The organism is Sulfitobacter aquimarinus (genome assembly GCF_040149565.1).
Lineage (GTDB): Bacteria > Pseudomonadota > Alphaproteobacteria > Rhodobacterales > Rhodobacteraceae > Sulfitobacter > Sulfitobacter aquimarinus.
Genome location: NZ_JBEFLO010000001.1, coordinates 386939 through 441105, shown reverse-complemented (window position 1 = coordinate 441105; position 54167 = coordinate 386939). Strand labels below are relative to the sequence as shown.

Annotated in this window: 67 protein-coding genes and 1 tRNA gene (2 of these 68 running past the window's edge); 48 read left to right on the top strand and 20 right to left on the bottom strand. The window is 57.2% G+C overall.

Annotation, left to right across the window (positions count from 1 at the left end; translation table 11 throughout):
• Together ABMC88_RS02305 and ABMC88_RS02300 are read right to left on the bottom strand one after the other, a co-directional pair.
• A protein-coding gene (locus ABMC88_RS02305) for a putative rhamnosyl transferase (RefSeq protein ID WP_349575209.1) crosses the window boundary here: on the bottom strand, positions 1-553 show its 5' portion. The gene continues 257 nt to the left of window position 1, outside the view; the window shows 553 of its 810 coding nt (coding positions 1-553); the start codon lies at positions 551-553; the stop codon falls past the left edge of the window.
• Between the two features lies 1 nt (position 554).
• Positions 555-1361, bottom strand: coding sequence for a putative rhamnosyl transferase (locus tag ABMC88_RS02300; protein ID WP_349575208.1), 807 nt, complete (start codon positions 1359-1361; stop codon positions 555-557).
• 391 nt (positions 1362-1752) lie between these two features.
• Here ABMC88_RS02300 and rpsL point away from each other — a divergent pair, with 391 nt between their 5' ends.
• The 4 genes from rpsL to tuf all read left to right on the top strand — a co-directional run bounded on the left by rpsL (position 1753) and on the right by tuf (position 6124).
• The gene (gene rpsL, locus ABMC88_RS02295; protein ID WP_349575559.1) at positions 1753-2124 is read left to right on the top strand and encodes a 30S ribosomal protein S12; all 372 of its coding nucleotides are present in this window, start codon (positions 1753-1755) and stop codon (positions 2122-2124) included.
• A 91-nt stretch (positions 2125-2215) separates the two neighbouring features.
• Entirely contained in the window at positions 2216-2686 is a 471-nt protein-coding gene (gene rpsG, locus ABMC88_RS02290) for a 30S ribosomal protein S7 (RefSeq protein ID WP_349575207.1), read from the top strand.
• 75 nt (positions 2687-2761) lie between these two features.
• A complete protein-coding gene (fusA, locus tag ABMC88_RS02285) occupies positions 2762-4882 on the top strand; it encodes an elongation factor G (protein WP_349575206.1) in 2121 nt (706 codons plus the stop codon).
• A 66-nt stretch (positions 4883-4948) separates the two neighbouring features.
• Entirely contained in the window at positions 4949-6124 is a 1176-nt protein-coding gene (gene tuf, locus ABMC88_RS02280) for an elongation factor Tu (RefSeq protein WP_349575205.1), read from the top strand.
• Between the two features lie 422 nt (positions 6125-6546).
• Here tuf and ABMC88_RS02275 read toward each other — a convergent pair whose 3' ends face one another.
• Positions 6547-7599, bottom strand: coding sequence for a fatty acid desaturase (locus ABMC88_RS02275; protein ID WP_349575204.1), 1053 nt, complete (start codon positions 7597-7599; stop codon positions 6547-6549).
• Between the two features lie 239 nt (positions 7600-7838).
• The gene (locus tag ABMC88_RS02270) at positions 7839-9341 is read right to left on the bottom strand and encodes a calcium-binding protein (protein WP_349575203.1); all 1503 of its coding nucleotides are present in this window, start codon (positions 9339-9341) and stop codon (positions 7839-7841) included.
• Positions 9342-9615: 274 nt separating this feature from the next.
• On the opposite strand from ABMC88_RS02270, the gene rpsJ reads away from it, so the two are divergent.
• From rpsJ to rplP, 10 genes are all read left to right on the top strand, one after another.
• The gene (rpsJ, locus tag ABMC88_RS02265; RefSeq protein ID WP_025063450.1) at positions 9616-9933 is read left to right on the top strand and encodes a 30S ribosomal protein S10; all 318 of its coding nucleotides are present in this window, start codon (positions 9616-9618) and stop codon (positions 9931-9933) included.
• Positions 9934-9951: 18 nt separating this feature from the next.
• Entirely contained in the window at positions 9952-10824 is an 873-nt protein-coding gene (gene rplC, locus ABMC88_RS02260; protein ID WP_349575202.1) for a 50S ribosomal protein L3, read from the top strand.
• Entirely contained in the window at positions 10821-11438 is a 618-nt protein-coding gene (gene rplD / locus ABMC88_RS02255) for a 50S ribosomal protein L4 (RefSeq protein ID WP_349575201.1), read from the top strand. Before rplC ends, rplD begins: the two co-directional genes overlap by 4 nt.
• Entirely contained in the window at positions 11435-11731 is a 297-nt protein-coding gene (locus ABMC88_RS02250; protein ID WP_025059465.1) for a 50S ribosomal protein L23, read from the top strand. The genes rplD and ABMC88_RS02250 overlap by 4 nt, the downstream gene beginning before the upstream one ends.
• A gap of 190 nt (positions 11732-11921) precedes the next feature.
• Positions 11922-12494 (top strand): hypothetical protein, encoded by a 573-nt coding sequence (locus ABMC88_RS02245; protein ID WP_349575200.1) that lies wholly within the window; start codon positions 11922-11924, stop codon positions 12492-12494.
• A gap of 316 nt (positions 12495-12810) precedes the next feature.
• Positions 12811-13653: a 50S ribosomal protein L2 gene (gene rplB, locus ABMC88_RS02240; RefSeq protein WP_349575199.1), complete on the top strand. Its 843-nt coding sequence runs from the start codon at positions 12811-12813 to the stop codon at positions 13651-13653.
• 3 nt (positions 13654-13656) lie between these two features.
• A complete protein-coding gene (gene rpsS / locus ABMC88_RS02235) occupies positions 13657-13935 on the top strand; it encodes a 30S ribosomal protein S19 (protein WP_349575198.1) in 279 nt (92 codons plus the stop codon).
• A gap of 3 nt (positions 13936-13938) precedes the next feature.
• The gene (gene rplV / locus ABMC88_RS02230; protein ID WP_348418294.1) at positions 13939-14319 is read left to right on the top strand and encodes a 50S ribosomal protein L22; all 381 of its coding nucleotides are present in this window, start codon (positions 13939-13941) and stop codon (positions 14317-14319) included.
• Positions 14319-15026 (top strand): 30S ribosomal protein S3, encoded by a 708-nt coding sequence (gene rpsC / locus ABMC88_RS02225; RefSeq protein WP_349575197.1) that lies wholly within the window; start codon positions 14319-14321, stop codon positions 15024-15026. The genes rplV and rpsC overlap by 1 nt, the downstream gene beginning before the upstream one ends.
• Positions 15027-15036: 10 nt before the next feature.
• Positions 15037-15450: a 50S ribosomal protein L16 gene (gene rplP, locus ABMC88_RS02220; RefSeq protein ID WP_276150907.1), complete on the top strand. Its 414-nt coding sequence runs from the start codon at positions 15037-15039 to the stop codon at positions 15448-15450.
• Between the two features lie 130 nt (positions 15451-15580).
• Here rplP and ABMC88_RS02215 read toward each other — a convergent pair whose 3' ends face one another.
• A complete protein-coding gene (locus ABMC88_RS02215) occupies positions 15581-16195 on the bottom strand; it encodes a thermonuclease family protein (RefSeq protein ID WP_349575196.1) in 615 nt (204 codons plus the stop codon).
• A 122-nt stretch (positions 16196-16317) separates the two neighbouring features.
• On the opposite strand from ABMC88_RS02215, the gene ABMC88_RS02210 reads away from it, so the two are divergent.
• Positions 16318-16524, top strand: a complete 207-nt coding sequence (locus tag ABMC88_RS02210; protein WP_349575195.1) for a hypothetical protein — start codon at positions 16318-16320, stop codon at positions 16522-16524.
• 32 nt (positions 16525-16556) lie between these two features.
• Here ABMC88_RS02210 and ABMC88_RS02205 read toward each other — a convergent pair whose 3' ends face one another.
• Both ABMC88_RS02205 and ABMC88_RS02200 read right to left on the bottom strand, forming a co-directional pair.
• A complete protein-coding gene (locus ABMC88_RS02205; protein ID WP_349575194.1) occupies positions 16557-17165 on the bottom strand; it encodes a TIGR02466 family protein in 609 nt (202 codons plus the stop codon).
• A gap of 43 nt (positions 17166-17208) precedes the next feature.
• Entirely contained in the window at positions 17209-18339 is a 1131-nt protein-coding gene (locus tag ABMC88_RS02200; RefSeq protein ID WP_349575193.1) for a hypothetical protein, read from the bottom strand.
• A 399-nt stretch (positions 18340-18738) separates the two neighbouring features.
• Between ABMC88_RS02200 and rpmC the strand changes: the two genes are divergently transcribed.
• The 29 genes from rpmC (at position 18739) to ABMC88_RS02055 (ending at position 39948) form a co-directional block, all read left to right on the top strand.
• Positions 18739-18945, top strand: coding sequence for a 50S ribosomal protein L29 (rpmC, locus tag ABMC88_RS02195; protein ID WP_349575192.1), 207 nt, complete (start codon positions 18739-18741; stop codon positions 18943-18945).
• 15 nt (positions 18946-18960) lie between these two features.
• Positions 18961-19197 (top strand): 30S ribosomal protein S17, encoded by a 237-nt coding sequence (rpsQ, locus tag ABMC88_RS02190; RefSeq protein ID WP_349575191.1) that lies wholly within the window; start codon positions 18961-18963, stop codon positions 19195-19197.
• Positions 19198-19310: 113 nt separating this feature from the next.
• Positions 19311-19679, top strand: coding sequence for a 50S ribosomal protein L14 (rplN, locus tag ABMC88_RS02185; RefSeq protein WP_349575190.1), 369 nt, complete (start codon positions 19311-19313; stop codon positions 19677-19679).
• Between the two features lie 2 nt (positions 19680-19681).
• Positions 19682-19987, top strand: a complete 306-nt coding sequence (gene rplX, locus ABMC88_RS02180) for a 50S ribosomal protein L24 (protein ID WP_349575189.1) — start codon at positions 19682-19684, stop codon at positions 19985-19987.
• Positions 19987-20550 (top strand): 50S ribosomal protein L5, encoded by a 564-nt coding sequence (rplE, locus tag ABMC88_RS02175; RefSeq protein WP_349575188.1) that lies wholly within the window; start codon positions 19987-19989, stop codon positions 20548-20550. Before rplX ends, rplE begins: the two co-directional genes overlap by 1 nt.
• 19 nt (positions 20551-20569) lie before the next feature.
• The gene (gene rpsN, locus ABMC88_RS02170) at positions 20570-20875 is read left to right on the top strand and encodes a 30S ribosomal protein S14 (protein WP_348418276.1); all 306 of its coding nucleotides are present in this window, start codon (positions 20570-20572) and stop codon (positions 20873-20875) included.
• 14 nt (positions 20876-20889) lie between these two features.
• Positions 20890-21282, top strand: a complete 393-nt coding sequence (gene rpsH, locus ABMC88_RS02165; RefSeq protein ID WP_349575187.1) for a 30S ribosomal protein S8 — start codon at positions 20890-20892, stop codon at positions 21280-21282.
• 10 nt (positions 21283-21292) lie between these two features.
• Positions 21293-21826 (top strand): 50S ribosomal protein L6, encoded by a 534-nt coding sequence (rplF, locus tag ABMC88_RS02160; RefSeq protein ID WP_349575185.1) that lies wholly within the window; start codon positions 21293-21295, stop codon positions 21824-21826.
• Between the two features lie 11 nt (positions 21827-21837).
• The gene (rplR, locus tag ABMC88_RS02155) at positions 21838-22197 is read left to right on the top strand and encodes a 50S ribosomal protein L18 (RefSeq protein ID WP_349575184.1); all 360 of its coding nucleotides are present in this window, start codon (positions 21838-21840) and stop codon (positions 22195-22197) included.
• 101 nt (positions 22198-22298) lie between these two features.
• Positions 22299-22880, top strand: a complete 582-nt coding sequence (rpsE, locus tag ABMC88_RS02150) for a 30S ribosomal protein S5 (protein ID WP_349575183.1) — start codon at positions 22299-22301, stop codon at positions 22878-22880.
• A gap of 2 nt (positions 22881-22882) precedes the next feature.
• Positions 22883-23071 (top strand): 50S ribosomal protein L30, encoded by a 189-nt coding sequence (gene rpmD, locus ABMC88_RS02145; protein WP_349575182.1) that lies wholly within the window; start codon positions 22883-22885, stop codon positions 23069-23071.
• A gap of 190 nt (positions 23072-23261) precedes the next feature.
• The gene (locus ABMC88_RS02140) at positions 23262-24257 is read left to right on the top strand and encodes an acyltransferase family protein (protein ID WP_349575181.1); all 996 of its coding nucleotides are present in this window, start codon (positions 23262-23264) and stop codon (positions 24255-24257) included.
• Between the two features lie 136 nt (positions 24258-24393).
• Complete coding sequence (gene rplO, locus ABMC88_RS02135) at positions 24394-24876, top strand: 50S ribosomal protein L15 (RefSeq protein ID WP_349575180.1); 483 nt, start codon at positions 24394-24396, stop codon at positions 24874-24876.
• 118 nt (positions 24877-24994) lie between these two features.
• Complete coding sequence (secY, locus tag ABMC88_RS02130) at positions 24995-26359, top strand: preprotein translocase subunit SecY (RefSeq protein WP_349575179.1); 1365 nt, start codon at positions 24995-24997, stop codon at positions 26357-26359.
• Complete coding sequence (locus tag ABMC88_RS02125; protein WP_349575178.1) at positions 26356-26934, top strand: adenylate kinase; 579 nt, start codon at positions 26356-26358, stop codon at positions 26932-26934. Before secY ends, ABMC88_RS02125 begins: the two co-directional genes overlap by 4 nt.
• Before the next feature lie 219 nt (positions 26935-27153).
• Positions 27154-27522, top strand: coding sequence for a 30S ribosomal protein S13 (gene rpsM, locus ABMC88_RS02120; RefSeq protein WP_349575177.1), 369 nt, complete (start codon positions 27154-27156; stop codon positions 27520-27522).
• Between the two features lie 15 nt (positions 27523-27537).
• The gene (rpsK, locus tag ABMC88_RS02115) at positions 27538-27927 is read left to right on the top strand and encodes a 30S ribosomal protein S11 (RefSeq protein ID WP_349575176.1); all 390 of its coding nucleotides are present in this window, start codon (positions 27538-27540) and stop codon (positions 27925-27927) included.
• Positions 27928-28041: 114 nt separating this feature from the next.
• The gene (locus ABMC88_RS02110) at positions 28042-29058 is read left to right on the top strand and encodes a DNA-directed RNA polymerase subunit alpha (RefSeq protein ID WP_025059518.1); all 1017 of its coding nucleotides are present in this window, start codon (positions 28042-28044) and stop codon (positions 29056-29058) included.
• A gap of 135 nt (positions 29059-29193) precedes the next feature.
• Positions 29194-29610 carry a 50S ribosomal protein L17 gene (gene rplQ, locus ABMC88_RS02105; RefSeq protein ID WP_298858249.1) on the top strand — a complete coding sequence of 139 codons (417 nt, stop codon included), beginning with the start codon at positions 29194-29196 and terminating at the stop codon, positions 29608-29610.
• A 136-nt stretch (positions 29611-29746) separates the two neighbouring features.
• Positions 29747-31123 (top strand): trypsin-like peptidase domain-containing protein, encoded by a 1377-nt coding sequence (locus ABMC88_RS02100; protein ID WP_349575175.1) that lies wholly within the window; start codon positions 29747-29749, stop codon positions 31121-31123.
• 2 nt (positions 31124-31125) lie between these two features.
• Entirely contained in the window at positions 31126-32433 is a 1308-nt protein-coding gene (locus ABMC88_RS02095; protein ID WP_349575174.1) for a replication-associated recombination protein A, read from the top strand.
• A gap of 42 nt (positions 32434-32475) precedes the next feature.
• A complete protein-coding gene (gene crcB / locus ABMC88_RS02090; RefSeq protein WP_349575173.1) occupies positions 32476-32856 on the top strand; it encodes a fluoride efflux transporter CrcB in 381 nt (126 codons plus the stop codon).
• Entirely contained in the window at positions 32853-33902 is a 1050-nt protein-coding gene (locus ABMC88_RS02085) for an RluA family pseudouridine synthase (protein ID WP_349575172.1), read from the top strand. Before crcB ends, ABMC88_RS02085 begins: the two co-directional genes overlap by 4 nt.
• A complete protein-coding gene (locus tag ABMC88_RS02080; RefSeq protein ID WP_349575171.1) occupies positions 33899-34579 on the top strand; it encodes an HAD-IA family hydrolase in 681 nt (226 codons plus the stop codon). Before ABMC88_RS02085 ends, ABMC88_RS02080 begins: the two co-directional genes overlap by 4 nt.
• A gap of 3 nt (positions 34580-34582) precedes the next feature.
• Entirely contained in the window at positions 34583-35299 is a 717-nt protein-coding gene (locus tag ABMC88_RS02075; protein ID WP_349575170.1) for an ATP12 family chaperone protein, read from the top strand.
• A 188-nt stretch (positions 35300-35487) separates the two neighbouring features.
• A complete protein-coding gene (locus tag ABMC88_RS02070) occupies positions 35488-36504 on the top strand; it encodes an amino acid ABC transporter substrate-binding protein (RefSeq protein ID WP_349575169.1) in 1017 nt (338 codons plus the stop codon).
• A 128-nt stretch (positions 36505-36632) separates the two neighbouring features.
• Positions 36633-37871: an amino acid ABC transporter permease gene (locus ABMC88_RS02065; protein WP_349575168.1), complete on the top strand. Its 1239-nt coding sequence runs from the start codon at positions 36633-36635 to the stop codon at positions 37869-37871.
• A 1-nt stretch (position 37872) separates the two neighbouring features.
• A complete protein-coding gene (locus ABMC88_RS02060) occupies positions 37873-39171 on the top strand; it encodes an amino acid ABC transporter permease (protein ID WP_349575167.1) in 1299 nt (432 codons plus the stop codon).
• Between the two features lie 12 nt (positions 39172-39183).
• Positions 39184-39948 carry an amino acid ABC transporter ATP-binding protein gene (locus ABMC88_RS02055; protein ID WP_349575166.1) on the top strand — a complete coding sequence of 255 codons (765 nt, stop codon included), beginning with the start codon at positions 39184-39186 and terminating at the stop codon, positions 39946-39948.
• A 46-nt stretch (positions 39949-39994) separates the two neighbouring features.
• Here the strand turns inward: ABMC88_RS02055 and ABMC88_RS02050 are convergent, their stop codons facing one another.
• The 12 genes from ABMC88_RS02050 to rpmH all read right to left on the bottom strand — a co-directional run bounded on the left by ABMC88_RS02050 (position 39995) and on the right by rpmH (position 49535).
• Positions 39995-40489, bottom strand: coding sequence for a SixA phosphatase family protein (locus tag ABMC88_RS02050; protein WP_349575165.1), 495 nt, complete (start codon positions 40487-40489; stop codon positions 39995-39997).
• The gene (locus ABMC88_RS02045; protein ID WP_349575164.1) at positions 40490-41077 is read right to left on the bottom strand and encodes a ferredoxin; all 588 of its coding nucleotides are present in this window, start codon (positions 41075-41077) and stop codon (positions 40490-40492) included.
• Between the two features lie 47 nt (positions 41078-41124).
• Complete coding sequence (locus tag ABMC88_RS02040; RefSeq protein ID WP_349575163.1) at positions 41125-41919, bottom strand: sterol desaturase family protein; 795 nt, start codon at positions 41917-41919, stop codon at positions 41125-41127.
• A complete protein-coding gene (gene argB / locus ABMC88_RS02035) occupies positions 41920-42783 on the bottom strand; it encodes an acetylglutamate kinase (protein ID WP_349575162.1) in 864 nt (287 codons plus the stop codon).
• Positions 42784-42819: 36 nt separating this feature from the next.
• A complete protein-coding gene (gene yihA / locus ABMC88_RS02030) occupies positions 42820-43470 on the bottom strand; it encodes a ribosome biogenesis GTP-binding protein YihA/YsxC (protein ID WP_349575161.1) in 651 nt (216 codons plus the stop codon).
• Positions 43470-44207, bottom strand: coding sequence for an MOSC domain-containing protein (locus tag ABMC88_RS02025; RefSeq protein WP_349575160.1), 738 nt, complete (start codon positions 44205-44207; stop codon positions 43470-43472). The genes yihA and ABMC88_RS02025 overlap by 1 nt, the downstream gene beginning before the upstream one ends.
• Complete coding sequence (yidC, locus tag ABMC88_RS02020) at positions 44207-46030, bottom strand: membrane protein insertase YidC (protein ID WP_349575159.1); 1824 nt, start codon at positions 46028-46030, stop codon at positions 44207-44209. The genes ABMC88_RS02025 and yidC overlap by 1 nt, the downstream gene beginning before the upstream one ends.
• Positions 46031-46149: 119 nt before the next feature.
• Complete coding sequence (locus tag ABMC88_RS02015) at positions 46150-47712, bottom strand: putative bifunctional diguanylate cyclase/phosphodiesterase (RefSeq protein ID WP_349575158.1); 1563 nt, start codon at positions 47710-47712, stop codon at positions 46150-46152.
• A gap of 104 nt (positions 47713-47816) precedes the next feature.
• On the bottom strand, positions 47817-48656 hold the full coding sequence (ttcA, locus tag ABMC88_RS02010) for a tRNA 2-thiocytidine(32) synthetase TtcA (protein ID WP_349575157.1): 840 nt from the start codon (positions 48654-48656) through the stop codon (positions 47817-47819).
• A 74-nt stretch (positions 48657-48730) separates the two neighbouring features.
• Entirely contained in the window at positions 48731-48964 is a 234-nt protein-coding gene (gene yidD / locus ABMC88_RS02005; RefSeq protein WP_349575156.1) for a membrane protein insertion efficiency factor YidD, read from the bottom strand.
• Positions 48961-49377 carry a ribonuclease P protein component gene (gene rnpA / locus ABMC88_RS02000; protein ID WP_349575155.1) on the bottom strand — a complete coding sequence of 139 codons (417 nt, stop codon included), beginning with the start codon at positions 49375-49377 and terminating at the stop codon, positions 48961-48963. The genes yidD and rnpA overlap by 4 nt, the downstream gene beginning before the upstream one ends.
• Before the next feature lie 23 nt (positions 49378-49400).
• Positions 49401-49535 (bottom strand): 50S ribosomal protein L34, encoded by a 135-nt coding sequence (gene rpmH, locus ABMC88_RS01995; protein WP_025063397.1) that lies wholly within the window; start codon positions 49533-49535, stop codon positions 49401-49403.
• A 305-nt stretch (positions 49536-49840) separates the two neighbouring features.
• Here rpmH and ABMC88_RS01990 point away from each other — a divergent pair, with 305 nt between their 5' ends.
• From ABMC88_RS01990 to ABMC88_RS01975, 4 genes are all read left to right on the top strand, one after another.
• Positions 49841-50569 (top strand): TVP38/TMEM64 family protein, encoded by a 729-nt coding sequence (locus ABMC88_RS01990; protein ID WP_439655559.1) that lies wholly within the window; start codon positions 49841-49843, stop codon positions 50567-50569.
• 1 nt (position 50570) lies between these two features.
• Positions 50571-51989, top strand: a complete 1419-nt coding sequence (locus ABMC88_RS01985) for a dihydrolipoyl dehydrogenase family protein (protein ID WP_349575153.1) — start codon at positions 50571-50573, stop codon at positions 51987-51989.
• A gap of 65 nt (positions 51990-52054) precedes the next feature.
• Positions 52055-53440: a sensor histidine kinase gene (locus ABMC88_RS01980; protein WP_349575152.1), complete on the top strand. Its 1386-nt coding sequence runs from the start codon at positions 52055-52057 to the stop codon at positions 53438-53440.
• Positions 53441-53520: 80 nt separating this feature from the next.
• A tRNA-Arg gene (locus tag ABMC88_RS01975) sits at positions 53521-53597 on the top strand.
• A gap of 432 nt (positions 53598-54029) precedes the next feature.
• Here the strand turns inward: ABMC88_RS01975 and rsgA are convergent.
• On the bottom strand, positions 54030-54167 hold the 3' end of the coding sequence (rsgA, locus tag ABMC88_RS01970; protein ID WP_349575151.1) for a ribosome small subunit-dependent GTPase A. It continues 894 nt past the right edge of the window; the window shows 138 of its 1032 coding nt (coding positions 895-1032); its start codon lies off the right edge, out of view — the gene reads right to left on this strand; the stop codon is at positions 54030-54032.

Below are 54167 nucleotides of genomic sequence, written 5' to 3'. Positions count from 1 at the left end.
CTAATGCGATGGCCGAATAGGGGTAGTGATAGGCCCATAGCTTTACGCCGTCGGCCCCCGCTGTAAAAACATAGCCCTGATTGAAATCCACCGCGACGGACGGATGGCGAGCGGTGAAGGCAGCCAGGTCTTTGGCCGCCTGTTTGAACTGCGCCACAAAGGTCAGCGCCATGGCATCATCATCATCAAGACGGAATTGAAGGCAGGGCGCGTCGGGCGTACCGCGCCAGTCGTTGACTGCCTTTTTCATTATGCGGCGGTGTTGGCGGGGCGGGTATTGCACGATCTGGCATTGCGGAATGTGCGCGGTGAGGGTCTGCAACCGCTCAAGATACGGGGCAGGCAGACCGGTGCCTGTCACGATCAGAAAGGTGAAGTCGGGGTCGGTTTGGGCGGCAACGCAGGGCAGGGTGATCGCCTCGAACAGACGAAATCGTTCTTCCATCCGCGCACTGCCATATAGAAACGCCTCCAACTCTGCATGGCTGTCATGCCCCACCTTGAAGCCGCCAACGCCTGCATAGGAAAAGCGGCAGACCCCCACGGTGCGCATCTCAGGCACCTCCAAAGAGGGACTGGATTTGATCGATGTCGATGGCAAAGCGCTCTTTCAACATCTGCGCTTTCTCATAGTCGATGGGCGCCACGGGCACTTTCTTGACCGGCTTCTGGCGGCTGTCATTCGACGAGTTATGGCTGCGCACAAACATCTGTGGTTCGGCGTAGCTGATAACGGGCATAAAGCGGGCGATCTTCTCATGGGCGAAGTTCATGATCGTGAGCGGAGAGTTGCCGCGGATTTGCATCCCCATCGCCGCGGGGTAGAGCTGCCTGAAGATGTCGGTCGTCGCGATGCCGTCTGCGCCAAATTCGGCCACCATGCCTTTGTTCCAGTCAAAGTTGACCGCCTTGTGCTGCGCGGTGATCCGTTCTGCGTCATGGGAAGCGGCGCGCAGTCGTTCGATGAAATCCACGGCAAAGGCATCGTCGTCGTCATGGCGAAATTGCAGGCACGGCTGAGACGGGTCTTTGCGGGCTTTGTTCAGAATTTCCTTCATCACCTCACGCTGCGGGCGCGGGGGTTCTTCGTGAATGCGGATCTGGGGAATGTTTGCCGTGATGTCGTGCAAACGGTCGCGGTGCATTTTTGGCAGCTGGTCGCCTATGACCACGATCAGCTCGAAATCGCCATCGGTCTGCGCCTTGATACAGGGCAGGGCGACGGCCTCCATCAGGCGGAACCGCTCTTCCAGACGGGCCTCGCCGTATAGATAGGCGATGCGGTCTTCTATCGTTTCATGCTCGACCTGAAAACCGCCGATGGCGGGGTATGAAAAACGGCACAATCCGATAACCTGCATAGTGGTGTAACCTTTATCTTTTGGCCAAGTATGCGGGCAGGGGTTTGATCAATGCAAGGGCTGCATGGGCGCAATGGCTGCGCTGTCGCGGTATTGCTGTGGGGGTGGCTGTTGACAGGGGGGCGGAGTCTGCGTATACGCCCGCTAACGCAGCTTTTGGGGGTCGCCCCTGCCGCGCATATCATACCGCATGTGGTCACGATCCAGGCCGCCTTTATTGGCCCGATCCTCTGTAGCATAGCCGCCTCGCTTACCTCGGTACGGAAGCGTTGCGGCCTAATTGCTTTGGACCTTGTGCAATATTCACGCTGCGGGGACGTCCGTGGCATACGATTTCACCGTAGGTGCCATGCGCCTGCATCCAAGACAGCAACACGGGGATAAAACCGGAATGCCAACGATTCAGCAGCTGATCCGCAAACCGCGCCAGCCAAAACGCAAAACATCGAAATCCATGCACCTGCAAGAGTGCCCGCAAAAGCGTGGCGTTTGTACGCGTGTTTATACAACGACACCAAAGAAACCGAACTCTGCGATGCGTAAGGTTGCGAAGGTTCGCCTGACCAACGGTTTCGAAGTCATCTCATACATCGGTGGTGAGTCGCACAACCTTCAGGAGCACTCTGTTGTTCTGATCCGTGGCGGTCGTGTAAAAGACCTTCCCGGCGTTCGTTACCACATCGTGCGCGGTGTTCTCGATACGCAAGGCGTTAAAGATCGTAAGCAGCGTCGCTCCAAATACGGTGCCAAGCGTCCGAAGTAATTGGCCGTTGGTGGGCACGCCCCGCCTGACGCCTGAACCACACGTAGGGTGGGTGTAAACCCACCGTCTCTATTCGAAGGAAGACAATAAGATGTCACGCCGTCACGCCGCTGAAAAACGCGAAGTACTCCCAGACGCCAAATACGGCGATCTGGTTTTGACCAAATTCATGAACAACCTGATGATCGACGGCAAAAAGTCGACTGCAGAGCGTATCGTGTACAACGCATTCGACCGCGTTGAAGCCAAGATCAAGCGCGCCCCCGTGGAGGTGTTCCACGAAGCGCTTGAGAACATCCAGCCATCCGTCGAAGTGCGCTCGCGCCGCGTCGGTGGTGCAACCTATCAGGTTCCAGTCGAAGTACGCCCCGAGCGTCGCGTCGCACTGGCGATCCGCTGGTTGATCAAAGCGGCTCGTGCGCGCAACGAAAACACCATGGAAGAGCGCCTTGCCGGCGAGCTGATGGACGCCGTTCAGTCCCGTGGTACAGCCGTTAAAAAGCGTGAAGACACGCACAAAATGGCCGACGCCAACAAGGCGTTCAGCCACTACCGCTGGTAAGCAATCAAGATCAGGGCCACGATCCGCGTGGCCCTTGACTACTTTTTCAAAGCATATTCCTGAGGAAGCTTTAAAATGGCACGCGACTATCCCCTCGACCTGTACCGCAACTTCGGTATCATCGCGCACATCGACGCAGGTAAAACCACCTGCTCCGAGCGTATCCTGTACTATACAGGCAAAGAGCATAACATCGGCGAAGTACACGACGGCGCCGCCACAATGGACTGGATGGAGCAGGAGCAGGAACGGGGTATTACAATTACTTCCGCTGCGACGACCACCTTCTGGGAACGTACCGAAGACGGCGTTACACCAGACAGCCCCAAGCACCGCATGAACATCATCGACACACCAGGTCACGTTGACTTCACCATCGAAGTTGAGCGTTCTCTGGCCGTTCTCGATGGCGCGGTTACCGTTCTTGACGGTAACGCCGGTGTTGAGCCGCAAACAGAAACCGTTTGGCGTCAGGCCGACCGCTACAAAGTTCCACGCATTGTGTTCGTTAACAAAATGGACAAAATCGGCGCGGACTTCTTCAACTGTGTTGCACAGATCGAAGAGCGTACCGGTGCGACAGCCGTTCCAATCGGTGTGCCAATCGGTGCCGAGACAGAGCTGGAAGGTCTTGTTGACCTCGTCACCATGGAAGAGTGGGTTTACGAGGGTGAAGACCTTGGCGCGAGCTGGGTCAAACGCCCGATCCGTGCCGATCTGCAGGACATGGCCAAAGAATGGCGTGGCAAGTTGATCGAAGCTGCGGTTGAGATGGACGACGAAGCCATGGAAAACTATCTGATGGACGGCGCAGAGCCTGACGTCGATACGCTTCGCAAGCTGATCCGCAAAGGTTGCTTGTCCTTGTCCTTCGTGCCCGTTCTGGGTGGCTCCGCGTTCAAGAACAAAGGCGTTCAGCCTCTGCTCAACGCTGTTGTCGACTACCTGCCGAGCCCGCTCGACGTTGTTGACTACATGGGCTTCAAGCCGGGCGACGAGACTGAAACACGTGACATCCCGCGCCGCGCGGATGACAACATGGCGTTCTCTGGTCTTGCGTTCAAAATCATGAACGACCCCTTCGTTGGCTCGCTGACGTTCACACGCATCTATTCGGGTACGCTGAACAAGGGCGACACGCTTTTGAACTCGACCAAAGGTCGCAAAGAGCGCGTTGGCCGTATGATGATGATGCACGCCATCGACCGTGAAGAAATCACCGAAGCATTTGCGGGTGACATCATCGCATTGGCCGGTCTGAAAGACACCACAACAGGTGACACGCTTTGCTCTGTCAACGAGCCTGTGGTTCTGGAAACGATGACCTTCCCCGATCCAGTGATCGAGATCGCGGTTGAGCCTAAAACCAAGGCCGACCAAGAGAAAATGGGCATTGGCCTCCAGCGTCTTGCGGCCGAGGATCCATCCTTCCGCGTAGAGACTGATCTGGAATCCGGTCAGACCATCATGAAGGGCATGGGCGAATTGCACTTGGACATTCTCGTGGACCGTCTCAAGCGTGAATTCAAAGTGGAAGCCAACATTGGTGCGCCTCAGGTTGCTTACCGTGAGACAATCTCACGCGAAGCAGAAATTACCTACACCCACAAGAAACAGTCCGGCGGTTCCGGTCAGTTTGCCGAGGTGAAGATGATCCTGATGCCAACCGAGCCAGGCGAAGGTTACTCCTTTGAGAGCCGCATCGTTGGTGGTGCCGTTCCCAAGGAATACATCCCGGGTGTTGAAAAAGGCATCAACTCTGTCATGGACAGCGGTCCACTCGCGGGCTTCCCCGTCATCGACTTCAAGGTTGCCTTGATCGACGGTAAGTTCCACGATGTTGACTCCTCCGTTCTGGCGTTTGAAATCGCGGCCCGTATGGGTATGCGCGAAGGCATGCGCAAAGCGGGCGCCAAGATGCTTGAGCCTATCATGAAGGTCGAAGTGATCACGCCCGAGGAATACACTGGTGGTATCATCGGCGATCTGACTTCACGTCGCGGTCAGGTGCAGGGTCAGGACACACGCGGTAACGCGATTGCCATCGACGCATTCGTGCCACTGGCAAACATGTTCGGCTACATCAACACGCTGCGGTCCATGTCTTCGGGCCGTGCGAACTTCACCATGCAGTTTGATCACTACGAGGGTGTTCCACAGAACATCTCGGACGAGATCCAAGCGAAGTTCGCCTAAATCACACGGGTCCGCAGCGATGCGGACCCACCCCCTTGCAGAATTGAACATTAAGGAGCCAACACCATGGCAAAGGAAAAGTTTGAACGTAACAAGCCGCACGTCAACATCGGCACGATTGGCCACGTTGACCACGGCAAGACGACGCTGACGGCTGCGATCACCAAGTATTTTGGTGACTTCAAAGCGTATGACCAGATTGATGGCGCGCCCGAAGAAAAAGCACGCGGGATCACGATCTCTACCGCGCACGTTGAGTATGAAACCGAAGCGCGCCACTATGCGCACGTCGACTGCCCGGGCCACGCTGACTACGTGAAGAACATGATCACCGGTGCGGCGCAGATGGACGGCGCGATCCTGGTTGTGAACGCGGCCGACGGCCCAATGCCCCAGACGCGTGAGCACATCCTGCTCGGCCGTCAGGTTGGCATCCCGTACATGGTTGTTTACATGAACAAAGTTGACCAGGTAGACGACGAAGAGCTGCTGGAACTGGTTGAAATGGAAATCCGTGAGCTGCTGTCCTCGTACGAGTACCCTGGCGACGATATTCCAATCATCCCCGGCTCCGCGCTGGCGGCGATGGAAGAGCGTGACGACAACATCGGCAAAGACTCGATCGTTAAACTGATGGAAGCGGTTGACGAATACATCCCGACACCTGCACGCGCTGTTGACCAGCCGTTCCTGATGCCTGTGGAAGACGTGTTCTCGATCTCTGGTCGTGGTACTGTTGTGACAGGCCGTGTCGAGCGTGGCGTGATCAACGTTGGCGACGAGATCGAAATCGTTGGTATCCGCGACACCAAGAAAACGACCTGCACAGGCGTTGAAATGTTCCGCAAGCTGCTGGACCGTGGTGAAGCAGGCGACAACATCGGCGCATTGCTGCGCGGTGTGGACCGTGAAGGTGTTGAGCGTGGGCAGGTTCTTTGTAAGCCAGCGTCCGTGAACCCGCACACAAAGTTCACAGCCGAAGCCTACATCCTGACCAAAGAAGAGGGTGGCCGTCACACGCCGTTCTTCGCGAACTACCGTCCACAGTTCTACTTCCGTACAACGGATGTGACCGGCACCGTTCAGCTGCCCGAGGGTACTGAAATGGTAATGCCAGGTGACAACCTGCAGTTCGACGTAGAGCTGATCGCGCCTATCGCGATGGAAGACGGCCTGCGCTTTGCGATCCGCGAAGGCGGCCGCACTGTTGGCGCGGGTGTTGTGTCCAAGATCACCGCGTGATCTTTTGATGCACCTTGCTAGGGGCTGCGCCCGGGATCACGATGTGATCGTTTGGCGCAGCCTCTGACAGATGCGTGAAGGACCACCAGCCAAGCGTAGCGGTCCGCAGGGCCGATAGCTGGCATCGAATGTACAAAGGCCGCCCTGAGAGGGGCGGCCTTTGTCGTGAGAGGACTGATGCGCAGATGATTATCGGGGGGGGCGTTTCCGGTATCATTCCAAAGGCTAAGGCTGAGGCAATTTCGTCGCTGCGGCCGGCGCGGAAACAAGAAAGGCTGCGCCTTCTGGCGCAGCCTTTCTTGTGTGTCACGGTCACATTCAAAGGTCATCTAATGGTCGGGAGGGGGCAAATCTTCGTAGAAGATTTGGGCACAAAGTATCTGTGATACTTTGTCCTTTTCGTCAGGTGAGACAGAAACTCTCTAGCTGGCTGGCTCGATCGTTTTTGCATCTTTAAAGGACAGTAGACGTTTGGATTTCTCGTCCCACAGGTGCAAACGGGCGTTCGCAAAGCTTTCGCGGATTGTCATACGGTTCATGCTCGCGAGGCTTCCGTGGTCCCTCAAAACTTCTGGCAAACGGTAGAACGGGATACGACTGTAGAGATGGTGGATATGGTGGATTCCGATATTGGCGCTGAGCCACTGAAGGACTGAGGGCAATACGTAGTAAGAGCTACCCTGAAGGGCGGCATCGTGTACGTCCCACTCCTCTTCGTCTTCCCAATGTGTCGTCTCAAACTGGTGTTGGACATAGAACAACCATACACCCGCCGTCGCGGCAAGCAGGGTCGTCGGAACAAAAATCAGCAGAATTGGCATAAGGCCACCAAAGTACCAGATCACCGCCAGCGCACCGAGGATCACTGCATTGGTGCCCATGGCGCTCACCCAATAGCGGGCTTTTTCCGTCAGACCAAAAGGGATGCGGTTCTTGAGGAAGAACAGGTATCCTGGCCCCAAGCCAAATATCACGATTGGATTGCGGTAGATGCGATAGAGTATTTGCTTGGACTTCGGCAGTTGCTGATATTCAGCGACTGTCAGTGTATCAATGTCGCCAATGCCGCGTCGGTCCAGATTGCCCGAGCCGCTGTGGTGGATTGAATGCGCACGGCGCCAAACGTCATAGGGTGTCAGTGTAAGGACGCCGATCGCGCGGCCGACCCAATCGCTGAGCGTGCGGTTCTTGAAGAAAGAATTATGGCCGCAGTCGTGTTGAATTGCAAAGAGCCGCAGCAAGAACGCGGCATTTACCACAGACACTGCCAGCGCAAGAAACGGGCTGATTGACAGGGACCACCATGCAAGCGCCCAAAGCGCCACAAACGGGCCAATCGTGACGCCCAGCTCGTAAAAACTGCGCCAGGTGCTTGGCTCACGGTAGTGGGCCAGGACTTTAATCCAATCGCGCGCGCGCTCTTGCTGAGGTGCGGCGTCGTCTGTTTTTGGGAAATAACCGGAATGCTGGTTCATAACTCTGCTTCTTATCGTTGTAGACGTCTTGATAAACCAATGCGCCCGCATAACAACGTATATTTGGGCAAATTCGGTTAAGATTGTACGAACGATCAGCTTGGAAACGCCGATCTGCAACGCCCAAACTGACTTTGGGGAAGGATCGCGTCATTCCGCCGCATCTGCTCCGCAGTCAGCGGGGCAGACGGACACGGACCATTTGCCGCGTCAGCCTGTTCATCCATTCCCAACCAGAGCTAGAGCAGAACCAGATCGTCCAGCAGGGTTTGCGCATCTGATACGCCGTTAAGCGTGAGGCTATGCCCATCGCCGAAGTGCAGCACGAAATCGCCGTCGCGCATGCTCGACGAGTTCAGAATTTCCACGATGGTTTGATCCATGATCCCCAACTGTGAGGCGACAAGGTGAAGCCGGTCAACGCCTGATGTGAAATCTTCGATCACATCATCACCGTCGTTGAAGATGAAAGTGTCAGAACCTTGCCCGCCGCGCAGTGTATCGTTGTGCGCCCCGCCGGCCAGCTGGTCATTGCCGGCTTGCCCATGCAAAAAGTCATCGCCCGCGCGACCCCGCAGAATGTCGTTGCCCGCTTCGCCGAAGAATTCTGTGGCACCATTGTCGCCCCGCATAATATCATCGTGGCTGCTTGCGATGATCCGTTCGATTGAGTTGAATGTATCGCCTTGTGCTTCGGCGCTGTTAAGCTGCCCGTTTTCTAAATCGAGCAAGAGCGGCTGCCAGTTGCTATAACGCACAGTATCAAACTGTGAACCGCCCCAAAACTGATCGGCACCTTGCCCACCAACCAGATTGTCGCGCCCTGCGCCGCCCCACAAGACATCGTCTCCGCCGCGACCATAGAGCCAGTCACCCATGTTCGCCAAATCGGAGGGATCAACATCTTCGTTAACGGTTTCGCCATTGAACCAGTCTGGGTTTGTGTGCGGTCCCATGGGCAGTATCGCGCGGTCGCCGATCAGCCAGTTATCCGCATGATCTCCGGCAAGGTTGTCGGCGGCGAAGTCGCTGCCAAAAATGGCTTCAATGCTCTCGTAGGTGTCCCCAGCCGCTGACGCGGTGTTCAGTTGGGGATTGAGGAGGTCCAGCCTTATCGAAATCGGGTTTGGATTGTTGCGGCTTCCGTCACTGAACCACAAAACATCAAAATCGTCACCGCCTATATAGGTGTCAGCGCCCAAGCTTTGCACCGACACGAACGTATCTCCGCCTACGCCACCCAAAAATGTGCTTGGCGCGTCGCTATAGTCAAAAAAGGTATCATTCTGGCGTATGAGAACGGCGCTTGCAGGGAATACGTTTTCGAAACTCTGTGCTGTTTCGATGCTTTCCACCCTTGCGATAAATCGGTCAAGATCACTGGTTGAATCCATTTCCGGCAAAGGGTCGCCCGATATTTCAAAATACGACAATAAATGAGTGTTGGCGTCTTCCCGAACTTCCCTCAACATAACTATGGTCGAAAATTCTGAGCTCGTCCCCCAGATGAATTCTCGGAAGAAGAAAGAAGGGTCACGGTAGGCCCCCGGGAATGAGGGACCTATTTCCGAAGCGTTCACAATGTTTGTGAGTGGTCTTGGCTGGTTCGGCACATGGCTGATGGTACCACTGTCACCTGAAACTGCGATCTCCTGTTGGGTCGATGTCAGGCCAGTGGCAATTTGGCGGCCGTTGAACCAGACAAGCTCGAACTCAATACCGGTGAAAAGAAGTGTCGCCATATTAATGTCCTTCCGGCGAAATAATGCAGGTAAGACGCTAGCTCGACGCGCAAAGGGCGTCAATCACAGGTCGAATTTCACCTGTGCGGCATATTCGCGTTTGCGGTGCCTAAATCGCCTCTTGCCACACCATGCGACTCCCCCTATACGCCCCGTATTGATCGGGGTGTGCCAATGGCGTGCCCCGTTTACGTTAGACTAAGGCGCGATGAGGGGGCATGATGAGCATGCCTCGTCCAATCCGTTTCCATCCCGAAGATAAGGGATTTGTATTATGGCTGCTAGCCAGAACATCCGTATCCGCCTCAAGGCGTTTGACTATCGGGTGCTTGATGCCTCCACACAGGAAATCGTCAACACCGCAAAGCGCACAGGCGCTTCCGTTCGCGGCCCCATTCCGCTGCCGAACAAAATCGAGAAATTCACCGTTCTGCGTGGTCCCCACGTTGACAAGAAATCCCGTGACCAGTTCGAAATCCGCACGCACAAGCGTCTGCTGGATATCGTTGATCCGACCCCCCAGACCGTTGACGCGCTGATGAAGCTCGACCTCGCCGCTGGTGTGGACGTCGAGATCAAGCTGCAGTCATAAGCGTAGGAGGGTAATATTATGTTGCGCTCAGGCGTTATTGCAAAAAAGATGGGCATGACCCGTCTGTTCATGGAAGACGGCAAGCAGATTCCTGTGACCGTTCTTCAACTCGACAACCTGCAGGTTGTGGCACAGCGCACCATCGAAAAGGACGGTTATGTTGCTGTTCAGCTCGGTGCGGGTACGGCCAAAGCCAAGCGGACGTCACAAGCCATGCGCGGCCACTTTGCCGCCGCAAAGGTAGAGCCAAAGCGCAAGGTCGCAGAATTCCGCGTTGATGCGGATGCGATGCTGCCCGTTGGCGAAGAGATCATTGCCGATCACTACTTTGCTGGCCAGTATGTTGACGTTGCAGGCACTTCCATCGGTAAAGGTTTTGCCGGTGCGATGAAGCGTCACAACTTTGGCGGTCTGCGTGCGACACACGGTGTGTCCATCTCGCACCGTTCGCACGGCTCCACAGGTCAGTGTCAGGATCCCGGTAAGGTTTTCAAAGGCAAGAAAATGGCCGGTCACATGGGGGCCGCACGGGTCACCACTCAGAACCTTGAAGTCGTGAAGACGGACACAGCACGTGGCCTGATCATGATCAAAGGCGCCGTTCCCGGCTCCAAAGGTGGCTGGGTTACAGTCAAGGACGCGGTGAAAAAGCCGTTCCCCGAGAACGCAATCGTTCCCGGTGCCCTTGCCTCTGCCGCACGTGAAGCAGCCAAAGCCGCTGAAGAAGCCGCAGCAGCCGCTGCCGCCGAAGCAGAAGCAGAAGCAGCTCGCCTCGCAGAGGAAGCAGCCGCAGCCGAAGCCGAAGCGCTGAAAGCAGCCGAAGCAGAAATCGCAGCCGAAGGCGCAGAGCCTGCCGCTGACGATGCAGACAAGAAAGAAGGTGACGCATGAAACTCGATGTCATCAAACTCGACGGCGGCAAAGCCGGTTCGGTAGACCTGGACGAGGCCCTGTTCGGTCTTGAGCCACGCGCCGACGTTCTGCACCGTGTGGTCCGCTGGCAGCGCAACAACGCGCAGCAGGGGACACACAAGGTAAAGACACGCCGCGAAGTCAGCTATTCCACCAAGAAGATCTACCGCCAAAAAGGCACCGGTGGCGCACGCCACGGCGCACGCTCGGCTCCGATCTTTCGTGGGGGCGGTATCTACAAGGGTCCAACACCCCGTAGCCACGGCCACGAGCTGACGAAAAAGTTCCGCAAGCTGGGTCTGCGCATGGCGCTGAGTGCAAAGGCGCAAGCCGGTGCTCTGGTTGTCATCGACGATGCAACTTCGGACGGGAAAACAGCCGCATTGGCCAAACAGGTGAAATCACTTGGTTGGAAGCGCGCGCTGGTCATTGACGGTGCAACCGTGAATGAAAACTTCCTGCAAGCCGCGCGCAACATTGAAGGTCTGGATATCCTGCCGACAATGGGCGCTAACGTATATGATATCCTCAAGCGTGATACACTCGTCATCACCAAAGCAGGTATCGAAGCACTGGAGGCCCGTTTGAAATGAGCGCGAAACCAGAACATTACGACGTGATCCGCAAGCCGATCATCACCGAGAAAGCAACAATGGCGTCTGAAAACAACGCCGTCGTTTTCGAAGTGGCCATCGACAGCAACAAGCCGATGATCAAAGAAGCTGTTGAAGCTCTCTTTGGTGTCAAAGTGAAGGCCGTGAACACGACCATCACCAAAGGCAAGGTAAAGCGCTTCCGCGGTCAGCTGGGCACACGCAAAGACGTGAAAAAAGCCTATGTGACGCTGGAAGAAGGCAACACTATCGACGTGAGCACTGGCCTCTAAGCCACCTGCTCTGTTCAATGATAAAGAAACCCGGTCTGTGCGCAGGCCGGGTTTTTTCGTGTGTGCGACGTTCGGGTTTAATCAAATTCGATTTAATCGGATGCCGAGGCGCATCTGAAATTAAGGTTCTGTTAATTGCCGTGCTTCAGAACATTTTTGTAGGGGTTTTCGTAAAAGAAGGTATCAAGTAATGACTAATCTCATCCGTGGCGTTGTCGCCGGCATCTTTTTGGCAACCAGCGCATGGGCGGCACAGCCTACCCAGCAGATGGACAGCTATCTGAATGGTGATATTCGGACTTGGGCAAATGACGCGGCGATTGTCGCTGCGATCAACGCGCAGAACCTGCGGACAGCAGGCATTGATCAGGCAGAGATTGACAAGCAGGACACAGTTTGGCGCGCAGATGTGATCGCGCGGGCGATGTCATTGGTGGACAGTGTTGTAGAAAATCCCGCCGCCGATTTCTTGCGCAGCAAGGTCGCGCAGTCGGGGGGCACTATTACCGAGATATTTATCATGGACGCGAAGGGCCTGAACGTCGCGGCCTCGGCGCCAACGTCGGATTACTGGCAGGGGGATGAAGCCAAGTTCACGGAAACCTTCCCTCGGGGTGAGGGGGCATACTATTACAGCCAGCTTGAATATGACGAATCCGCCAGCGCAGTGCACACACAGATTTCTCTTGCGATCACGGACCCAGCCACGGGCAAGGTGATCGGCGCGATGACCGTCGGAGTTGATTTATCACGGCTGCCATAAGGCGGTGTTGGTACAGGATGCGCGGGGCAGGGCAGTGCGCGTAGGCCCGCAAGGGCCGGCGTGAGGATGCTTTGACCTGCCCAAAGCGGCTGCCTCATCTCGGGATTTGTGTTTAAAGGAGGTGTTGCAGCTTGACGCTGCTGTGCATCCAACCTAAACGACCCTATCGGCACAGCCCCAGATTCGTCTGGGGCTTTGTTGTTGTTCGCGGGCAGGCTAGGTTGCTTGCCTTGCGGATATTTCTACTGGGACCTTCGGGGCCCTTAAACCACAGCGCACCTACGGGGGCGCATAAGCAAAACGGAAGACAGAGAACATGGCACTCAAGTCGTACAAACCGACGACGCCAGGCCAGCGTGGGCTGGTACTGATCGACCGTTCGGAGCTTTGGAAAGGCCGCCCGGTTAAAGCCCTCACACAGGGTTTGACCAAGCATGGCGGACGGAACAACACCGGACGGATCACAATGCGTCGCAAAGGTGGTGGTGCAAAGCGCCTCTACCGCATCGTCGATTTCAAGCGTAACAAACTGGACGTCACAGCGACGATCATGCGCATTGAATATGACCCTAACCGGACCGCGTTTATCGCGCTCGTGAAATATGAAGATGGCGAGCAAGCCTACATCCTTGCCCCCCAGCGTATCGCCATTGGCGATCAGGTGATTGCTTCGGCCAAGGCCGACATCAAGCCTGGCAACGCGATGCCGTTCTCCGGCATGCCCATCGGTACCATCATCCACAACATCGAGATGAAGCCAGGCAAAGGCGGCCAGATCGCCCGTGCGGCAGGTACCTACGCCCAGTTCGTGGGTCGTGACGGTGGCTACGCCCAGATCCGCCTCAGCTCAGGCGAGCTTCGTCTTGTGCGTCAGGAATGCATGGCCACCGTTGGTGCCGTGTCCAACCCCGACAACTCCAACCAGAACTACGGTAAAGCGGGCCGCATGCGTCACAAGGGCATTCGCCCGAGTGTTCGTGGTGTCGTTATGAACCCGATCGACCACCCACACGGTGGTGGTGAAGGCCGTACATCCGGTGGTCGTCACCCGGTTACCCCATGGGGCAAACCAACCAAGGGTGCCAAGACTCGTAACAAGAAAAAAGCGTCAAGCAGCCTGATTATCCGGTCGCGCCACGCCAAGAAGAAGGGGCGTTAATTTATGTCTCGTTCAGTATGGAAAGGTCCTTTTGTTGACTCTTATGTCCTCAAAAAGGCCGAAGCTACTCGTGAGAGCGGTCGTAACGAAGTGATCAAAATCTGGTCGCGCCGTTCCACGATCCTGCCTCAGTTTGTTGGCCTGACATTCGGTGTCTACAACGGTCACAAGCACATCCCAGTAAACGTCAGCGAAGAAATGATCGGTCAAAAGTTTGGTGAGTATTCACCAACTCGTACCTATTATGGTCACGCAGCTGACAAAAAAGCGAAGCGGAAATAAGCCATGAGCAAGGATAAAAATCCCCGCCGCGTGGCAGACAACGAAGCACGTGCAAAACTGCGCATGTTGAAAACGTCGCCGCAGAAACTCAACCTCGTTGCGGCAATGATCCGTGGCAAGAAAGTGGACAAGGCCCTTACGGACCTCACTTTCTCCAAAAAGCGTATCGCTGTTGACGTGAAGAAATGCCTTCAGTCCGCGATTGCCAATGGCGAGAACAACCACAACCTCGACGTAGACGAGCTGATCGTGGCCGAAGCCTATGTTGGCAAGAACATGACACTCAAGCGTGGTCGTCCACGGGCGCGTGGTCGTTTCGGTAAACTGCTCAAGCCGTTTGCAGAAATCACAATCGTCGTGCGTCAAGTTGAGGAGCAAGCATAATGGGTAATAAAGTAAACCCGATCGGCATGCGTTTGCAGGTCAACCGTACGTGGGACAGCCGCTGGTATGCGGATACCAAAGACTACGGTGACCTTCTGCTTGAAGATCTCGCGATCCGCGCGTTCATCAAGAAAGAATGCCATCAGGCGGGCATCTCCCGTGTGATCATCGAGCGTCCGCACAAAAAGTGCCGCGTCACGATCCACACAGCGCGCCCTGGTGTGATCATCGGCAAGAAAGGTGCAGACATCGAAGGTCTGCGCAAGAAGCTGGCTGCATTCACCGAGTCCGAGCTGCACCTCAACATCGTTGAAGTCCGCAAGCCCGAGCTGGATGCCGCATTGGTTGGTGAATCCATCGCCCAGCAGCTTGAGCGTCGTGTGTCCTTCCGTCGTGCTATGAAGCGTGCGGTTCAGAACGCCATGCGTATGGGTGCCCTTGGTATCCGTGTGAACCTCGCGGGCCGTCTTGGCGGTGCCGAGATTGCGCGTACAGAATGGTACCGTGAAGGTCGCGTTCCGCTGCACACACTGCGTGCGGACATCGACTATGCCCACGTTGAAGCGATGACAGCCTACGGCATCATCGGCATCAAAACGTGGATCTTCAAAGGCGAGATCATGGAACATGATCCAGCTGCACGTGACCGCAAGGCACAAGAAATGCAAGACGGCCCAGCACCTCGTGGTGCCGGCGGTCGGCGTTAAGGAGTAGATTATGCTACAGCCAAAACGTACGAAATTCCGTAAGCAGTTCAAAGGCTCGATCAAGGGTCTGGCAAAGGGCGGGTCTGACCTGAACTTTGGCACCTACGGCCTGAAGGCACTGGAACCCGAGCGGGTTACAGCGCGTCAGATCGAAGCCGCACGTCGTGCCATGACGCGTCACATGAAGCGTCAGGGCCGTGTCTGGATCCGTATCTTCCCAGACGTACCTGTCACCTCCAAGCCCGTCGAAGTACGGATGGGTAAAGGTAAAGGTTCCGTGGACTTCTGGGCATGCAAGGTCAAACCCGGCCGCGTGATGTTCGAAATCGACGGCGTCAACGACGACATCGCACGCGAAGCCCTGCGCCTTGCTGCGATGAAGCTGCCGATCAAAACACGGGTTGTTGTCCGCGAGGATTGGTAACCGACGCGCCTGCGTAAGTAGGCGCTGTCGAGCCGGAGGCAGGGTGTTTCAAAGAAACGCCCGTTCCGGCACCGCTAGAAATAAGGAGCCCCTGCTGTGATAAACAGCGGGGGCTCTTCTTATCTAGGGTTCAAGATCTGATCCGATTGCCATGAGGCTTTAGCTTTCTTCGAATACCTGCAGGCTCTAAATGGCGATACTTTCCCTCGGAGTAATAGCCGCCATCAAGAGCTAGTCCTGCTTTGACAATTTCTGCGCCAATGTCGGTTCCGTCAGGTAGGTAGCAGGTACCGACCAAGCGGTCATAGGTTGTGTCACCTGTCAGCTCAGCACGGATCACATGCCCTTTGCAAATCCGCACCATCTCCCATTTGGCCTTCTGCCCCCAAGGTCGATCAAGCTCGGGTGCATCAATTCCTGCAAGGCGTATTTTGATCTTGCTTACGACAATGGTGTCCCCGTCAATCACATAAGCGGGTCCTTCAAGAGCCATCGAGAGCGGGAATGCCGGCGGTTCTGCATGATCGACGCCATTGGTGCGTGTGAGATGATCCCCGTCTTTGTATCCCTCAGGAACTCGAGTTTTTTCAGAACTAGTTTGGGGTTTCTTGATTTCCCGAAACTGCCGCGCAGGAGGTGAAGATGGGCGCGTAGGGGGCGGCGGCCGGCGGGTGCCAGACTTCACCAATGCAGACATGACATAATACAGGCCGGTCGCAATGCCCAGGATTAGCAGTACTTCCATTTGTGATCTCGCCTTGGTGTCTTGTCTTTAGAGAGCCTGATTTGGAATATATTCAATCCCTAGCTAGTTTTGGAACATCAGGTTAACTTAATTAGAATCCTAGCCACCAAAGGACAGCGCCCATGAAACACGTCCCCAAACCCACCACAGACGAAGACCTCATCGCCGAGTTCCTCAACAAAGGCGGCTCCATCAAGAAGGGCAAGACCAAGCCGATGCCCGCCGATCTGGGGCTCAGCAACAACCAGTGGGGCAACAAGATGACCAAGGAGGAGAAAGCCTTGGTCAAGGAGCAGGAAGAGGCGCGCAAGAAGATGCGCAAGCCGTAGGGTGGGTGTAACCCACGCTCACCACCTAGCCGCTACGCCCAGCTATAGTTAAAGCTTACCGAGATCCGGTCGTCCTCTGACATGTTCATCGGCACTTCGTGGCGGATGAAGCTTTCCCACAGCAGCACGTCGCCGACGGCCGGCGCGACATAAGAGAACGTCCGCAGTTCCTCGCGGGCGTCTTTGCGGCGGGCAGGGGCGGCCATCATCATTGGCAGGCGCGGGTCCTCGAATTTGATCGCGGAGGCGTCAGTGGGCATGGCGACGTAGGTTGTGCCGGAGATAACCGAATGCGGATGGATGTGCCCCGAATGAGTGCCGCCTTCGGGCAGGATATTGATCCAGATGTCCTCCAGCTTCAGTTCACGCCCGTCCAGATCGTATTCCAGATCGGCGACAAAGGCCGCGACATGGGCGTCGAGCGCCTTGATCACCTCGGCAAAGATCGGAAAACGCCAGCCAAGGTCAGTCAGGGACGCATAAGAGGTATAGCCCGCGAAGTCGTTTTCCTCGCACCATTCCTGTCCTGCTTCGTCGTCCTGCGCGATGGAGTAGCAGGACGCCTCCAGCTCGGCGGCGTTAACGGGGCCAAGCGGCGCGTGGTACAGGCGGGTCACGAAGAGTGATTTGATATGTGTCATGGGACCACGTATAGCGCTGCTCCACAGTGTTGACGAGACACCGTTACGTCAAAAGCGGAACGCGATCTGTAAACACAATATCGTCGAACGTGATTTGCCCCGTCGTACGAATTGTGAAATTGGTAAAGCGTGGGCGTGTGCCTTCTGCCAGATCATCTTCAATCACAGCAAGTACTAAGCCATAGACGTTCTCTGACCTCTCGAAAAGGCGCGCCTCATATGTGCTGTCTTCCTCACCAACAGCCGCTTCAACATCGATAACAAGGCTGTCCTCGTTAGGATTGAAGTCAACAATATCGATACCGGTTGAGCCAACGGCGGACCCAGATTCCCAGTTTGTGTCATCAACAATGCTAAGGTCGAGTGTGAAGGTATCGCTGCCGTCATTGCCCTCAACCCGCAGTCCTTCTCCGACGCCAAATACGTCGCCCAAGCCGGTAGCGATGTTGATCATATCATTGCCCGCGCCACCCGAGGCGGAGGAGATGCCGTTAATTCCGCTACGGTGATGGATATTGAGGACATCGTCGCCCGCTTCTCCAAACATTTGCGGGGTCTGAGAGCCAACTAATGTGTCGTTTCCTTCACCTCCGAAAGCGAGGCCCGTATAGGGTTCAGAATTTTCGCCCATGATTATTAAGTCGTCGCCCGCATCACCCTGCACTCGGGTTAAATCACCGGATATGATTGTATCATCGCCGATGCCGCCGGATATCTTGTAAAAGAAATCTACACTCTGCCGACCCTCCATATCAATAAGGTCATTCCCTTCCTCCCCGAAGATCCGGCCGAAAAAGGCATTTGTTGTATCCCTTGAACGGTTTTCTGCATCATCTTCTGAATTTCGGCTTACGACGTCATCCCCGTCACCCGCGCGTACTTCATAATCAAGGTCGCGCTCAAAAGTGGACGCATCAACAATGTCGTCATCTTCCGTGCCCTGGATCACGTTGTATCCGTCCTCATCTTCCTCGAATATCGTAAGGCCGTCTGCCCGCTCCTCGATGATTGCCAATTCATCGGCAGCGTCTGGGGCAGGGTCTTGGGCAACCACGGGTGGCTCCTCGGCCTCTGGTTCTTGAGGAGGATCAAGCAACGCGTCCGCATCATCTTCGTCCCTATCAAACGCGAACATAGCGCCGAAGCCCAGAAGGGCCAAAATAATGAGTTCCATCTGTGCCGTTCCTTAAAGTTCTTCAAGTTATCGCAAAAGTTGTGCTATTTTCCTATTCTTGTCAACGAATTAGGTGATCTTCTGTCCGAAGTGGGCGAAATTGGCGGCAACTATTCAAAACCAGTGACATTGTTTCCAGATCGGCAAATGCAGTTGGATCAGCCGTCTGTAAGGGGCGGCGGGGCCGCCTTGGCCGCGTGGTGAAACGCGTGGTTTGAATTGCTTTCCCGGCACCCATCGGTACAAACACCACAAGAGCCTTCATTCATTGGGCAAACTCTGCTGCAAAGGGGTTGCGCCAGAGGCCTAACCCTCCTATACGCCGAGCTTCGTAACAGACTCCACCAGAATCATGGTCACCCCTATGGGGCCAGCTGGTGATGTTGAAAGGAAGACGGCATGAAAGCCAACGAACTGCACGACAAGACGCCGGACCAGCTCCGTGACGAGCTTGTGAACCTGAAAAAAGAAGCGTTCAACCTGCGTTTCCAGCAAGCCACCGGCCAGCTGGAAAACCCTGCACGCCTGCGCACCGTCAAACGTGACGTGGCCCGTGTGAAGACAGTGTTGAACCAAAAAGCTGCTGCCGTAGCTACAGACGCGTAAGAGGAGCCTAGACCTATGCCAAAGCGTATCCTGACAGGCACCGTAACCTCGGACGCCAACGAACAGACAGTCACCGTATCCGTAGAGCGTCGCTTTACGCACCCGGTTCTGAAAAAGACCATTCGTAAGTCCAAGAAATATCGGGCGCACGATGAAAACAACGCATTCAAAGTGGGCCAGCAGGTCCGCATCATCGAATGTGCACCACGTTCCAAAACCAAGCGTTGGGAAGTGATCACCGCGGAAGCATGATCTTTCACGCATCGGCCCGTACTGGTCCGGTGCGTTATCCATTTCGGATAACAACTTAATCGAAACCCTAGGGATCAGGCACGCATCGCCCCCTACAGGTCGGGAGAAACCAAATGATCCAGATGCAGACCAACCTGGATGTTGCTGACAACAGCGGCGCGCGCCGTGTTCAGTGCATCAAGGTCCTGGGTGGTTCCAAGCGTAAGTACGCATCCGTAGGCGACATTATTGTCGTCTCGGTCAAGGAAGCCATTCCACGCGGCCGTGTAAAGAAGGGTGACGTGCGTAAAGCCGTCGTCGTTCGTACCGCAAAAGAAGTTCGTCGTGACGATGGCACCGCCATCCGTTTTGACCGCAACGCAGCAGTTATCCTGAATAACTCGAACGAGCCTGTCGGCACCCGTATCTTCGGGCCGGTTGTTCGTGAATTGCGCGGCAAAAACTTCATGAAAATCATCTCACTCGCTCCGGAGGTGCTGTAACCATGGCTGCTAAGCTGAAAAAAGGTGACACAGTCATCGTGCTGGCCGGTAAGGACAAGGGCAAAGAGGGCACGATCTCCTCTGTTGATCCGAAATCCAACAAGGCCGTCGTAGACGGGATCAACATCTCGATCCGCGCCACACGCCAGACCCAGGAATCCCAGGGCGGTCGCATCCCCAAAGCGATGCCAATCGACCTGAGCAACCTCGCAATCAAGGATGCCAACGGCAAGCCTTCACGCGTTGGGTTCAAAATGGACGGCGAAAACAAAGTGCGTTTCGCTAAAACAACAGGGGACGTTATCTGATGCTCGACACTGCAACATATACACCCCGCCTTAAGGCCGACTTCAATGACCGCATCCGTGCGGCCATGAAAGAAGAATTCGGCTACAAGAACGACATGCAGATCCCGCGTCTGGACAAAATCGTACTGAACATCGGTTGTGGCGCAGCGGCTGTCCGTGACAGCAAGAAAGCCAAATCCGCCCAGCAGGATCTGACGGCGATCGCCGGTCAAAAAGCGCTCACCACTATCGCCAAGAAATCCATCGCTGGTTTCCGCGTACGTGAAGAGATGCCTTTGGGCGCGAAAGTTACCCTGCGCGGTGACCGCATGTATGAATTCCTTGATCGTCTGATCACGATTGCAATGCCTCGTATCCGCGACTTCCGCGGCATTTCGGGCAAATCTTTTGATGGTCGTGGCAACTATGCCATGGGTCTCAAAGAGCACCTCGTGTTCCCTGAAATCGACTTTGATAAAGTCGATGAAAACTGGGGTATGGACATCGTAATCGCCACCACGGCGAAAACCGACGCAGAAGCGAAAGCCATGTTGAAGCTATTCAACATGCCGTTCAACTCGTAAGCGCGGGAAGGAAAAAGATATGGCTAAGAAATCCATGATCGCACGCGAGAAAAAGCGTGAAGCACTGGTCAAAAAATACGCCGCCAAGCGTGCGGAGTTGAAAGCAATCATCTCCGACGAGACAAAGCCGATGGAAGAGCGTTTCCGCGCCTCCCTGAAGCTGGCGAAACTGCCACGCAACTCTTCTGCTGTGCGTTTGCACAACCGTTGCCAGCTGACAGGTCGTCCTCACGCTTATTACCGTAAACTGAAAATCTCGCGTATCGCGCTTCGTGATCTCGGCTCCGCAGGCCAGATCCCGGGCATGGTCAAGTCGAGCTGGTAAGGGAGCATATTGATATGACCGATCCTATCGCAGATATGCTGACACGCATCCGCAACAGCCAACTTCGCGGCAAATCCACCGTCATGACACCAGCTTCCAAGCTGCGCGCATGGGTTCTGGATGTGCTGGCCGACGAAGGCTACATCCGCGGCTATGAAAAGATGACGGGCGCCGATGGCCACCCCGCAATCGAGATCAGCCTCAAGTACTACGAAGGCGAACCTGTTATTCGCGAGTTGAAGCGGGTTTCCAAGCCCGGTCGCCGCGTCTACATGGGCTCACAAGACATCCCAGCCGTCCGTCAGGGCCTGGGTGTGTCGATTGTCTCCACCCCACAGGGTGTGATGTCGGACGCAAGCGCGCGCGCAGCCAATGTTGGCGGCGAAGTGCTCTGCACCGTATTCTAAGGAGAGATTGATGTCTCGTATTGGTAAAAAAGCGGTCGATCTGCCCAGCGGCGTTACTGCCTCTGTCAGCGGCCAGACGATTGAAGTGAAAGGCCCCAAGGGCGTCCGTACCTTCAAAGCAACCGATGATGTCACGATGACCGTCGAGGAAAACGCCGTAAGCGTCACACCTCGCGGTAAGTCCAAGCGCGCGCGTCAGCAGTGGGGCATGAGCCGCACGATGATCGCGAACTTGGTCACAGGCGTCACCGAAGGCTTCAAGAAAGAGCTTGAAATTCAGGGTGTTGGTTATCGTGCTGCGATGACTGGCAACACATTGAAGCTTAACCTTGGTCTGTCCCACGACGTTGATTACACCGCACCCGAGGGTGTGACTGTAACAGCGCCAAAGCAAACCGAAATCGTTGTGGAAGGCATTGACGAACAGCTTGTTGGTCAAGTCGCTGCGAACATCCGCGCATGGCGCAAGCCCGAGCCCTATAAGGGCAAAGGCATCCGCTATAAGGGTGAGTTCGTCTTCCGCAAAGAAGGCAAGAAGAAGTAAGGAACAGAATAATGGCAAACACCAAAAGACAGCTGTTCCTCAAGCGCCGTATGCGCGTTCGGAACAAACTTCGCCGTACAAACCGTGGCCGTATGCGCCTGTCGGTTCACCGTTCAAACAAGAACATCAGCGTTCAGCTGATCGACGATGTGAACGGCGTTACTGTGGCGTCAGCCTCGTCGCTTGAAAAAGCGCTGGGTGTTGTTGGGAGCAACAACATCGACGCGGCAACCAAAGTGGGCGCGGCAATTGCCGAGCGTGCGAAAAAAGCCGGTATCGAAGAAGCATACTTTGACCGCGGCGGTTTCCTTTTCCACGGTAAAGTGAAGGCCCTGGCCGACGCAGCCCGTGAAGGCGGCCTGAACATCTAAGACTTGTAGGCGGCCCTTGTGGCCGCCTCGATGACCCGGGAGCGTTCGCTCACCAAGGGTTGAGACAGAAGGGCCCATGCCCGCAAATTAAGGAGGCCAAGATGGCCAGAGATGACAACCGCGGCGGTAACCGCCGTAACCAGCGCGACGAAGCGCCCGAATTCGCTGACCGTCTGGTCGCGATCAACCGCGTATCCAAAACTGTAAAAGGCGGTAAGCGCTTTGGTTTTGCTGCACTCGTCGTTGTAGGCGACCAAAAAGGCCGCGTTGGTTTCGGCAAAGGTAAAGCGAAAGAGGTTCCAGAAGCCATTCGCAAAGCCACCGAGCAAGCCAAGCGTCAGATGATCCGCGTGCAACTGCGCGAAGGTCGCACGCTGCACCACGACATGTCCGGCCGTCACGGTGCGGGCAAAGTGATCATGCGCACAGCACCGGAAGGTACCGGTATTATTGCGGGTGGTCCAATGCGTGCCGTTTTCGAAATGCTCGGCGTCAAAGACGTTGTGTCCAAATCGATCGGTTCACAAAACCCCTACAACATGATCCGCGCCACCATGGACGGATTGAAAAAAGAACAGTCGCCCCGTTCTGTCGCGCAGCGTCGCGGTAAGAAAGTGGCCGACATTCTGCCCAAGCGCGAAGATGCATCCGATTCTTCCGCTCAAGTGGCTGAGGAGGCATAAGCATGGCCAAGACAATCGTGATCAAGCAGGTAGGTTCGCCTATCCGCCGCCCCGCAAAACAGCGTGCAACGCTGGTTGGCTTGGGTCTGAACAAAATGCACAAAACCCGTGAGCTGGAAGACACACCTTCCGTGCGCGGCATGATCAACAAGATCAGCCACATGGTCGAGATCATCGAAGAAAAAGGCTAAGCCATACGGCAGCCTGCTCTTTGAGCCTTGATAGAACGCCCCGCAGCATCCCTGCGGGGCGTTTTGCATTTCTGCCGCAGGGGAAATTCAAATATTACGGCGCATTGCCACGATATTTACGCAATATTATGTTTTACACTTGGGGTAGGGGCGCAGGCCCTCTCCCGTTTCGTTCCAAGAGCTAACGCCCATGACCCATCTGCCCCGCCGCTTTGATGCGATTGACAGTGCCAGAGGCATCGGCATCATTCTGGTGGTGTCTGGCCATGCGTGGCGCGGCGCCTTTGGCGCGGGGCTGATCCCTGACACAAGCCTTTTCAAGGCGATCGACGACACGATCTATGCCTTTCACATGCCGCTGTTCTTTTTCCTGTCAGGCTTGTTGTTCCTTGAAACGCTTAGCAAATACCAGACAGGCACGCTGCTCAAAGGGCGCGTGACGCGGCTGCTTTGGCCGATGGCGCTTTGGACATGGCTGTTTTTCGGAGTGAAGCTCTTGGGCGGTGGGGCGCTGAATAGCCCCGTTACGCTTGCGGATGCGCCGATTGTACCGCTGCCTCCCTACGAACATCTGTGGTTCCTGTGGGCTCTGTTCCTGTGTCATACGCTGCTGATCTTGCTCTACGCTCCGGTGCTCAAGCACCTTCCGGCAAAGCCCTTGCGCTTTTTGCTCGGGGGGCTTGGTCTTGGGCTCGCAATCCTCCTGCCGTATCTGCCCGTGCCCTCGCTGATCTGGGGGCCGATGGTGGCCCATCTGCCGTATTTCCTGATCGGGATGGCGATAGCTGATGAGCAGGCCGAGGGATGGGGCGCCAAAATTGGAGCCTTTTTCGCGGTTTTCGCATTTGTCCTGCACATCGCACTTCTGTTGCTGGGAATGTCTTATATGCCTCCGGCTATGACGTCATGCTTGCTGCTAATCTTCGCTTGGATGGCATGGCCGCAGGTGGATCGTGCTAGGGATGCGGCAGTGCTGCGACTGCTTCGTTATCTTGGGAAAATGTCGATGGTCATCTATCTAACCCATACGATTTTCTCGGCTGCGTTGCGGATTGGGATGCTGCGCGTTGGCGCGGATGATCTGGCGCTTGTGTTGCTCGCGACCACCATTATCGGCCTAGTTGCACCGCTTGGCGTTATGTGGGCTGCGCGCAAATTGCGGATAGTCAAGCTGCTGGGCTTCTGACGCACGCAGGGACTTGCCTCACGCGGGGTCATCGCCTATACGCCCGCAGTGAGCATCGGTTTGCTCATTAGAATCGTAACGCCGCGTCTACCCGCTCCCGTCGCTGGGGGGTATTTCCGGCAAAAGGAGAAGCGACATGAAACTTCACGAACTTTCAGATAATGCAGGCGCAACGAAACCACGCAAACGCGTTGGCCGTGGTCCTGGTTCCGGCACCGGTAAAATGGGTGGCCGTGGTATCAAAGGTCAAAAATCCCGCTCGGGTGTGGCGATCAAAGGGTATGAAGGCGGCCAGATGCCCCTCTACCAACGTCTGCCAAAGCGTGGCTTTAACAAGCCGAACCGCAAATCCTACTCCGCAATCAACTTGGGCCTGATCCAGAAGTTTGTTGATGCAGGCAAGTTGGACATCAAAGCAACCATCACTGAAGACGCATTGGTTGCAGCAGGCGTTGTACGTCGCAAGCGCGACGGCATCCGCATCCTTGCAAAAGGCGATGTGACAGCCAAGCTGAACCTCGACGTCACAGGCGCGTCGAAATCAGCCGTTGAAGCCGTTGAAAAGGCGGGCGGTTCGATCACCGTCAAAGCCGCGGCAGCAGCTGAAGCCTCCGAATAAGCGTTCGGACTTGTGGGCGGCGCAACAGCCGCTTACATAGTGCTTTAAGTTTTCCCAAACGCCGCCCGCCGGAAAACGGTTCGGGCGGCGTTTTGTTTTTACAGAAGAGAGCCCTCACATGGTATCTGCCGTCGAGAATATGGCCGCAAACTCAAGCTGGTCCGCCTTTGGCAAGGCGACCGACCTGCGCCACCGCATCCTGTTCACGCTTGGTCTGTTGATCGTTTACCGTTTGGGGACGTTCATCCCTGTTCCTGGTATCGACGGCGCCGCATTGCGCGACTTTATGGAGCAAGCAGGGCAGGGCATCGGCGGCATGGTCTCCATGTTTACCGGTGGTGCGTTGGGCCGTATGGGCATCTTTGCCCTCGGGATCATGCCCTATATCTCGGCCTCGATTATTGTGCAGCTTCTGACATCAATGGTTCCGTCATTGGAGCAGTTGAAAAAAGAAGGTGAGCAGGGACGCAAGAAGATCAACCAATACACCCGTTGGGGTACTGTGGCGCTTGCCACTGTGCAGTCCTACGGTTTGGCTGTGAGCCTTGAGGCGGGGGATATTGCGGCCGACCCAGGCATGTATTTCCGCATTGCGTGCATGATTACCCTGATCGGGGGCACCATGTTCCTGATGTGGCTGGGTGAGCAGATCACCGCACGCGGTATCGGCAACGGTATCTCCCTTATTATTTTCGTCGGCATTATCGCCGAAGTCCCCGCGGCAATCGCGCAGTTCTTTGCATCAGGTCGTTCCGGCGCAATCAGCCCTGCGGTGATTGTGGGCGTGCTTGTCATGGTAATCGCGACCATCATGTTTGTGGTGTTCATGGAGCGCGCCTTGCGCAAGATCCACATCCAGTACCCGCGCCGTCAGGTGGGCATGAAGGTCTATGACGGTGGCTCCAGCCACTTGCCGATCAAGGTCAATCCATCGGGGGTTATTCCCGCGATCTTCGCCAGCTCGCTGCTGCTGCTGCCGGTGACGATCAGCACGTTCTCGGGGAATTCTACCAACCCTGTGATGTCGTGGCTGTTGGCCAACTTTGGCCCCGGTCAGCCGTTGTATCTGTTGTTCTTTATCGCGATGATCGTCTTCTTTGCGTATTTCTACACGTTCAACGTGGCGTTCAAGCCGGACGATGTGGCCGACAACCTTAAGAACCAGAACGGATTTGTGCCCGGTATTCGCCCCGGTAAGCGCACGGCAGAGTATCTGGAGTATGTGGTGAACCGCGTGCTGGTGCTTGGGTCTGCCTATTTGGCGGCGGTCTGTATTCTGCCGGAAATCCTGCGCGGCCAGTTTGCCATTCCGTTTTATTTTGGCGGGACTTCGGTACTGATTGTGGTTTCTGTGACAATGGATACAATCCAGCAAGTTCAAAGCCATCTTTTGGCACACCAATACGAAGGTCTGCTTGAGAAGTCGCAACTGCGCGGCAAATCCGGCAAAGGCCGCAAGAAACGGAGCCCTGCGCGCAAATGAATATTATCCTCCTCGGACCACCGGGTGCTGGCAAAGGCACCCAAGCGCAAAAACTGGTTGAAGGCCGCAATATGGTACAGCTGTCCACGGGCGACATGCTGCGCGCGGCCAAGACATCGGGCACCGAAATGGGCAAGATGGTCGCGGCTGTGATGGATCGCGGTGATTTGGTCACAGACGAGATCGTGATCGGCCTGATCCGTGAGCAACTCGAAGCGGGTGGTGATCACGGCGGCTTCATCTTTGACGGATTCCCACGCACATTGGCACAAGCCGACGCTCTGGGCGAGCTTCTGAGCGAGATGGGCGAGACGCTTGATCACGCGATCGAGCTGGAAGTGAACGATGAAATCCTTGTTGACCGTATCCTTGGCCGCGCAGCCGAGGCCGTGGCCGCAGGCGGCACAGCCCGTGCGGACGACAACGAAGAGAGCCTCAAGACCCGTCTGATGGCCTATTACAAACAGACCTCGCCGCTGCTGGGCTATTACTATGCCAAGGGTGATCTGACGTCTGTTGACGGTTTGGGCACGATGGACGAAGTCGAAGCCGCGATCGCGGACGTGTTGGCGTAAACGCGACACGCAATGGTGGCATTCCCGTGCAGGTTCTGCACGGGGTTGACCCTCTCTCCTAACCCTCCTAAAAGCCGCTATCCCTCACGGGAATCACAGGGTCGCCCCCTGCGTATACTACCTCGATATGACTTGGGCCCGCTGGCAGTATCGCCTCGGGCTTGTGTTGTGAAAAAAGGGTCCGGTATTACGGACCCGCAACAAAAAGGAACTGCACACGTGGCACGTATTGCCGGCGTAAACATCCCGACTGCAAAGCGGGTTCCAATCGCCCTGACCTATATCACCGGTATCGGAAACTCCTCCGCCGCTTCCATTTGCGAAGCCGTAGGTATCGATATCACCCGTCGCATCAACGAATTGTCCGATGCGGAAATCCTGAAAATCCGTGAGCACATCGACGAAAACTACACCGTCGAAGGCGACCTGCGCCGTGACACACAGATGAACATCAAGCGCTTGATGGATCTGGGCTGCTACCGCGGTCTGCGTCACCGTCGCAACCTGCCCGTTCGCGGTCAGCGCACACACACCAACGCTCGCACTCGCAAAGGCCCCGCAAAGGCCATTGCCGGTAAGAAGAAATAAGGGAGGGCTTAGAATATGGCACGCGATGCAAAACGCACCAAAAAGAAGGTCTCCAAGAACATCGCCGCAGGTGTGGCGCATGTGAACTCTTCTTTCAACAACACAAAAATCCTCATCTCTGACGTGCAGGGCAACGCCATTTCATGGTCGTCTGCTGGCACAATGGGCTTCAAAGGGTCGCGTAAATCGACACCTTATGCTGCCCAGATGGCTGCAGAAGATGCGGGTAAAAAAGCACAAGACCACGGCGTCAAGACGCTCGAAGTCGAAGTGCAAGGCCCCGGTTCCGGCCGTGAAAGCGCCCTGCGCGCTTTGGCTGCTGCCGGTTTCAACATCACCTCGATCCGTGATGTGACGCCAATGGCCCACAACGGCTGCCGCCCTCCAAAGCGCCGCCGCGTCTAAAAGACGGTATTCTTTATGGGGTTCGCGTTTCGGCGCGGGCCCCGCACGATTTACTGAAACCTCGGGAGTTTGCCCCGGACGGACATACGGGTGCGAACAAGAATGGAGGGACTAATGATCCACAAAAATTGGGCCGAACTGATCAAGCCAACACAGCTTGACGTTAAACCCGGCAACGATCCTGCACGTCAGGCCACTGTGATTGCAGAACCGCTCGAGCGTGGTTTTGGCCTCACCATGGGCAACGCGCTGCGCCGCGTTCTGATGAGCTCGCTTCAGGGCGCTGCCATTACATCAGTACAAATTGACAACGTTTTGCACGAGTTTTCCTCGGTTGCAGGCGTTCGTGAAGATGTCACCGACATCATCCTGAACCTCAAAGGTGTGTCAATTCGCATGGAAGTCGAGGGGCCAAAGCGCCTGTCGATCTCTGCGAAAGGCCCCGGCGTTGTGACGGCTGGCGACATCAGCGAATCTGCTGGCATCGAAATCCTGAACCGCGACCATGTGATCTGCCACCTCGATGATGGTGCGGACATCTACATGGAGCTGATGGTCAACACCGGCAAAGGCTACGTTTCTGCTGACAAGAACAAGCCGGAAGATGCGCCAATCGGTCTTATCCCGATCGACGCGATCTACTCGCCTGTGAAAAAAGTCAGCTACGATGTTCAGCCTACCCGTGAAGGTCAGGTTCTGGACTATGACAAGCTGACCATGAAAGTTGAAACCGACGGCTCGCTGACGCCTGACGATGCTGTAGCATTTGCTGCGCGTATCTTGCAGGACCAGCTGGGCATCTTCGTCAACTTCGACGAGCCTGAATCAGCCTCGCGTCAGGACGACGATGACGGTCTCGAGTTCAACCCGCTTCTGTTGAAGAAAGTGGACGAGCTGGAACTGTCTGTGCGTTCGGCCAACTGCCTGAAGAACGACAATATCGTGTATATTGGCGATCTGATCCAGAAGACCGAAGCTGAAATGCTGCGCACACCGAACTTTGGCCGCAAGTCCTTGAACGAGATCAAGGAAGTGCTGTCAGGTATGGGTCTGCACCTTGGCATGGACGTCGAGGACTGGCCACCGGACAACATCGAAGATCTGGCCAAGAAGTTCGAAGACAACTTCTGAAGCCATTGACGGGCGGGGCATGATCCCCGCCTGTCGACAGACTGGGTCAAAAGACCCCAAGGAGAGTTGGCGCTACGCACGTCAGCCAGACAAAGCAAAACCGCCCGTAGAGGGCACATCTATTGGAGAAGAAATATGCGTCACGCACGTGGATACCGCCGTCTTAACCGCACACATGAGCACCGCAAGGCGCTTTGGGCCAACATGGCCGGCTCGCTGATCGAGCATGAGCAGATCAAGACAACCCTGCCAAAAGCAAAAGAATTGCGTCCGATCATCGAAAAGATGATCACGCTCGCCAAGCGCGGCGATCTGCACGCTCGCCGTCAGGCCCGCGCGCGCCTGAAAGAAGACCAGTATGTCACAAAATTGTTCGACATCCTTGGGCCACGCTACAAAGACCGCCAAGGTGGCTATGTGCGCGTCCTGAAAGCCGGTTTCCGTTATGGTGACATGGCGCCTATGGCGATCATCGAATTTGTGGATCGCGACCGCGATGCAAAAGGTGCGGCTGACAAAGCCCGCGTTGCAGCGGAAGACGCCGCAGAATAAGATTTTTCACGCAAGTGAATTCGGGGGCTCTGTCATCTTTGGCGGGGCCCTTTTTCGTTTGAGTTGTGCATGAGTATTTTTGGGCGGAAAAAATAGAGCGGTTGCATGATCGCTGTCGGCTGCGCATATCTTCTGTATGAAGAAGCTAATATTTATCCTGATGGTTTGGGCCGCGCCCCTGATGGGTCAGCAGGTGCCAGAGACGGCCGCGGAGATGCAGCTTAGTTTTGTGCCTGTGGTCAAACAGGCTGCGCCGGCTGTTGTGAACATTTATGCCAAAGTGGTCCGCGAGGTGCAGCGCACGCCTTTGCAGTCGGATCCGTTTTTTGAGCGGTTCTTTCGTGATCCTTCGGCAGATGCAAAGCCGCGTGTGCAAAACTCGCTTGGGTCTGGCGTCATCCTGTCAGCGGACGGGATTGTGGTTTCCAATTATCACGTTGTCGGAATGGCGACCGAGATTACCGTTGTACTAAGCGACCGACGTGAGTTTTCGGCACGGGTTTTGCTGGGGGACGCTGAGGCGGATCTGGCAATTTTGAAGATTGATGCGCCCGACGCTCTGCCGTTCTTGGCGCTTCGTCCGAGTGATAGCGTCGAGGTGGGCGAACTGGCCTTGGCCATCGGCAATCCTTTTGGGGTGGGGCAGACGGTGAGCAGCGGGATCGTATCGGGGTTGGCACGCTCGGGTGGGCCGGGCGGTCGCGGGTTGGGATATTTTATACAAACCGATGCGCCCATTAACCCCGGTAACTCTGGCGGTGCGTTGGTTGATATGAAGGGGCAGCTGATCGGGGTGAATACGTCGATCCTGACGCGGTCTGGCGGGTCGAACGGCATTGGCTTTGCGATTCCTGCGGATATGGTCGCGGCCTTCGTGGCGCAGGCGGAGGCCGGGCAAACGACATTTTCGCGCCCGTGGGCGGGGATCAGCGGGCAGCCCGTCGATGCGGATATGGCAGCGACGCTTGGGCTGGACCGATCAGGCGGAATTATCGTGTCGGGCCTGCATCCGGTAAGTCCGTTTTTGCAGGCCGGGTTGGCTGTTGGCGATGTGATCGTCACGGTTGGCGGGCAGCCGGTGAACACCCCGTCCGAGATGATCTACCGGATGAGCATTGCTGGCGTGCAGGCCGATGTGGACGTGGTTTTCCGCCGCGGTGATACAGAGCTGACGGCGCCTGTCGCCCTGTTCGCCGCCCCCGAGAACCCGCCGCGCGATACCGTCATTCTGCCCCAACGCAGCCTGTTTCCCGGACTGACCGTGGCGCGGATCAACCCAGCTGTATTGGCGGAGCTGAACCTGCCTTTGGGGGGCGAGGGCGTCGCCGTTCTGGATGCAGGGCGTGCGGCCTCTCGGGCGGGGCTGCGTGCGGGGGATGTGATTGTTGAACTTAATGGCGTTTCGATTGTGCATCCTGACGAGGTTGCGACGATTCTGTCTGGCGGTGTGCGGCGCATTGCGATGGTTGTTCAGCGCGGTGCGCGGCGGATCACCATGCGGTTCAGGGGGTAGGCGTGGCTGATTTGTTTGGCAGCGCTCCTGCGCCCGTTGAGAGTGGCCACCGCCCCTTGGCCGACCGCTTGCGCCCGCGCAGTCTGGCCGAGGTGATTGGCCAGCGTCAGGTGCTTGGGCCCGAGGCGCCGCTGACGGTGATGTTGGAAAGCGGCGCGTTGGGGTCGCTCATCTTTTGGGGGCCGCCTGGCGTCGGCAAAACCACCATTGCGCGACTGCTGGCTGATGAGACAGATTTGCATTTCGTCCAGATCAGCGCGATTTTCAGCGGTGTGCCAGAGTTACGGCGCGTCTTTGACGCTGCGAAAATACGCCGTCAAAACGGGCAGGGAACGCTATTGTTTGTGGATGAAATCCACCGCTTTAACAAAGCGCAACAAGACGGGTTTTTGCCGCATATGGAGGATGGTACCATCCTACTGGTCGGGGCCACGACCGAAAACCCCAGTTTCGAGTTGAACCGCGCCGTGATGAGCCGCGCACAGGTGATGGTGCTGGAACGCCTTGGTGCGGATGATCTTGCACTGTTGGTGGCGCGGGCCGAGGCCGAGCTGGACATGACCTTGCCGCTGGATGATGGCGCACGGCAGGCCTTGTTGGATATGGCCGACGGGGACGGGCGGGCGCTGCTTAATCTGATTGAGCAGGTGGCGGCGTGGAACGTCGAGACTCCGCTGGACAAGGAGGCCCTTGGAACGCGCTTGGCCAAGCGGGCCGCGCAATATGACAAGGGCGGGGACGAGCATTATAACCTCATCTCTGCGTTGCATAAATCGGTGCGGGGTAGTGACCCCGATGCCGCGGTTTACTGGTTTGCGCGGATGTTGGAGGGCGGCGAGGACCCGCGCTACCTTGCCCGTCGCATCGTGCGGATGGCGGTCGAGGATATCGGGCTGGCCGACCCGCAGGCGCAGGCCGTGTGTTTGCAATGCTGGGATACCTATGAGCGGCTCGGCTCGCCCGAGGGGGAGCTCGCGCTCTCGCAGGCGGTGATCTATCTGGCGCTCGCGCCCAAAAGCAACGCGAATTATGTGGCCTACAAGGGGGCGCGTAAAGCGGCCAAGGCGACCGGCTCTGCGCCGCCGCCCAAACATATCCTGAACGCGGCAACAGGGATGATGAAGGATATGGGGTACGGCGCGGATTACGCCTATGACCACGATGCCGAAGACGGGTTTTCAGGTCAGAACTATTTCCCCGAAGGTATGGAGCGTCCGCAGCTGTATCAGCCCGTCGAGCGCGGGTTCGAGCGGGATTTGAAAAAGCGGCTCGATTATTTTGCCAAACTGCGCGCACAGCGGACGCGTTGACGAACAGTTGACTCTGGCGGCCTTGCGGGCGATTGCACAGGCATGATTTCAACACTCTCTCTTGTTGCATTGGGCGGAGCCATCGGCGCCGCGTGCCGCTACCTTGTCGGGGTTAGCGTGCACCGTGCTGTGGGCCTGTCAGAGTTTCCCGTGGCAATCTTGACTGTCAATGTCTTGGGGTCGCTTCTGATGGGGATCTTTGTCGTAGCCGCCGCACAAAAGGGGCTGACGCATCTGGGCCCCTTTGTGATGACGGGGCTGTTGGGCGGTTTCACCACCTTCTCGGCTTTCTCGCTGGAAACGGTGACACTGATCGAGCGGGGGCAGATTGCAGCGGCGGGCGCCTATGTGGCGCTGTCGGTGGGGCTGAGCGTGGTTGGATTAATGTTAGGGCTATGGATCGCCAGAGGGGTATTCGCATGAGCCGTGTTCAAATGTTGACTGTAGAAGAGGGCGCGGGCGACCAGCGTCTGGATCGCTGGTTTCGCAGTGTCTTCCCCCATGTGCCGCAGGGCCGCATCGAAAAGATGTGCCGCAAGGGCGAAATCCGCGTGGACGGGGGCCGTGTAAAGGGCTCGACCCGTGTTGAGGTCGGCCAGCAAGTGCGCATCCCGCCACTGCCGACAGGCGAGGCTCCACCGCCGCCCAAACGCACTACGGTAACGGATGCCGAGGCCAAGATGATCCGCGCTTGCGTGATCTACCGCGACAATCATGTGATCGCGCTGAACAAGCCACCTGGCTTGCCTGTGCAAGGTGGCTCGGGGCAGGGGGAGCGGCATGTCGATGCGCTCTCGGAGGCGTTGATGTTTGATCTGGATGAAAAACCGCGGCTTGTGCATCGGTTGGACAAGGACACATCGGGTGTGCTGTTGCTGGCCCGCACGCGGGAGGCGGCGAAGGCGCTGACGGCGAACTTCCGGCACCGCGAGACCCGCAAGATTTATTGGGCCGCAGTTGCAGGCGCACCGCATCCGCGCAATGGCACGATCAAATTCGGTCTGGTCAAGGCAGGCGGCCACGGTGCGCGTGGCGAGGGCGAGAAGATGCACGCCATTCACCCGCGTGATGTGGATGATACCGAAGGGGCAAAACGCGCCACCACCGATTATTCCTTGCTGGAGCAGGTCGGAACGCGGGCGTCGTGGATGGCGCTGAGCCCTGTCACGGGCCGTACGCACCAACTGCGTGTGCATATGGCCGAGATCGGGCATCCGATCATTGGCGATGGCAAATACGGCGGGTCGGGTCAGGAAAACATGGGCGATGGCTGGGGCGCGCAACTGGGGGGTGACATCTCGAAAAAGTTGCACCTGCATGCGCGCAGCCTGACAATCGAACACCCTGCGACCAAGGCGATGCTGAACCTTGTCGCGCCAATCCCCGAGCATATGCAACGCACGTGGGACACGTTTGCGTGGCAGACCAAGTGGGCGCCTGCTGATCCGTTCGGGGACGACTGGGGATGAGCAATACGCCTTTGCGGTTGGTGATCTTTGATGTCGACGGCACGCTGGTCGACAGTCAGGGCGATATTCTGGCGGCGATGAAGCTGGCCTTTGATGGCGAAGGCCTTCAGGTGCCGCCGCGCAGTGATGTGCTGGGCGTGGTTGGCCTGTCGCTGGACGAGCTGATGGTGATCCTTGCCCCGGATGCCGAGGCCGCGACGCGTGCGCGTTTGGTTCAGGGTTACAAGGATGCGTATATGACGCTGCGCGCTGATCCTTCACGCGGGCAATCCTCGCCCTTCTATCCCGGTGCCCGCGAGGTGCTGGCGCAGCTGCAGGCCCAGCCTGATACCCTGCTGGGCGTGGCAACAGGCAAATCCAAACGCGGGCTTGATAAGTTGATCGAGGCGCACGCGCTGGAGGGGGTGTTCGTGACCCAACAAGTCGCCGACTTCCATCCGTCCAAACCCCACCCCGCCATGCTGCACGAGGCGCTGCGCGAAACAGGGGTAGAGGCGCGCGATGCGGTGATGATCGGCGACACCAGCTTTGACATGGAAATGGCTGCCGCTGCGGGGATCACGGGTATTGGCGTGGGCTGGGGCTATCACCCCGCCGAACGGTTGGGGGCTGCGCGCCACCACGTTGCGCAATTTGACGAAGTGCCACCATTGTTGGCCACGATCTGGAAGGACTGAGACATGAGTGATTGGACAGCCAAGCGGTTCTGGAAGGTTGCCTCGGTTGTGGAGGTTGAGGGCGCATTTGCCGTTGAGCTGGACGGGCGCGGGGTAAAGACCCCCGCGAAGCGGCCACTGCGTTTGCCGACTGCCGCAATGGCTCAAGCGATCGCAGCGGAATGGGACGCGCAGGAAGATGTGATCAATCCAAACACCATGCCCGCGACCAGGACCGCCAATGCCGCCCTTGATAAAGTGACGATCCAGCACGGTGAAGTTGCCGACATGCTGGCAGCCTATGGCGACAGTGATCTGCTGTGCTACCGTGCCGACAGCCCCGAAGAACTGGTCGCCCGTCAGGCCGCGCTTTGGGACCCGATGCTGGACTGGGCGGCTGATACGCTGGGGGCGCGGCTTTTGACGCGGACAGGTGTCATTCACGCCCCCCAGGACCCTGACGTGATTGCCGGTTTACGTGCGCGGACCCACGCGTTGTCTGTGTTTGAACTGGCGGCGTTTCACGATCTGGTCAGCTTGTCCGGGTCACTGATTCTTGGATTTGGAACGGCGCTGGATGCGCGGCCTGCGACCCAGATGTGGGACCTGTCACGGCTGGACGAGACATGGCAAGAGGAGCAATGGGGCGAAGACGAAGACGCCACAGCCATGGCCGAGGTCAAGCGCACCGCCTTTTTGCACGCAAAACAGATGTTTACCCTGTGCCAAAGCCCTGAATGAAATTTGTGCATTCCCTTGGGGAACGCTGTTTCATTAAGTGTTTTTTCAAGGCTTCGCCCTTGACCTTGTGGTGCGAAGTAGAACAGACTGACCGACACTATGCGGGTTTCTCGCACAGTATCACCACCGCCGTGAAACACGGCGGCTTATCCGCCCAAACAGTGGTGGAAAATCAGGAAGAGGTAAAAATGAACAAATCAATCATTCTTGGCGCGCTCACGATCGCTGGTCTGTCTGCTGGTGCAGCGGCCGCCGGTACGCTTGACGACGTCAAAGCACGCGGAAAACTGAACTGTGGTGTTACAACCGGTTTGGTTGGCTTTGCTGCACCAGACGCCAATGGCGAATGGGTCGGTTTCGACGTATCCGTATGCCGCGCAGTAGCTGCGGCGGTTCTGGGCGATGCAACAGCTGTTGAATTCGTACCGACAACCGGCAAAACCCGCTTCACCGCTCTGGCCTCCGGCGAGATCGACATGCTGGCGCGCAACACCACATGGACACTGTCCCGCGACGTCGACCTGAAGTTCGACTTCATCGGCGTGAACTACTATGACGGCCAAGGCTTCATGGTTCCAAAAGAGCTGGGCGTTTCGTCGGCAAAAGACCTTGATGGCGCAACTGTCTGCATCCAGACCGGCACCACAACAGAGCTGAACCTGGCCGACTTCTTCCGCGCCAACAACATCTCGTACGAGCCAGTGCCAATCGAAACAAACTCCGAAGCACAGCAGCAGTACCTTGCAGGTGCTTGCGACGTGTACACAACAGATGCATCCGGTCTGGCCGCAACACGTGCCACATTCGAAGCACCTGACGCGCACACACTGCTGCCCGAAATCGTATCCAAAGAGCCACTCGGCCCGCTGGTACGTCACGGTGACAACGAGTGGGGCGATGTTGTTCGCTGGACTTTGAACGCTTTGATCACAGCCGAAGAGCTGGGCATTTCTTCCACAAACGTGGCCGAGATGGCAGGTTCCACCAACAACCCAGAAGTCGCGCGTCTGCTCGGCTCCGAAGGGACACTTGGTGAAATGCTGGGTCTGGACGCAGATTGGGCCAAGCGCGCAATCGAAACCCAAGGCAACTACGGTGAAATCTTTGCCAAGAACATCGGCGAAGAAACACCAATCGGTCTGGCGCGTGGTTTGAACGCACAGTGGACAGACGGCGGCCTGCTGTACTCTCCCCCATTCCGCTAAACAGTTGATGCAAGGGGCGCGGTTCATCCCGCGCCCCTTGTCCTTTACGACACTTCCAACGATACAACGATCCGGCCACAGACGTCATAAGACGCGCATTTCCAGCCGGAGCAACGGGGATACATTCCATGTCAACATACTCGGACCCTCCACAGGGCTCGTTCCGGCTGTCTATGCTGCTGAACGACACGCGGTATCGGTCAATGACGTTGCAGGTGATTGCTGCGATCGCATTGGCGCTTTCGCTGGCCTATCTTTACTCGAACCTTGCCGCCAACCTGCGCGCTGCTGGTTTGAACATCTCATTTGCGTTTCTGGGCAGCCCTGCGGGCTATGACATCAACCAGACGCTGGTGGAGTATACCAGCCAATCCTCGAATTTTCGCGCTGCCATTGTTGGTATCCTGAACACGCTGCTGGTCGCCTTTCTGGCTTGTATCACGGCAACGGTGTTTGGCGTGCTGGCGGGCGTGCTGCGTTTGTCGAACAACTGGCTCGTCTCGAAACTGATGGCCTTCTACGTCGAGATTTTCCGCAACATCCCCGTGCTGATCTGGATCATCATCATCTTCACCGTCATGACAGCCGTGATGCCAGGCCCACGGGATTTCCGCGGGGATGATCCTGCCTCGACCATGCTTTTGGATATTTTTGCCTTCACAAACCGTGGCGTCTATATCCCCGGTCCTTATTTCACACGCGGCATTGGCGGTGCTGACGGCAGCGCCCTGAATTGGCTGCTGGTGATTGCCACGCTGGTCGGCTCCTTCTTTGCCACCCGCTTTATGACTGCCCGTGCAAATGCGATTCAGGAAGCGACAGGCGTGCGGCCCAATACGCTTTGGACCAACCTTGCGATCTGGTTCGCACCGATCATCATTTTGTGCCTCATCCTCGGCCTCAGCTGGGATATTCCCGAGCTGAAAGGCTTTAACTTCAAGGGCGGCATCAAGATCGGCGGCCCGCTGATCGCGCTTTGGTTTGCTTTGTCGATCTACACCGGTGCTTTTATCGCTGAAAACGTGCGTGCAGGTATTCAGGCCGTCTCCAAAGGTCAGACCGAAGCGGCGGCCGCCCTCGGCCTGCGTTCGGGTCGGATCATGAACCTTGTGGTGCTGCCGCAGGCGTTGCGGGTCATCATCCCGCCGCTGATTTCGCAATACCTCAACATCACCAAGAACTCGTCACTGGCGATTGCGGTGGGCTATGCTGACATCACGGCCACGCTGGGGGGGATTACGCTCAACCAGACGGGGAGGGCGATTGAATGTGTGCTGTTGCTGATGGCCTTCTACCTCATCATCTCGCTGCTGATTTCGGCGTTCATGAACATCTACAACAACTCTATGAAGCTGAAGGAGCGCTGAGATGTCGGATACACATGAACATTCCATTGCTTTTGTCCGTACCGATGAATTGCCCCAACAGCCCGCGCCGGCAAACGCTGCGGGGCCATTGAAGTGGGTCAAGGATAACCTCTTTGCCACATGGCCCAACGCGTTGCTGACGGTGGCGTCGATCTATGTGATCTTTCTGATCCTCAGCTCAACCATGCCGTGGATTTTGGGCGGCCTTTGGACAACCTCGTCACTGGCAGAATGTCGTGAAGTGCTGCAAGGCACATCGGCTGCCTGCTTCTCGGTCCTGACCGAGCGGTGGAACCAGCTGATCTTTGGCTTCAAATACCCGCCCGAGTTTTACTGGCGTCCCCTTGCCGCGCTTCTCTTGATGTTTGTTGCGCTTGCGCCGGTTCTATTCTTTGACCTTCCGCGCAAGTTGCTGATCATCACGGCGCTCTTCCCCTTCGTCGCATTCTGGCTGATCTGGGGCGGGACGATCTTTACGCCGCTCATGGCTCTTGCTGGCTTTATCGTGGCTTACGTTGTCTATTCGCGCTTTGTCACACGCAGCTTTGCGCTTGGCTTTTTTGGCGCTGTCGCGGCGGCGTTGGTGACGTGGTACATCGGCGGCTTTGTTGTTGCGGCCATTGCGCCCGAACAGCCGTTCCTCGAAGCAGTTCCCAGCCGTGACCTTGGTGGTTTCATGCTCAACATGATGCTTGGTCTGGTCTGCGTATCACTCTCGGTGCCATTGGGAATTGCGCTGGCCCTTGGGCGTCAAAGCTCGATGCCGCTGATCAAATGGATTTGTGTGATCTTCATCGAATTTATTCGCGGGGTGCCACTGATCACCCTGCTGTTTGTGGCAAGCGTGATGTTGGCGTATTTCTTCCCGCCCGAGGCAACTGTCGATCTGTTCCTGCGGGTTGTGATCATGATCACAATGTTCTCGTCGGCCTATATCGCGGAAGTGATCCGTGGCGGTCTGGCCGCTTTGCCAAAGGGCCAGTACGAGGCGGCGGACAGTCTGGGCCTTGATTATGCCCAAGCCATGCGTCTGATCATTCTGCCCCAAGCGTTGAAAATCTCGATCCCGGGGATCGTGAACATCGCTGTGGGTCTGTTCAAGGACACCACGCTGGTTTCCGTGATCTCGATGTTTGACCTTGTGGGCATGATCCGTGGTCCCATCCTCGCCTCCACCGATTGGAACGGGGTTTACTGGGAGCTGCTGGGCTTTGCCGCCGTCCTCTTCTTTGTCGTTTGCTACGGCATTTCGCAATATTCGCAGTGGCTGGAACGCCGTCTTGCGACAGATCATCGTTAAGGAGTCAGAATAATGGCTGATACCAAACTCAAAGTATCCGACGAAGTCGCGATTTCCATCCAGAACATGAACAAGTGGTACGGTACGTTCCACGTTCTGCGCGACATCGACCTGACGGTATATCAGGGCGAACGCATCGTGATTTGTGGGCCGTCAGGCTCGGGTAAGTCCACGCTGATCCGCTGTATCAACGCGCTGGAGGAACACCAGAAGGGCAGCATCGAAGTCGACGGTACGCTGTTGTCTTCGGACCTCAAAAACATCGACAAGATCCGCTCAGAGGTTGGCATGTGCTTCCAGCACTTCAACCTCTTCCCGCATCTCAGCATTCTCGACAACCTGACGCTTGCGCCGATCTGGGTGCGTAAAACGCCCAAGAAGGAAGCCGAAGAAGTAGCGATGCACTATCTTGAGAAGGTGAAAATCCCTGACCAAGCGAACAAGTTCCCCGGTCAACTTTCGGGTGGTCAGCAACAGCGCGTGGCGATTGCCCGCTCGCTTTGCATGAAGCCGCGCATCATGCTGTTCGATGAGCCGACCTCCGCACTCGACCCTGAAATGATTAAAGAGGTGCTCGATACAATGATCGAGCTGGCCGAAGAAGGCATGACCATGCTTTGCGTGACCCACGAGATGGGCTTTGCCCGTCAGGTCGCCAACCGCGTGATCTTTATGGATCAAGGCCAGATCGTAGAGCAAAACGAGCCGGAAGAGTTCTTTAACAACCCGCAAAGCCCACGGACACAATTGTTCCTGAGCCAGATTCTGGGTCACTAAGAAAACCGAATTCTGCAACGGTAAGGGCGGGGGGAAACCTCCGCCCTTATTGCATTAAAGCCCGCGGGACTTCGAACAGGGGGCAGGCTCCGCGCCCTGTGGTCAGATCGCGCCAGCTGTCAATTTCAAAATCCAGCACGGCGGTCGCCCCTGTTGGAAAGCGGTCAAAATCGGGGTGGGGCGGTGCTTTGGCTACCAGCATTTCGGCCAGCATCGCACTGCCGGGGTTGTGCCCGATCAGCATCACGCAGTCTTCGGTCCGTTTGCGCAAAAGGCGCAGCATCACGTCAGGCTCCGCCAGATACAGGCTGTGGGTATAGGTTGTCGGCACATCGCCAAACCGCAACCGCGCCAGCGTTTCTTGCGTTCTGGCCGCGTCGGAGCACAGGACGTGATCCGGCAACAGGTCGTGGGTCCGCATCCATTCCCCCATGACTGTGGCGCTTTGGCGGCCGCGTTCGTTGAGGGTCCGTTCATGATCTGTGGCATCAAGGTCGGACCAGTCTGATTTGGCGTGACGTATGAGGATAAGGCGTTTCATTCAGGCTCCTGCAAAGCTGCGCATGTGAAAGGCGGATTGGGCGTGGGGGCGGTCAAACCGTTGGCTGATCGGGCAAGCCAGACGCGTGGCGCACCCTGTTGTCATGCAGGCGCGGCCTGCCTCCGATGCGATGTGGGCCCTGCACGTCGGAACATCGTAGAAATGCTGGTCTGACAGGGCATCGACGGGGCATGCGCCAACGCAGGGACGGTCAGCGCAGGTTACGCAGGGGCCTTCCCCCACCGCTTGAGTAGGTAAGGTATAGGGCACAATCAGCGCTCCCCTGATCGAGATCATCAGCCCGGCCACATCATGCACCAACATGCCTGTCGGGCTTTGCCAAAAGCGTCCCGTGCCCTGCGCCCATGCGATAAATGGCGCGTAAGGTGGCCCGTCCGACGGGTACTGCGCTGTGCCGCCAAGGGCCGTCGCTGCGGCACCTAAAATCCGTTTGGACATCCTGTCGACAGGGTCGGGGGCGCCGTCGGAATATTCGACCGTAGAGGTGAAAACATCCCAGAAATCGCGGTCTGCACCGACAAGGATAATCGTATGGGCGGGCGTCTCCGGGTGCGGCAGATGCCCCATGATCATCAACCCTTGCAGGGTTAGGTCCCGCGCTATGCCCTCAAGCGTCACTTGCGTTGAAACGGTAGGGTGAGCGACCACGACAATTTGCCGGGACGCGGGTCTTGCCATTGCAACCCGATGTCCATGTCGTCGTGACCTTGGGCGGGCTGCGCGATGTACGTGCCGAACATGCGGTCCCAGATCGACAGGGAAAATCCGTAATTGCTGTCATGTTCATGGCGGTGGACCGAGTGGTGCACACGGTGCATGTCCGGCGTGACCAGCACACAGCGCACCACCGCATCGACGCGTGCAGGCAATCGCAGGTTCGCATGGTTGAACATCGCCGTTCCGTTCAACATGATTTCAAAAATGATGACCGCAATCGCGGCTGGCCCCAATAGATACACCAACCCGATTTTCAACAGCATCGACAACCCGATTTCGACGGGATGAAAACGGATTGCGGTTGTGACATCAATGTCCACATCCGCGTGATGCACGCGGTGCAAACGCCAAAGCAACGGCACCTTATGTGTCACCAGATGCTGAAACCATATCGCGAAATCAAGGACGACCACCGCGATCAACACCTCTACCCAAAGAGGCCATGCCACCCAGTTGAGCAGCCCCCAACCTTGGGCAGCTGCATCTGCGGCAGCCCCCACAGCCAGCAGGGGCAGCACCAGCGCCATCAACCGCAGAGCCACGGTATTTAGTACCGTCATGCCCCAGTTCGTCATCCACCGCGTCGTCTGTTTTTGCCGCCGCACCCTGCGGGGGGCATAAGCCTCGGCCAGTGCCAACACAGCAAACAGACCCAAGAAGACAGTCAGCCGAATGACGCCCTCATGCTCCATTCAGGCGGTCCGAATGATCGAGCCGGCGCCGTGTTCTGTAAACAACTCAAGCAAGCAAGCGTTGGGCGCACGCCCGTCCAGAATAACCGTAGCCCGTACACCAGCGTTTAGCGCATCCAGCGCAGTTTGAGTCTTGGGGATCATCCCGCCCGCAATCGTGCCATCGTCAGTCATTTGTTTGATCTGCTCTGGCGTCAGCTCGGTCAGGATCTCGCCGTCGGCGTTTTTAACGCCTGACACATCCGTGAGCAGCAGCAACCGATCCGCCTTGAGGCTGGCCGCGATGGCACCCGCGGCAGTGTCGCCATTGATGTTAAACGTCTCGCCATTCATCCCCATGCCCAAGGGAGCAATCACGGGGATCAGCTCTTTTTCCGCCATGTCGAGCAGGAGGTTCGGGTTCACCCGCGTAGGTTTGCCCACCAAACCCAGCGCTGGGTTCTCAGGCTCACAAATGATCAGGCCGCTGTCCTTGCCTGAGACTCCAACAGCGCGCCCGCCTTGTTGCGAGATTGCTTGAACGATCTTGGCGTTCACAAGGCCCGATAGCACCATCTCGACCACTTCCATGGTCGCGGCGTCTGTCACCCGCTTGCCGTCGACAAATTCCGATTTGATGTCCAAACGCTTGAGCATCGCGTTGATCATTGGCCCGCCGCCATGCACGATCACGGGATTCACCCCGACCTGCCGCATCAGCACAACATCTCGGGCGAATTCTGTCATCGCCTCATCGCTGCCCATGGCGTGACCGCCCAGCTTGATCACAACAGTCGCGTCATTATAGCGCTGCATATACGGCAGCGCCTGTGAGAGTGTGGCAGCAGTGGCGGCCCAATCGCGGTTCATGTCTTGTTTTCTCATATCTGTGATCCCGTGGTCTGAAAGGATCATAAGCGCTTATTCCAGCGTGGCAATCACCGAGCGTAGTGTCGGAATGCCCCATCCTTTTTCCGACGAGGTCACGATGATCTCGGGGTAGGCGGCGGGGTGTTTGCTCAAAGCGCCGCGCACTTGGGTCAGGATCTTCTCACGCTCGACCTCTTTGACCTTATCGGCCTTGGTCAGCACGGCCTGAAACGTCACGGCAGAGCTGTCAAGCAGGCTCATGATTTCATCGTCGACGGCTTTGACGCCGTGGCGGGCGTCAATCAGGACAAAGGCGCGGCGCAGGGTTTGACGGCCCTGCAGGAATTGTTTGAGCAACCTTTGCCATTTCTCGACGACGGGCAGAGGCGCATTGGCATAGCCATAGCCCGGCAGATCGACGAGATAGAGATCGTCACCCGCGGTAAAATAGTTGATCTCTTGCGTGCGCCCCGGTGTGTTGGAAGCGCGTGCAAGCGCCTTCATCCCCGTCAGCGCATTGATCAGCGTGGACTTGCCGACGTTCGAGCGGCCCGCAAAGCACACCTCGATCCGGTCCGCTTCGGGCAGGCCGGACATGGCGACAACGCCTTTGACGAACTCGGTCTCGCCCGCGAAAAGCAATCGCCCGCGTTCCATCGTCAGGGCATCGGGTTCTTCGGCAAGGGGGAAGGGCAGTTGCATCAGACAAGCTCCAGTTGGTCGCCGATACGGATTTTGCCACCGTCCAGCACTGTAAAACCGACGCCGAAATTCTGGTGACCAAAGGACCGCAGCGTTTGCAGCAAGTCATGGTCACGCTGGCCTGTGTCGGTATTGGCCATAATTGATTTGCACCGTTGGTACGGCGCATCGACGCGCACGGTCGCCGCGCCCAGTCTCAGCGTTTTGCCCACAAAGCCGAATTCGGACCACGCAGGCGCGCCGTCAAACCAGACATTCCCCCGCCAGCGCGCTGTGTCGAGCGTCGCGTTCGCCGCAGCCTCCACCGCCGCGTGGGACGCCATATTCATAAGCGAAACAGAAGCGATGGGGCTATCGGTAAAGCCGCGCTCCCCTATGCGCAAGATATTCTGGGGCTGCGCACGATCAGGCGGGCAAAGCGGGGCGACCCAATCCAGAAAATCGGCAATGTCGCGGTCGGGATTGAACGTCAGATCGGGACGATCAGGATGGCGCAGCGTTAACGTTTGCGCTGCTTCATCAAGTGTGGCTGTGATCGCTTGCAGCTGTGGCATGGCGGCGGCGCGGGTGAAATTGCGGCATGCAGCCCATTCCCCCGCCTTCGCCTTGCTATTGTCATGGGCCACGGCCCAAGTGCGGTCAAACGGCATCGAGGCGCCAGCGACAAGGGTGACCTCGTCCAGCGTCTCGCGCCCGTGGGCCTTCATCGGATGGCGCCACAGGGCGGTGACTTTCATCACTTCTTCGGCTCTGCCTTTGGCTTTTTGCCAAAGCTGCCTTTGATATTGCCGAGCAGGTCAGGCTTGTAGCCCTGGCTGCGCATGATCAGATATTGCTGGGTGAACGTGATCGTGTTGTTCGCGATCCAGTAGACGACCAGACCCGAGGCAAAGCTGCCGAGCATGAACATAAAGACCCACGGCATCCATGCAAAAATCATCTGCTGTGTGGGGTCTGTGGGCGCGGGGTTCAGCTTTTGCTGAAGCCACATGGAAATGCCCAGCAACAGTGGCAGGATACCGATAAAGATCAGCGCCATGATGCTGCCTGCCTCTGGCGTGCCCCACGGCAGCAGGCCATAGAAGTTAAAGATCGAGGTCGGGTCAGGTGCGCTCAGATCCTGAAACGGGCCAACGAAGGGCGCGTGGCGCAGCTCGATCGTGACGAAGATCACCTTGTAGAGAGAGAAGAAGATCGGGATTTGCAGAAGGATCGGCAAACAACCTGCGGCGGGGTTCACCTTTTCCTTTTTGTACAAGGCCATCATGCCCTGCTGCATCTTCTGGCGGTCGTCGCCTGCCTCTTCCTTCAGTTTTTCCATCTTTGGCTGAAGCTCTTTCATCTTCGCCATCGAAACGTAGGATTTGAACGCCAGCGGCAGCAGCGCGGCTTTGATCAGCAGCGTCAGGCCGATAATCGCGACGCCCATGTTGCCGATCAGCAGATTTAGCTGGTGTAGCAACCAAAAGATCGGCTTGGTCAGGAAGGCAAACCAGCCCCAGTCAATCGCGTCGATAAAGTTGTAAACGCCTGCGTCCTCATAGGCGCGCAAGACGTCCCATTCTTTCGCACCGGCGAAGAACTGGGTGGTGTTGGTGATGGTCTGGCCTGCGGCAACGGTTTGCACGGCGCTCACTGCTTCGGTTTGGTAAATGTCGCGGCGTTCGTCGTATTTGGCGACGGATTTGAACGATGACCCTTGGGTCGGGATCAGCACGCTCATCCAATAGTGGTCGGTAAACCCGATCCAGCCGTTTTCGGTGATGTCTTGCTCTTGTGTGCGGGCGCCTGCGCGTTGGTTGTAGTCGAATTCGGGCAGTTCATCCCAATCGATCTCGGAATATTCGCCATCTGTCATGGCGACGACACCTTCGTGCAAGATGAAGAAGTTCTTCAGATCCGTCGGTTCGCCGTGACGGGCGAGAACGGCGTAGGGCGCCATGGAAACAGCACTGTCAGCCGTGTTTTCAGCGGACTGCGTGATAGTGAACATGAATTCATCGTCAATTGCGATCTCTTTCACAAACCGCAGACCCGCGCCGTTGTCCCAGCTGAGGGTGATTGGGGTTTCAGCAGTAAGCACGTCGCCTTCAGCAAGGCTCCATACGGTGTTGGGGCCAGGGACGGCTGCCGCGTCCACGCCTGCCGCAGCCGCCCACCCGTGCAATGCGTATTGGCCGTTGCCTGCATTTGCGGGGAAGAGGATTTCGACGATAGACGCGTCCGCCTCAAGTGAGGTTTTGTAATCGTTCAATGACAGCTCATCAATCCGTCCACCCAGCAAAGAGATAGAGCCGCTGACGCGTGCTGTCTCGATCTGGACCCGCGGTGTTGTTTCCAACGCTGTCGGCTCGCTTGAGGTGCTGGCCGGCGTTGCGGCTGTGGCAGGAACATCGGCGCTGGGTGTTGCGATAGACCCTTCAGCAGGGGCTGTTTCGGATGCCGTGGTTCCGTCAATCGGTGTTTGCGGCTCTGGTGGTGGAAACAACACAAACCACACGAGGATCACAACAAAGCTGAGCGCTGTCGCAATGATAAGATTCTTGTTCTGGTCGTCCATCTGCACTGCCACCTGATGTCTGAAAACTGTCTGGTGGGTACACAACGCAGCGGCCAAAAGGTCAAGCGGATTCGGCCCCGAAGACGAGCGTGTGGGCAGGTAATCGCGGCGTTTTCAGCCTATTTGCGGCGACTTTGCATGATGAGAGGGACGTCGACCTTCTTTGCGTTGTGCGAAGTGATCCATTCGATGGTTTGATCAAACGGCATGGGCCGTGCGATGCCAAAGCCTTGCACATGATCGCAGCCCAGTTGCGCAAGCAAGACATGCTCGCCCACGCTCTCTACGCCTTCCGCAAGGGTTTCGACCTGCAAGCGTTCGGCCATCGTCAGAATTGCGCTGATCATTCGCTGCTGATCGGGATCACGGTCGGCCTTCATGACAAAGCTGCGGTCGATCTTGATCCGGCTTACAGAAAAGCGTCTGATGGAGGCGATCGAGGCGTTGCCCGTGCCAAAATCGTCCAGATCAATCCGGCACCCCATTTCGCCCAAGGCATTGATGTTGCGCGTTATCATGTCGTCCGGGGCGCTTGCGACGACGGTTTCAAGAACTTCGACTGCCAAACGATCAGGCGTCAGCTCGAACCGGTCGAGGTCCCATTTTATCTTTTCCAGCAGCTTTGGATTGCTCAGCTCTGCCCCCGTGAAGTTGACACCGATTTGCGGGACGTCGGCGCCGGCTGCATCCCACTGTTTGAGGGCGCGGAAGCTGTGGTACATCATGACCTCGGCCAACCGCTCCATCAGGTTCGCATCCTCCAGCGCGGGGAGGAAGTCACACGGCGGGATCACACCGCGCACGGGGTGCACCCAACGGGCCAGCGCTTCGAAACCGGTAATGCGGCCGGTATCGGTGCAAATCTGTGGTTGAAACCACGGAATGATCTCTCCACTGTCGAGGGCGGTGCCGACGTCTTCGTGAAGGGCGCGGCGCGTTTTGCGTTCTTGATGCATCTGGTCGGAATATGCGCGGATTGAAGAGGTGCCGCGCGCTTGCGCACTGTGCAGCGCGACGCAGGCGGCCTCCAGCCAAGTCTCTGACCTGTCTTCCGGTGTGCGGGCGTGTTGGCAGAAACCAACAGACACATCCGCATAAATCACTGTTCCATTGATCGAGATCGGCTCTTCCGCGGCGGCTTGAAAGCGGCTGGCCATCTGAATGCAAAGCTCCAGCGAGAGCTGCTGCACCGGGTCTACGCAGATTGCGAACCGTGCATCCCCGATCTGGCCAATCACGTCACCATCGCGCATCGCGCTGGTCAAACGATCACTCATCCGGTCGATGATAATGTCGCCCGCGGCGGCACCGTACCGGTCGACCAAAGCGGAATAGCCGTCAATTTCGATGACATGCAGACACGACTGCAACCGCGCATCGTTGGCCTGATGCCAAAGCTCTTCGGCGCGGGTTGTCATGGCGGCACGGCCCAACAGACCAGCACGTATCGTAGGGGCGGGCCCCTGCGCCATACGTGCCGTATTCAGCCCGCCAGAGATGAGGAATAGCGCGGGCAGTAAGGCGGCAACGACCAAAAGCGCGCCTTCCCCGCCGAACCAGTACGCAGCAAGGGAGAACGCGGGAATGAACGCGAGGGCAGGCGGGCTTGTCAGCAGGGTAAACATCCGTCTGCGGGCATTGGCCAGCTTGTAGCCCGGGTTTTCTAATTTAGTCTCTGACACACATAATCCTCCGACCCAAAGCGCCCCCACGGGCCTTGGTCTTCGAAGCGTAGCCAGAATCGCCTCACCCGAGGGTTAACGGATCCGATGTTCTTGGTATGTTTTTATTTAAAATTATCGGAATTTCGAATTAGCCCTGTAAAATCAAATAGTTCAGAGTCCAGCAGATGCGAAGGCCGCGCATTGGTCAACGCACGGAACATCACCTGTCTGCGGCCGGGGCTGTTCTTTTCCCAGCCATCAAGAATCGCTTTTACCTGCTGGCGCTGCAACCCGTCCTGAGAGCCGCAAAGGTCGCAGGGAATGATCGGGTAGTTCATCGCGGTCGAGAACTTCTCGCAGTCGGCTTCGGATACGTGGGCGAGGGGGCGGTACACGAAAAGATCGCCCTCTTCATTGAGCAGCTTCGGGGGCATCGTCGCCAGACGCCCGCCGTGAAAGAGGTTCATCATAAATGTCTCTAGAATGTCGTCGCGGTGGTGGCCTAGAACCACGGCCGAGCATCCCTCTTCGCGGGCCACGCGGTACAGATTGCCGCGCCGCAGCCGCGAGCAAAGCGCGCAGAAGGTGCGGCCAGCGGGGATTTTATCCATCACAATGGAATAGGTGTCTTGATATTCGATGCGGTGCGGCACGCCCATCTTTTCCAGAAATGCAGGCAGGACAGTCGCGGGAAACCCCGGCTGGCCCTGATCCAGATTACAGGCCAGTAATTCCACAGGCAGCAGGCCGCGCCATTGCAGTTCATGCAATACGGCCAGCAAAGTATAACTGTCTTTGCCGCCCGAAAGGCAAACCAGCCATTTTGTCCCAGGCTCAATCATGCCGTATTGCTCAATCGCTTCGCGGGTCTGGCGCACCAGCCGTTTGCGCAGCTTCTTGAACTCGGTCGTTTGGGGGGCGCCGTTGAACAGGGCGTGGATGTCTTCGGGTTGGTCCAGCATGGGCGGCTTCCTTTGGCGAGGGTCGTCGTTTTGTACTGCACCCTTTGTGCAAACAAAAGCCAAACGAGGGCGCGTTAAGGTGTGTCTTTGTCGGGCACGGGGTCATAGCCGGCGCCGCCGAACGGATGGCATCGCCCGATGCGCCGTGCGGCAAGGAGGCCGCCTTTGACCGCGCCGTGACGCTCTAACGCTTCCAGCGCATAGGCCGAGCAGGTCGGCTGATAGCGGCAGTTGAACCCGACCCACGGGCTGAAAACCAAACGGTAGAACCGCACGGGCAGGGCGCAGATTTGGGCGAGGGGCGTCATTTGCGCGGGCCGTGCAGGATTCCGAGCGCTTTTTCCAGATCCGCAACTAGGGTGGTGAAGGGAATCGTCGCAGTCGCTGATTTGCGCCCGATCAGAACATAGTTGTGGCCGGCAAGCCCTTGCTGCGGCAGTACCATGCGGGCAATTTCACGCAAACGGCGTTTGGCGCGGTTGCGGGCGACGGCGTTGCCGACCTTCTTGGAGCAGGTATAGCCGATGCCGATATGCGTAGTGTCATCCGCGCGGTGCAACATTTGCAGCACAAACCCTGCCATCGCCACCCGCTTGCCCCGTGCGGCACGTTGAAAATCAGCGCGCTGGGTCAGAACAATAAGAGGCGGACACGACGAAACCGCCGCAGACGCATCCCCGCTGGCATCGGTGCCAATAGGAGAGGTCTGCGGCGGTGTCATAGCTTTCGCCTAAGGCTGAGTGCTTACGCGCTCAGCTCCTTGCGGCCTTGGGCGCGGCGTGCATTGATGATCTTGCGGCCGGCTTTTGTTGCCATGCGCGCACGGAAACCGTGACGGCGCTTGCGGACGAGGTTGCTTGGTTGAAAGGTGCGTTTCATCGCTCCGACTCCATCTAAGTAAGGTGCGGGCAGGCGGAATCGCCAGACACGCGTCATTTCAGACCCGTGCTTTAAGACGGTGTTGGGCCCAAGTCAAACCCAAAGGGCGGGTAATTTGCCGCTGAACTGCAATAAATCCGCCCACGGGGCGGCATAGATGTTTCAATCTGCCCCACTTGGGCGCACAAACAGCCCCAAACTGTACACGGCTGATCAAGCGCACGTGATCGGCCTGTTCGCATCTGCATGAAACCCGCATGTTGTATACGAAGCCGGACACAGCGGAGCGCGAAAGAATGACAGATATGAGCCAGACAGACACGACCAAATCAGCGGTTGCACGCTACGGCCCGATTGCCCTGATTGCCGTGGTGGCGCTGTTGGGCGCGTTTGCGCTGCGCGACTACCTCAGCTTTGATGCGCTGCGCGATAACCGCGAGGCGTTGATTGCGTTTCGTGACAGCAATTTTGCCCTGACAGTTGTGGCGTTCATGGCTGCCTATATCGCAATTGTCGCTTTTTCCCTGCCCGGTGCCGCGGTTGCCACGCTGACGGGGGGCTTCCTGTTTGGCACAGCCTTCGGCACAGGTGTGAACGTGATCGGCGCGACCCTTGGGGCTACTGCGATTTTTCTGGCGGCACGGATGGGCCTTGGCGACAAGCTGCGGGCCAGAATGGAAGCCTCCGAGGGCATGGTTGCGAAGATCAAGGCGGGGCTGGACGAAAACCAGTGGTCGATGCTGTTCTTTATCCGTCTGGTGCCTGCTGTGCCGTTCTTTGTGGCCAATCTGATTCCTGCGTTTTTGGGCGTGCCGTTGCGGCGGTTTGTGATCTCGACGTTTTTGGGGATCATCCCCGGGTCGCTGGTTTACACATCCGTCGGCGCGGGGCTGGGCGAAGTTTTTGCCCGCGGAGAGACGCCAAACCTGGGCATTATCTTTGAGCCGCATATTCTGTTGCCAATTCTTGGGCTCTGCGCGTTGTCGCTGTTGCCTGTCGTGATCAAAGCCGTAACCGGCAAAAAGGACCTGTAAGATGAAACGTGTAAAGACAGATGTATTGGTAATTGGCGCAGGGTCGGGCGGGTTGTCTGTGGCGGCAGGGGCGGCGCAGATGGGGGCCGACGTGGTCCTGCTTGAGGGGCACGAGATGGGGGGCGATTGCCTCAACTACGGCTGCGTCCCCTCAAAGGCGCTGATTGCGACGGGTAAGGCGGCCTATGGCCAGAAGAACAGTGCCCGGTTCGGCGTGGCGGACGCGGGCGGCGTGGTGGATTATGCCGCGGCCAAGGATCATGTGGCAGACGTCATTGCGACGATTGCCCCGATGGACAGTCAGGAGCGGTTCGAGGGGTTCGGCATCAATGTGATCCGCGAATTCGGAACATTCATTTCCGAGACAGAAGTGCAGGCCGGCGACACGGTAATCACGGCGCGGCGCATTGTGATCGCCACAGGCTCGTCCCCGTTGGTGCCGCCGATTCCCGGCCTTGAGACGGTGCCGTATGAGACGAACGAGACGTTGTTCGATCTGCGCGAGGCACCCGAACATCTGCTGATTATCGGCGGGGGTCCTATCGGCATGGAGATGGCGCAGGCGCATATTCGCATGGGCTGTGCCGTCACGGTGATCGAGGGCTCAAAGGCGCTTGGCAAGGATGATCCTGAATTGGCCGAGGTCGTGTTGTCCACGCTGAAGGACGAGGGCGTTGTCATCGAAGAAGACGCGCTGGCCGCAGAGATTCGCGGCGCCGCAGGGGCCATTGAGGTAGAGGCCAAGGATGGGCGCGTCTTTAAAGGCTCGCATCTGTTGATGGCTGTGGGGCGCAAGGCCAATACCGACAAGCTGAACCTTGAGGCGGCCAAGATTGCGCCCACACGCAACGGCATCGAGGTGGATGACAGCATGCGCACCACCAACAAACGCGTCTATGCGATTGGTGACGTTGCGGGTGGGCTCCAGTTCACCCATGTTGCGGGCTATCACGCGGGGGTCATCATCCGCTCGATGTTGTTCGGGCTGCCGTCCAAGGCAAAGACGTCACATATCCCTTGGGCGACCTATACGGACCCCGAACTGGCGCAGGTCGGCCTGACCGAAGCGCAGGCCCGCGAGCAACACGGGAAGCGGCTGGAGGTGGTGCGGTTCCACTACACTCACAACGACCGAGCGATTGCAGAGCGCAAGACCAAGGGCTTTATCAAAGTGATGGTGGTGCGCGGCCGGCCTGTTGGCGCGTCGATTGTGGGCTATCAGGCGGGGGAGCTGATCAACCTGTGGGCGCTGGCGCTGGCGAACAAGATGAAGATGAGCCAGATCGCCGCGATGGTCGCGCCCTATCCGACAATCGGTGAAATCAACAAACGTGCGGCGGGCGCTTATTTCAGCCCGCGTTTGTTCGAGAGTGGTATGGTGAAAAAGGTTGTGGGTTTTGTGCAGCGGTTTGTACCATAACGGAATGCGGCGCGCGTCTGCGACGGCGCCCCGCCCTCCGTCCCGAAGAATATCCACGGTGATCCATGATTAATTCGCTTTCCGGTCGGCTGCTGATCCTGACAACGGTCTTTGTGATGCTGGCCGAGATCCTGATCTTCGTCCCGTCGATTGCGCGGTTCCGCGAGGATTACATGCTCAACCGGTTGGAGCGGGCGCAGATTGCCTCGCTCACTCTGCTGGCGGATGACATGATTTCGGCGGAGCTGGAGGCGGAGCTGTTGCTCAATGCCGAGGTATTCAATGTTGTGATGCGCCGCGATGAGGTGAGCCAGCTGGTGTTGAGTTCCCCTATGCCGCGAATGATTGCGGGGACGGTAGATTTGCGCGACGATTCCGCTGCGGTGCTGATCCGGGATGCGTTGCGCAGGCTTGCAACGGTGGATAACGAAGTCATCCGTGTGATTGGCGCGCCTGTACGCGAGGCAGGGCTGCTGATCGAGGTAACAATGGAGACGGCCCCCATGCGGGCCGCAATGATAGACTACGGGTTGCGTATTTTGCTGCTCTCGGCGGTGATCTCGGTCTTTACGGCGGTGTTGTTGTTTGCCGCGATGCGGATATTCCTAGTCAAGCCGATCAAGGGTGTCGTGGGGCATATGCAAAACTATGCCGCAGCACCCGAAGACGCACGCCGCATCATTGAACCCTCTGCGGGCGTGACGGAACTGCGTGAGGCAGAGGAGGCGTTGAAGTCTCTCCAGACCGAGCTGACGGGTGCGTTGAAGCAAAAGGAACGCTTGGCGCAGCTGGGTCTTGCCGTGAGCAAAATCAGCCACGATCTGCGCAACATCATGACCACCGCGCAGCTGTTTACCGACCGGATCGAGAGCTCGGAAGATCCTATCGTGCGCCGGTTGGCGCCCAAGCTTGTAGGCTCGATCACGCGGGCAGTACATTTGTGCGAATCAACCTTGGCCTTTGGTCGCGCCGAGGAGCCGGGACCGACGCTGACGATGGTGCCTTTGGGCGCGTTGGTCGAGGATGTGATCAGCAGTGAGCAACTGGCCGTTGGGGACTTTGCGCTTGAATTCCACGCCGACATTCCCGCCGAGATGCAGGTGCGTGTGGACCCAGAACAGATGCACCGTGTCATCGGCAATATGGTGCGCAATTCGCGGCAGGTGATAATGGCATCGCAGCAGACGGGTGCGATAGCAATTCACGCGTCCGAAACCGCGTCTGAATGGTCAATCACACTGCGTGACACAGGGCCGGGGTTGCCGCCCAAGGCCAAGGAGCACCTGTTCTCGGCCTTTCAGGGCTCGGTCCGCAAGGGTGGCTCTGGCCTTGGGCTGGCAATTTCGGCCGAACTGGTGCGCGGGCACGGCGGAGACATCGAGTTAAGCCGCACAGACAGCAGCGGCACCGAATTTGTGATCCATTTGCCGAAGGGCGATGGCCTGTTGTGAGAGTTTTTTTCATTCTCCTGCGTTTTGCGAACTAACAGGGCTTGCATTGCTGCAGCACTCCCACTAAACCGCCCCACAACGGACCGATAGCTCAGCTGGATAGAGTACCTGACTACGAATCAGGGGGTCGGGGGTTCGAATCCTCCTCGGTCCGCCACATTGTAAATGTATGATGTAAACGGGTCGCCTTGGGCGGCCCTTTTGTTTTGTTTATAGTGCTATCAAAAGGGCGCTCCTAAACTCGCAAAGGGCGTGCAAACAATGTCTGAGGAAGTTGCTGCCCCGCCTCTGCACCCTGTTTAATACGAGATGACGCAGGTATTGCGCGGTTCCGTGCATTCAAATTAGACAGCTATCAAGGGTGCCGCCTGCTCTGTCTTTTTGAGTGTTCCCCCTCCACTTTGATCACCCAAATTTGGTGCCAATTAACGTGGATGTGGTGGTTGTGGGCTAGAGGCGGTTGGGCCGCGCGAGGGTTGGTGATCCGTGGCTTTGCGCGGGCACTAGCGACGCCCAAGGCAGATCCGCAGGCAAGGTGGCGTTGAAAACCGACTCGGGGCCTTGGCACCTCAACTTGTTGTCGCCGCAGTTAGCGTCGCTTTTTCGTGCCGCTGTGTTTTTTGTTCCCGCGTGCGCCTGTAGCAACGGGCGTGTTTTCGCGGTTCTCGGTATCCAGCTTGCGCCAACGCTCTAGCCGGGCAGGGTCAAGCGTGCCTGCGGTCACGGC

Coding starts and splice junctions, on each gene's coding strand:
- ttcA (WP_349575157.1), bottom strand. CDS start 48,656: ATGCTGGACCAACCCGAAGACATCCACGCCCTGTTCAACGGCGCCCCC.
- ABMC88_RS01985 (WP_349575153.1), top strand. CDS start 50,571: ATGAAACGTGTAAAGACAGATGTATTGGTAATTGGCGCAGGGTCGGGC.
- rpsC (WP_349575197.1), top strand. CDS start 14,319: ATGGGTAATAAAGTAAACCCGATCGGCATGCGTTTGCAGGTCAACCGT.
- ABMC88_RS02055 (WP_349575166.1), top strand. CDS start 39,184: ATGGCTGATACCAAACTCAAAGTATCCGACGAAGTCGCGATTTCCATC.
- ABMC88_RS01990 (WP_439655559.1), top strand. CDS start 49,841: ATGAGCCAGACAGACACGACCAAATCAGCGGTTGCACGCTACGGCCCG.
- ABMC88_RS02025 (WP_349575160.1), bottom strand. CDS start 44,207: ATGAAAGTCACCGCCCTGTGGCGCCATCCGATGAAGGCCCACGGGCGC.
- rpsQ (WP_349575191.1), top strand. CDS start 18,961: ATGCCAAAGCGTATCCTGACAGGCACCGTAACCTCGGACGCCAACGAA.
- ABMC88_RS02110 (WP_025059518.1), top strand. CDS start 28,042: ATGATCCACAAAAATTGGGCCGAACTGATCAAGCCAACACAGCTTGAC.
- ABMC88_RS02070 (WP_349575169.1), top strand. CDS start 35,488: ATGAACAAATCAATCATTCTTGGCGCGCTCACGATCGCTGGTCTGTCT.
- ABMC88_RS02060 (WP_349575167.1), top strand. CDS start 37,873: ATGTCGGATACACATGAACATTCCATTGCTTTTGTCCGTACCGATGAA.
- rpmC (WP_349575192.1), top strand. CDS start 18,739: ATGAAAGCCAACGAACTGCACGACAAGACGCCGGACCAGCTCCGTGAC.
- ABMC88_RS02045 (WP_349575164.1), bottom strand. CDS start 41,077: ATGGGGCATCTGCCGCACCCGGAGACGCCCGCCCATACGATTATCCTT.
- ABMC88_RS02205 (WP_349575194.1), bottom strand. CDS start 17,165: ATGACACATATCAAATCACTCTTCGTGACCCGCCTGTACCACGCGCCG.
- ABMC88_RS02270 (WP_349575203.1), bottom strand. CDS start 9,341: ATGGCGACACTTCTTTTCACCGGTATTGAGTTCGAGCTTGTCTGGTTC.
- rpsK (WP_349575176.1), top strand. CDS start 27,538: ATGGCACGCGATGCAAAACGCACCAAAAAGAAGGTCTCCAAGAACATC.
- rpmH (WP_025063397.1), bottom strand. CDS start 49,535: ATGAAACGCACCTTTCAACCAAGCAACCTCGTCCGCAAGCGCCGTCAC.
- rplO (WP_349575180.1), top strand. CDS start 24,394: ATGAAACTTCACGAACTTTCAGATAATGCAGGCGCAACGAAACCACGC.
- ABMC88_RS02200 (WP_349575193.1), bottom strand. CDS start 18,339: ATGGAACTCATTATTTTGGCCCTTCTGGGCTTCGGCGCTATGTTCGCG.
- secY (WP_349575179.1), top strand. CDS start 24,995: ATGGTATCTGCCGTCGAGAATATGGCCGCAAACTCAAGCTGGTCCGCC.
- ABMC88_RS02080 (WP_349575171.1), top strand. CDS start 33,899: ATGAGCAATACGCCTTTGCGGTTGGTGATCTTTGATGTCGACGGCACG.
- rplR (WP_349575184.1), top strand. CDS start 21,838: ATGGCAAACACCAAAAGACAGCTGTTCCTCAAGCGCCGTATGCGCGTT.
- rpsJ (WP_025063450.1), top strand. CDS start 9,616: ATGGCTGCTAGCCAGAACATCCGTATCCGCCTCAAGGCGTTTGACTAT.
- ABMC88_RS02125 (WP_349575178.1), top strand. CDS start 26,356: ATGAATATTATCCTCCTCGGACCACCGGGTGCTGGCAAAGGCACCCAA.
- rplC (WP_349575202.1), top strand. CDS start 9,952: ATGTTGCGCTCAGGCGTTATTGCAAAAAAGATGGGCATGACCCGTCTG.
- yidC (WP_349575159.1), bottom strand. CDS start 46,030: ATGGACGACCAGAACAAGAATCTTATCATTGCGACAGCGCTCAGCTTT.
- ABMC88_RS02140 (WP_349575181.1), top strand. CDS start 23,262: ATGACCCATCTGCCCCGCCGCTTTGATGCGATTGACAGTGCCAGAGGC.
- crcB (WP_349575173.1), top strand. CDS start 32,476: ATGATTTCAACACTCTCTCTTGTTGCATTGGGCGGAGCCATCGGCGCC.
- yidD (WP_349575156.1), bottom strand. CDS start 48,964: ATGACGCCCCTCGCCCAAATCTGCGCCCTGCCCGTGCGGTTCTACCGT.
- argB (WP_349575162.1), bottom strand. CDS start 42,783: ATGAGAAAACAAGACATGAACCGCGATTGGGCCGCCACTGCTGCCACA.
- rplF (WP_349575185.1), top strand. CDS start 21,293: ATGTCTCGTATTGGTAAAAAAGCGGTCGATCTGCCCAGCGGCGTTACT.
- rpsH (WP_349575187.1), top strand. CDS start 20,890: ATGACCGATCCTATCGCAGATATGCTGACACGCATCCGCAACAGCCAA.
- ABMC88_RS02085 (WP_349575172.1), top strand. CDS start 32,853: ATGAGCCGTGTTCAAATGTTGACTGTAGAAGAGGGCGCGGGCGACCAG.
- rnpA (WP_349575155.1), bottom strand. CDS start 49,377: ATGACACCGCCGCAGACCTCTCCTATTGGCACCGATGCCAGCGGGGAT.
- ABMC88_RS02050 (WP_349575165.1), bottom strand. CDS start 40,489: ATGAAACGCCTTATCCTCATACGTCACGCCAAATCAGACTGGTCCGAC.
- rplB (WP_349575199.1), top strand. CDS start 12,811: ATGGCACTCAAGTCGTACAAACCGACGACGCCAGGCCAGCGTGGGCTG.
- ABMC88_RS02210 (WP_349575195.1), top strand. CDS start 16,318: ATGAAACACGTCCCCAAACCCACCACAGACGAAGACCTCATCGCCGAG.
- rpsN (WP_348418276.1), top strand. CDS start 20,570: ATGGCTAAGAAATCCATGATCGCACGCGAGAAAAAGCGTGAAGCACTG.
- tuf (WP_349575205.1), top strand. CDS start 4,949: ATGGCAAAGGAAAAGTTTGAACGTAACAAGCCGCACGTCAACATCGGC.
- rplQ (WP_298858249.1), top strand. CDS start 29,194: ATGCGTCACGCACGTGGATACCGCCGTCTTAACCGCACACATGAGCAC.
- ABMC88_RS02215 (WP_349575196.1), bottom strand. CDS start 16,195: ATGGAAGTACTGCTAATCCTGGGCATTGCGACCGGCCTGTATTATGTC.
- rplN (WP_349575190.1), top strand. CDS start 19,311: ATGATCCAGATGCAGACCAACCTGGATGTTGCTGACAACAGCGGCGCG.
- rpsL (WP_349575559.1), top strand. CDS start 1,753: ATGCCAACGATTCAGCAGCTGATCCGCAAACCGCGCCAGCCAAAACGC.
- rpsS (WP_349575198.1), top strand. CDS start 13,657: ATGTCTCGTTCAGTATGGAAAGGTCCTTTTGTTGACTCTTATGTCCTC.
- rplD (WP_349575201.1), top strand. CDS start 10,821: ATGAAACTCGATGTCATCAAACTCGACGGCGGCAAAGCCGGTTCGGTA.
- rpsE (WP_349575183.1), top strand. CDS start 22,299: ATGGCCAGAGATGACAACCGCGGCGGTAACCGCCGTAACCAGCGCGAC.
- ABMC88_RS02245 (WP_349575200.1), top strand. CDS start 11,922: ATGACTAATCTCATCCGTGGCGTTGTCGCCGGCATCTTTTTGGCAACC.
- ABMC88_RS02300 (WP_349575208.1), bottom strand. CDS start 1,361: ATGCAGGTTATCGGATTGTGCCGTTTTTCATACCCCGCCATCGGCGGT.
- rplV (WP_348418294.1), top strand. CDS start 13,939: ATGAGCAAGGATAAAAATCCCCGCCGCGTGGCAGACAACGAAGCACGT.
- ABMC88_RS02100 (WP_349575175.1), top strand. CDS start 29,747: ATGAAGAAGCTAATATTTATCCTGATGGTTTGGGCCGCGCCCCTGATG.
- rplP (WP_276150907.1), top strand. CDS start 15,037: ATGCTACAGCCAAAACGTACGAAATTCCGTAAGCAGTTCAAAGGCTCG.
- ABMC88_RS02040 (WP_349575163.1), bottom strand. CDS start 41,919: ATGGAGCATGAGGGCGTCATTCGGCTGACTGTCTTCTTGGGTCTGTTT.
- ABMC88_RS02075 (WP_349575170.1), top strand. CDS start 34,583: ATGAGTGATTGGACAGCCAAGCGGTTCTGGAAGGTTGCCTCGGTTGTG.
- fusA (WP_349575206.1), top strand. CDS start 2,762: ATGGCACGCGACTATCCCCTCGACCTGTACCGCAACTTCGGTATCATC.
- ABMC88_RS02250 (WP_025059465.1), top strand. CDS start 11,435: ATGAGCGCGAAACCAGAACATTACGACGTGATCCGCAAGCCGATCATC.
- rpmD (WP_349575182.1), top strand. CDS start 22,883: ATGGCCAAGACAATCGTGATCAAGCAGGTAGGTTCGCCTATCCGCCGC.
- ABMC88_RS02275 (WP_349575204.1), bottom strand. CDS start 7,599: ATGAACCAGCATTCCGGTTATTTCCCAAAAACAGACGACGCCGCACCT.
- yihA (WP_349575161.1), bottom strand. CDS start 43,470: ATGCAACTGCCCTTCCCCCTTGCCGAAGAACCCGATGCCCTGACGATG.
- ABMC88_RS02065 (WP_349575168.1), top strand. CDS start 36,633: ATGTCAACATACTCGGACCCTCCACAGGGCTCGTTCCGGCTGTCTATG.
- rplX (WP_349575189.1), top strand. CDS start 19,682: ATGGCTGCTAAGCTGAAAAAAGGTGACACAGTCATCGTGCTGGCCGGT.
- ABMC88_RS01980 (WP_349575152.1), top strand. CDS start 52,055: ATGATTAATTCGCTTTCCGGTCGGCTGCTGATCCTGACAACGGTCTTT.
- rplE (WP_349575188.1), top strand. CDS start 19,987: ATGCTCGACACTGCAACATATACACCCCGCCTTAAGGCCGACTTCAAT.
- rpsG (WP_349575207.1), top strand. CDS start 2,216: ATGTCACGCCGTCACGCCGCTGAAAAACGCGAAGTACTCCCAGACGCC.